This window comes from Rhizobium sp. SG2393, from assembly GCF_042610495.1.
GTDB lineage: Bacteria > Pseudomonadota > Alphaproteobacteria > Rhizobiales > Rhizobiaceae > RU20A.
Window position 1 is genome coordinate 1 of sequence record NZ_JBHGAP010000011.1, and the last position, 57,249, is coordinate 57,249.

A 57,249-nucleotide genomic window follows, 5' to 3' on the forward strand; every position below is an offset into this window, starting at 1 on the left:
CTGGTGGCAGGCGATCGGCGACGCGGCGTCGGGCGAAAAGACCGCCCAGGAAGCGATGGATAGCCTCTGCGCCGAACAGGAAAAGGTCCTCGGCCGCCTCGAACGCGCCGGCATCCTCGGCGATATCGGTCCCAAGCTCGCCGAAGAGCACGACCTCGAATACTGGAACAAGGACGCCGTCTCCAAGGGCAACCTCGCACCCCAGCTCAAGGTCGAAAACGAAAAGGAAAAGCCCATCACCGTCAACTACGACGAACTCGTCAAGTCCTGGAAGAAATAAGCCACGCGACAACAACGACGACAACGATGAGCAACACAGGGCCGGCGCCAAAAGCGCCGGCCTTGACCGTTTAGAGGGAGCGTCGCACCGAGTCCTGGATGCGGAAAACTATTTGCAGAATAAGCTCTGATATCCCGCGCGCCTGCTCCCGCTTTCGACTTCGGGATCGTCATGCGTCGAAAAGATTTGTGTTTCTTGGCTTCTGTTCGTCAGAATTAAGAAAATTATTTACAAAAACTCTCCATCTGCTACGAAGGAAACGAGGCCAGCGCGGCCTTGCGGGTGCAAAGAGGATGACCCGCGGCGACAACGACCGAACAGGGATGGACACCATGGCACTCGTCACGATGGGCCCGATGCTCAAGCGTGCGCAGGCGGCGCGTTACGGGATCGCAGCCTTCAACATGATCGATTACAACAGCGCGCGCGCCATCGTCGAAGGAGCCGCCGAGCTGAAGGCGCCGATGATCGTCCAGGTCTCGGTCAAGACGATCAAGCACTGGGGCTACAAGACGATCGGCACCTGGGTACGCATGCTGGCCGAGGACGTGGATGTGCCCGTGGCGCTGCATCTCGACCATTGCAGCGACAAGGAGGTCATCCGCCGCTGCATCGATGCCGGCTGGACCTCCGTGATGTTCGACGGCTCGGCCCTTCCCTTTGCGGAGAACAAGGCGAAGTCGGAAGAGATCTACGCGATGACGGAGGCGGCGGGTGTCGGCCTCGAGGCCGAGATCGGCGCGATCGGCGGTGTCGAGGACGACAAGTTCGTGGCGGAAGATGCGGCGATTCTCGCCAATTACGACGAGTGCATCGCCTTCGTGAAGGATATGCCCAACCTTGCCGTCTTCGCGCCGGCGATCGGCACGGCCCATGGCTTCTACAAGGGCCAGCCGAAGATCGCCTATGATCTGCTTGAAAAGATCACCGCGACCATTCCGATCCCGATTGCGCTGCATGGCGGCACGGGGCTGAGCCAGGAGCAGTTCGACCGCTGTATCGCCGGCGGCTGCGCCAAGGTCAACATTTCCACCATGCACAAGAACCGCTTCATCGAGGGCTTCCTCGCCGTGCGCGCCGAAAAGCCGAAGCTTGCCGAGCCGCTGCCCTTCATCGAGGGGCAATATGCGGCGATGAAGCAGGACGTGCTTGACATGATCCGCGCCTTCGGCTCCGAGGGCAAGGCGGCGCATGCGGCCGGCCGGGAGGCGTGAGGCGATGCAGGCGCTGATCTTCGACTGCGACGGCGTGCTCGTCGATACCGAGCGCGACGGCCACCGCGTCGCCTTCAACGAGGCCTTTGCCGCGCTTGGCCTCGATACGGTCTGGAGCGTGGAGCGCTACGGTGAACTGCTGCTGACGGCCGGCGGCAAGGAGCGCATGCGCCGTCACTTCGACGAGACCGGCTGGCCGGAAAGCCATCCGGATCGCGACGCCCTGATCCAGTCGATCCACAAGCTGAAAACCGAGATCTTCATGCGGCTGATCCGCGAGGGGCGCATGCCGCTCCGGCCGGGCGTTGCGCGCATCGTCGATGAGGCGATCGCGAACGGCATCACGCTCGCGGTCTGCTCGACGTCGAACGAAAAGGCCGTGCAGGCCGTGGTCGATGTGATGCTCGGCGCGGAGCGTTCGAAGCACATCACCGTCTTTGCCGGCGATGCCGTCGCGGCCAAGAAGCCCGCGCCCGACATCTACAACCTTGCCGCCACCACGCTGAAGCTGACGCCCGGCCATTGCATGGTGATCGAGGACAGCAACAACGGCCTGCGCGCCGCCAAGGCCGCCGGCATGCGCTGCATCGTCACCATCTCGTCCTACACGGGCGAGGAGGATTTCGCGCTCGCGGACAAGGTCGTGGCGGATCTCGATGCGGGCGGCGTGGATATCGCGGCCTGTCGGGCGGTTATCGGGTGAGAACTCGCCTGCGTTAGGGAATGGGGACGGCGACCCCCTCATCCGCCCTTCGGGCACCTTCTCCCCGAGGGGAGAAGGGAGGTGCGGCATCCGCCATCGTGTCCCCTCTCCCCTCGGGGAGAGGGTCAGGGTGAGGGGGCTCTTTGCACAAACGGAAATTATTGGCTTACCTAATGCCCGGCCAGGATCGCGCCGGCAGCGCCCGCTTCACGCCGTCCCGCGCTTTTTCCTGTAGCGCTTTTCCAGTGCCTCGCCGGTGGTCTTCAGCGCCGTGGCGGGGCCGTCGCCATTGCGGAAGAGGGCGCCGACATAGAGGAGGTCGATGAGGAAGAGCTGGCTGGCGCGGCCTTCCAGGAAGTCGCCATGCAGCGGCACGAGATGCTGGTCGGCGCTCCAGGTGGTGAGCACGACGTGGCCAGCACGGCCGACATCGCTGTCGGCATTGCTGGTGATGGCGATGGTGGTGGCCTTCTTCTCGCGGGCAAGCAGCAGGGCGTCCGTCACGGTCTCCGTGCTGCCGGTATGCGAGATGCCGACCATGACGTCGTCGGCCGTCAGCGTCGCGGCGACGATGGTCTGCGTATAGCCGTCGCGATAGCTGGTCGCGTCGAAGCCCGCCTTCATGAACATGTGCGCCGCCTCGTCGCAGATCGCCGCCGCGCCGCCGACGCCGACGAAGACGATCTTGCGCGCGAGGCGCAGCGCCTCCACGGCCTGCTCCAGCCGGTGGGCGTCCAGCATGCGCTGCGTGCCGGCAAGGCCGGCGATCAGCAGGCTGGCCAGCTTGTTGCTGGTGCTGATGAGGGAGTCACTGTCGTCGATCTCCAGCGGCAGGTTCACGATGCTGGAGCGGTTGCGCGTGCCCTCGGCCAGCGACAGCTTCATATCGGGATAGCCGTCATAGCCGAGCGCGCGGCTGACGCGGCTGATCGTGGCTTCGCTGACGCCCAGCGTGCGGCCGAGCTCGGTGATGGAACTGTCGAGACGTTTCCCCGCATTGTTGCGCAGGAAGTCGGCGACGATGCGCTCGGATTTGCGCAGCGTGCCGTAGCGCTCCTGGATCCGTTCGAGGAGATCGCCTTGCTTGTGTTCCGGCAGCGGCCGCTGTTCCGTCATATCGGGGTCCATGGTTCGATGCGGTCATGACAGGACCGTGAACGTTGTTAGCATTTCTCAATCCGGAAGAAAAGTTTTCGCGGTCTCTACAGGGCGCGGACCAAGTGCCGGGCCTGCCGTCCACCAGGCATTCCTTCCCTCCCTTATATGCAAGATAGCGAAGCCAGGAAGAAAATGGAAGAAATTTTACATTCTCGCGAAATATTTGAATTTCAATGCGTTGCGGAAAGAGTGGCTGCGCTCGAGGAGCGCGGCAGCGTTGCGCCGTGATGGGAGTAAGTCTATTTAAAACAATGGCTTGAGAGAGGTTTCCGCTTCACGCGCGACGGGAGGTGGCAAATAGGCCATAATGTTTGCCGTGAAGAAAATTTTCTCGACAGATTTTTGAGGGGATGCTAGACAATGGCTCATCGAAAAATCATGGACTTTCGGGGAGTGAACATCCATGTCAGAGCAGGCGTCCAAGGCCAATGCCCCCTCGCGGGAGCTTCTGGAAAAACTTTTCAAGACCGCCTACAAGATCCGGGTTTTTGAAACGGAGGGCATCAAGCTCTATCGTCAAGGCCTGATCCGTGGCTATTTCCACCCCTACCTCGGTCAGGAAGGCATCGCGACCGGCGTCTGCGCGGCGCTGAGCGAGGGCGACTACATCGCTTCCACGCACCGCGGCCACGGCCACTGCATTGCCTGGGGCGCGGATGTGAAGCGCATGGTCGCCGAACTGCTGCAGAAGGATACCGGCTACTGCAAGGGCTATGGCGGCTCGATGCACATTGCCGACATCTCCGTCGGCAATCTCGGTGCCAACGGCATCGTGGGTGCAGGAACGCCGCTCGGCGTCGGCGCGGCGCTCGCAAACCAGATCAAGGGGAATGACGCGGTAACCGTGACCTTCACGACCGACGGCGCCTCCAACAACGGCACCTTCATGGAATCGCTCAATCTGGCGGCGATCTGGAACCTCAACTTCGTCCTCGTCATCGAGAACAACCAGTACGCGGTCTCCACCCGCATCGAGGAATCGACCCGCGAAACGGATCTCTACAAGCGCGGCATCGCGCTCGGCGTCGAAAGCCACCTGGTCGATGGCAATGATCCGATCGCCGTGCACGAACTCATGCAGGATGCGGTCGCCAAGTGCCGTCGCGGCGAAGGCCCGATCGTCATCGAGGCGCGCACCTATCGCCACATGGGCCACCACGTGAACGACCCGGGCAAATACATGCCGGCCGACAAGCTCGCCTATTACAAGGAACGCGACCCGGTCGATCGCGCCCGCAACGCGCTTGCCGAAATGGGCGGCGCCACCGCAGCCGAGATCGAGGCGATCGAAAACGAGATCAAGCAGGAATTCGAAGAGGCCGTCGAATTCTCGAAGGCGAGCGGCGAAGTGTCCGTCGCCGAATTCCGTCAGTTCGCGGACGCTTACTAAGGTTCCCGGGGGAGAAACATCATGGCAAGAGAACTCATGTACCGCGACGCCCTGCGCGAGGCGATCGACGAGGAAATGGAACGCAACAGCACGGTCTTCATCATCGGGGAAGGCATTGCCGAACGCGGCGGCTCCTACAAGGTGACGGAAGGCCTGCTCGCCAAATACGGACCGAAGCGCGTGCGCGACACGCCGATCGCCGAAGCCGGCATGATCGGCGTCGGCGTGGGGGCGGCGATTGCCGGCGCCCGCCCGATCGTCGAAATCCTCTATATCGACTTTGCCATGCTCGGCATGGACATGATCGTCAACCAGGCCGCCAAGTTCCGCCTGATGACGGGCGGCGAGGGCCGCGTGCCCTTCATCATGCGCACCCAGGGCGGCACGGGCGGCGGCGTGGCCGCGCAGCATTCGCAGAGCCTCGAGGCGATGTTCTACCACGTGCCGGGCCTGAAGGTCGTCATGCCCTCCACCCCGTCCGATGCCAAGGGCCTTTTGAAATACGCGCTCAGGCAGGACGATCCGGTCATGTTCCTGGAGCACAAGCACCTCTACATGACCAAGGGCATGGTGCCGGATGGTGAGCACATCATCGAATTCGGCAAGGGCGACATCAAGCGCGCCGGCAAGGACGCGACCGTGATCGCCTGGTCGAACATGGTTCCGCGTGCGCTGGAAGCTGCGGCCCGCCTCGCCGAGGAAGGCATCGACGTCGAGGTCATCGATCCGCGCACGCTGGTGCCGCTCGACAAGGAGATGATCCTGACGTCGGTCGCCAAGACCAACCGCTGCGTCATCGTGCAGGAAGCCGTTCGTCGCGGCGGCGTCGCCTCCGACATCGCATCCATCATCCAGGAGGAAGCCTTCTACGATCTGGATGCACCGATCGAGATCGTCGCGGGCCTCAACATTCCGATCCCCTTCAACCTCGAACTCGAAAAGGCCTCCGTGCCGCAGGTGGATGACGTCGTGGCTGCGGTCCGCCGCTCGCTGCACGCCAAGCCGCTCGCGCAGGCCGCAGAGTGAACCGGAGGGGAGGAGAACATCATGTCGCTTCATGTGCTGGAGAAGCTGGCCGAGACCAATCCGGATTGTGAAATCTGGTGGGATTCCTCGCCGCTCGTCTACGAAGGCTGGAAGGCCTCCGTTCTGAAGGATGCGCCTGCCGACAAGCGGGCCGAGTGGGAGGCGCAACTGACGCGCCTCTTCAATGCCGAAGATGCCGCCAACGGCAAGATGGGCTTTCGCGGCGTGACGACCAATCCGCCGCTGTCGCTCCAGGCGATCCAGGCTGACCCGGAATTCTGGGCCGGCGAGATCCGCAAGATTGCTGCCGAGCGCAATGCCGACGACATCGAGGACATCTACTGGGCCGTCTATCTGGACGTGGTGCGCAAGGGTGCCGCCCTGATCCGCCCGGTCTTCGATGCTTCCAACGGCAAGTATGGCTATGTCTCCGGTCAGGTCGATCCGCGCTTTGTAACCAATCGCGAACGCATGCTGGCCGAAGGTCTGCAACTGGCCGAGATCGCGCCGAACGTCATGGTGAAGATCCCCGGCTCGAAGGAAGGCTACGAGGTCATCGAGGAACTGACGGCTCGCGGCATTTCCACCAACAACACGACTTCCTTCACCGTGCCGCAATATGTGGCCTGCATGAATGCCGTGTCGCGGGGGCTGGAGCGGGCCAAGGCTGCCGGTATCGATCTCTCCAAATGGCGCTCGGTCATCACCCACATGTCCTCGCGCCTCGGCAATATCGGCGACCTCAAGGCGCAGGCCGATGCCCGCGGCATCGCGCTGACGGCCGACGAGATCCTGCTTGGCGAAATGGCGGTGCTGAAGCGTGCCTATCGCTACGGCAAGGAGAACAACCATCCGAGCAAGATGCTGCAATGCTCCATGCGCGTGCAGGATGAGGGCCCGGGCGGCAAGGCTTCCAGCGGCCACATCGCGCTGATTGCCGGCGGCGATTTCGTCTACACCTGCCCGCCGGGCTATATCGCGCAGCTCATGAAGGCGGAAGACCGTCTTCCGGCCTTCGATGCCGGCGCGATCGATACGGATGCTTCGCCGGAATTGATCGAGAAGCTCTCGCGCATTCCCTATTTCCGCCAGGCCTATGAATTCGACGGCATGAAGCCGGAGGAGTTCGCCTATTTCGGCGCCTTCGCGGCCACCGCGACCGAATTTGCCGCCGCCACCCGCAAGACCGTCGATTTCGTTGCCCAGTCGGTCGAACAGCTTCGCCGCCGCGTGGCATAAGGAGACAGACCATGGCACGTCCCATTCTGATGCCGCAGGTCGGGCAGGACCTGACCGAAGGCAAGGTGACCGCGATCTTCGTCAAGCAGGGCGATCCGGTGAAAAAGGGCGACATCGTCGCCGAGGTGGAATCCGAAAAGGCGGTCTTCGAGGTCGAGGCCTTCGAGACCGGCACGATCCTGGAGATCCGCTACAAGGTGGGTGACACCGCCATCGTTCTCGAGCCGCTGATGATGGTGGGCGAAGAGGGCGAGGTGCTGGAAGCTGCTCCGGCTGAAAAGCCTGCACCGGCGACCTTCTCCGGCGAGGATGCCCAGACGATCGTCGAGGCCGCCAAGGAACCCGTTGCGGAAAGCCAGCCCGCCAATGTCACGAGCTTCCCTGCGGAAGCGGCACGGGAGGCCGAAACAGCCTTCCTCAAGACCGGTACGACGGGCGGATCCTCCCCGCTCGCCCGCCGGTTGGCCGCCGCCGCCGGGGTGGATATTGCCACCATCAAGGGCACCGGCCCGCGCGGCGCCGTCGTCAAGCGCGACGTGGAAGCCTTCAGCCGCACGGGTGGCCAGTCTTCCGGCCAGTCCGCCACCTCGCAGGTCCTCACCTTCAGCGGCAAGACGGCGACGGGTGCGGCAGGCTCCTTCATCAAGACGCTGCAGTCGGGTACCGGCGATCCCGTGCTCTTCATCCACGGCTTTGGCGGCGAACTTTCCGCCTGGCGGCCGTTCCTCGCCCATCTCGGCATTGCCAATCCGATCCTTGCGATCGACCTGCCCGGCCACGGCGCGGCGGCAGCAACTTCCGCCTCGGATTTCGATGGTCTCGTCGCCTCCGTCCGGGCCTCGCTGGCGGCCGAAAAGCTGGAGCGGGTCCACCTTGTCGGCCACTCGCTGGGCGCAGCCGTTGCGGCGGCCATTGCCGATGGCGGCGATCTCGATGTCCGTTCGCTGACCCTGATCGCGCCGGCCGGTCTCGGCCCGAAGATCAACGGCGATTATGTCTCAGGCTTCCTCGGCTCCTCCACGGAGGGCGCGCTGAAGGTCTGGCTCGATCAGCTCGTGCATGATCCCGCGTCCATGCCGGGCGTACTGGTTCGCGCCACGCTCGCCGGTCGGGATGGCACGGCGATGGCCGCCAACCAGGGCAAGCTTGCGGCCGGCGTCTTCTCCGGCAACACGCAGCTCTTCTCGGTGCGCGAGGCGCTTGCCCGCTTCGCCGGTCCGGCCCGCGTCATCGTCGGCACGGAAGACCGCATCGTCCCGCCGGATCAGGCGGTACCGGCAGGCGTTGCGCTTCACCGCCTGCCCCAGGTCGGCCACCTGCCGCAGCTCGAAGCCGCAGCTCTCGTGGGTCGCCTTGTCGCGCAAACGGTTCGAAGCGCGGGTTGATCCGGCGCTTCACCTCCCGAAGCCGGCCATGCGGTCCCTGTCGCGTGGCCGGCTCGGCTGTGCCGTCCCGCGGCAATCTTTCCGCATGACGGGTCTTTCGCCCACGGCGGGGAAAGCTATGCTGGCGCCCGAAATGAGGGGCGATTCCTGTCGCCCGAGGAGGAAACGTTCGATGACTGCACCGACGGGACAGCCCGGCACGATCATTTTCGATCTGGATGGAACACTGGTGGACAGCGTCCCCGATCTCGCCGGCTCGCTGGATACGCTGATGGCGGAGAAGGGACTTTCGCCGATCGGCGTCGATCTCGCCCGCCGGCTGATCGGCCACGGCATTCCCAATCTCGTGCGCCGTGCGCTCACCGAACGCGGTGTGGCGTGGGAGGAAGAAGCTGGCCAGGCCGCCATCAAGCGCTTCACCGAAATCTACGGCAGCCGCGTCGCGCAGGAAACACGCCCCTACGCCGACGTCGTCGCGGTGCTGACCGCGCTCAAGGCCGAAGGCTGGAAAATGGGTGTCTGCACCAACAAGATGGAGCGCTTCGCCCGCGCCGTCGTCGAGCAGCTCGACCTTGCCGCCTTCTTCGAAATCGTCGCCGGACCCGATACGTTCAAGATCGGCAAGCCCGATCCGCGCCACCTCACCGAAACCGCAAAGGCTGCGGGCGGCGTTGAGCCGCTGCTCTATGTCGGCGACAGCGAGGTGGACATCGCGACGGGCGTCGCCGCAGGCGTGCCCGTCATTGCGCTGACCTATGGCTATACAAAGACCTCGCTGGAGGGTCTCGGCGCCGATCGTCTGATCGACAGCTTTGCCGAACTGCCCGCCGCGATCCGCGAGGTTCTCGCTGACCGCGCGCCCGTCGCCGCCGCATCCTGATCGAACACATGGCATGCCGGCGCCTGTCCGGCTTTGCCACAACAAGACCACTCCCGGGGAGGAAACCACCATGGCGCTGAGGCTGTCCCTCAACACCAATCCGCTCGTCAACCGCTTTGCCGAGGTCGATGACCTCATGGATACGCTGGCCGACAAAATCGGCATCGGCTACGTGCAACTGACGCCCGAATTCATCCAGCCCTCATGGCCGGCGTCCACCATCGTCCGCCGCGTGCGCCAGTTCGAAAAGGCCATGGAGCGCACCGGGATCCGCATCACCTCCGTGATGACCAGCACCTATGCGCGCCTCAACCATATGGGCCATCCCGATGCGGATGTGCGCAAATACTATGTTGAGTGGTTCCGCACGCTCGCCAATATCGCCGGCGATCTCGGGGCCGATGGCATGGGCTCGCAATTCGCGATCTTCACCCAGAAAGACTACAATGACGCCGCCCGCCGCGAGGCGCTGATCGACGAAGTCATCGAGTGCTGGCGCGACGTGGCGGAGCAGGGCAGGGATGCCGGGCTCAAATATGTCTTCTGGGAGCCGATGTCGGTCGGCCGCGAATTCGGCCACACGATCGCCGAATGCCGCGCCTTCGACAAGCGCCTGGCTGCCGCCAATCTGCCGATCCCCTTCAAGATGATCGTCGATATCGACCATGGCGACGTCACGTCTTCAAATCCGGACGATACCAACCCCTATGCCTGGGCGGCGGCCTTCCCGCAGGAATCGCCGATCATCCACGTCAAGCAATCCTCGATGAACAAGGGTGGCCACTGGCCCTTCACCGCGCAGCACAATCAGGATGGCCGCATCCAGCCGGAAAAGATCATCCGCACCATCACCGAAGCCGGCGGCACCGACAACGAGATCTGCATGGAACTGTCCTTCCGCGAGCGCGAGCCGACCGACAGCAACATGGTGGAGATGCTGCGCGAATCCGTCGCCTACTGGGAGCCGCACATCGACACCGGCTTCAACGGCCGCGCGTCGTAGTCCGCGTCAGCAGGGTAGTCTCGCCCTTCCATCCCGGACACGAAAAAGACGGGGAACGATGTCCCCCGCCTTAAAACCCTAGGCTTCGTAACGTCGGCTCAGCTTGCCGGCTTCAGCGTCACCGAGGTGCCGGTGGCGGCAATGTTGAGGCCGATCTGGCCCTGCACGCTCACCGTTTGCAACTGGATCGAGCCTTCGGTGCCGCCGATCAGAATGTTGGTGCCGACGCCGGCGCCAACCGTCACTTCGGCCGTTGCACCCTGGTAGACGCCGCCGAGCGAGCCGCGATGGTAGCCGGCCGTCGGCGCAAAGACGGCCCAGATCAGGCGTCCCTCGGTCGTGAAGCCGAGATCGACGCCCATCTTCCTGATCACGCCGACATAGTGGTCGCGCGCCTTGCCGCCGACGGTCGAGGTGAAGGTGCAGTCGGCTTCCTTGGCCGAGCCCAGCACATAGCCTACACCGCCGCCAATGCGGCAATCGAGATAGCCAATGCGCACGCCGCCGCGATCATCGGGCTCTTCGTAGCGCGGCGCGGGTTCGTAGCCGGCCATGTCGGCGGCCAGAACAGCGGTCGTTGAGGCCGTCATGGCCACGGCGGCAAGGGCCGCACGCAAAATCGTCTTCATCTTTGGTACTCCGTTCTGTCGGATGGGGTTCGCCATCACCACGCGGTTGTCACCGTCTGGTGGTGCTCAACGCATATGGCGAAAGAATGATCCCGCGACCCGGCAAAATGATCGGATTGGCCGCCGCGCCACAACTGACGCGAGATTTTTTTCGTGCCCCCGCAAACTGAGGACGGAAGTGCAACGTCTTATTAAATTAACATCAGTATATACTAAGATTAAGACAGTGGGCTGCATGTCGATCGGATGGGTTTGAAGCGACAACGGTGGAGATCAGAGAGTGAACGTACTGTTGGTGGATGACAGCAAGTCTATTCTCGCGGGCGTGTCTGTTGCCCTTTCCGTCATCCCGGACATCGAGGTGACGAGCTACCTCGATCCCCGCGAAGCGGTGACGGTCTGTGACAATCAAGTCTTCGATCTTGTCATGGTCGACTACAATATGCCGGGCATGACCGGTGTTGAGCTCATTCGCGCCCTGCGCCAGAAGGCCAACTACGCCCATGTTCCGATCGTCATGCTTACCTCGGAAAGTGAGCGGACCGTGCGTCTGGCCGCAATCGAGGCCGGTGCGACGGAATTTCTGGCCAAGCCCTTCGATCCGCTGGAACTGAAGGCGCGCGCCATCAACCTGCTGAAACTGCGCAAGTTCCAGCTCGATCTCGCCGATCAGGCCGGCATGCTGCAGCGCCTGGTGGATAACGCGACCGCCAAGCTCGCCGCGCGCGAGGAGGAAATCATCTGGCGGCTGGCCCGCGCCATCGAATATCGCGACGGCTGCACGGGCGATCACATTTCCCGCGTGGCACAGATCTCGACACTGATTGCCGGCGAACTCGGGCTGTCGGCCGCGCACCAGCGCATGATCTATCTCGCAACGCCGCTGCACGACGTGGGCAAGATCGGCATTGCCGACGGTATTCTCACGAAACCCGGCCGGCTCACCCCGGAAGAGCTGGTGGAAATGCGCCGCCATGTGGAAATCGGCGTGCGCATTCTCGAAAACGGTTCGTCCGAACTGCTGCAGGTCGCCGAAAGCATCGCGGGCGGCCATCACGAAAAATGGGACGGCACCGGCTACCCCATGGGCATCAAGGGTGCTGCGATCCCGCTCGAGGCCCGCATCGTCGCCATCGCCGATGTCTTCGAGGCACTGTGCAGCGATCGGCCCTACAAGAAGGCCTGGACCCTGTCTGCCGCCCGCGATCACATCTTTGCCGAAAGCGGCCGGCACTTCGATCCCGAATGCGTGGCCGCCTTCGCGCGTCGCTGGACGGACATCGAAGCCCTGATGTCCCGTGACGCGGACGCCGACGACGCGGAGCCCCGCGCCGCCGTCGCCTGATCCCGCCAGGGATCAGGACATGATCAGCCCGCCATCGACATTGATGGTCTGGCCGGTGATGTAGGCGGCGTCCTCGCTGGCGAGGAAGGTGACGAGGCCCGCGACATCCTCGCCGGTGCCGGCCCGCTTCATGGGGATCCCCTCGACCCATTCCTTCATCAGTTCGCCTGGCGCGTAGTCGCCGAGCAGCTTGCCCCAGGCCGCGTCATTGTAAGCCCACATATCCGTCTCGATGATGCCGGGGCAGAAGGCGTTGACGGTGATGCCCTCGATCGCGACTTCCTTGGCAAGGCTCTGCGTGATGCCGACAACGCCCATCTTGGAAGCCGCATAGTGCGGCGTGTAGATGAAGCCGTCGCGCGCCTGGCCCGATGCGGTGTTGATGATGCGGCCGCCCCTGCCGTGCTTGCGCATGCGGGCGATGGCCTCCTGGGCGCACAGGAAGACACCCTTGGTGTTGACGGCCATCACCTTGTCCCAGTCGTTTTCCGGCAGGTCTTCGACCTTCGCGATGGTGATGACGCCGGCATTCTGGATGGAGACATCAACGCTGCCGAAGGCCTTCTCGGCCGCGTCGTAGAGCGCCACGACGCTCGCCTTGTCCGTCACGTCGCAGATCACCGCGATCGCCTTGCCACCTTCGGCCGCGATTGCCTGCGCCACGCCATGGACGGCGTCCTCATTGGCGGAGACGACGAGATTGGCGCCCTCGCGCGCAAAGCGCCTGGCGATCGCGGCGCCGATGCCGCGGCTTGCGCCGGTGATGACGACGGTCTTGTTGGCAAAGCGGGTCATGGATTTCCTCCCGGGAAAGGTGACGGTTGAAAAAAGGACGGCCGGCCCCGAGGGACCGGCCGCCGCAGTCAATGGACGAACAGGGAGAACGCGCCACCAACTGCGAGGATGGGTTTTGCGCCGGCATCACGGCCGGCGGGGCTGGCTCACCAGCAGCAGAAACCGCCGTCCACGAGCAGGTCGACGCCCGTGACAAAGCTTGCGGCATCCGAGAGCAGGAAGACGGCCGGGCCGACCATCTCATCGACGGAGGCCATGCGCTGCATTGGCGTCTGCTCTTCGAAGAGCTTGGTCTGGTGCACCATTTCAGGCCGCGTGTTCATCGGCGTTGCCGTGTAGCCGGGCGAGATGGTGTTGACGCGGATGTTGCGCTCCACCCACTCCATCGCCATCGACTTCGACATGTGGATCACGCCGGCCTTGGAGGCATTGTAGTGGCACTGCTGCAAGCCGCGATTGACGATGACGCCGGACATGGAGGCGATGTTGACGATCGACCCCTTGCCGCGCTTCAGCATGGAGCGTGCCTCGGCCTGCGAGGAGAGGAAGACGCCCTTGAGGTTGATGTCCATCAGGGTCTGGTACTGATCTTCCTCCATCTCCTCGGCCGGATTGGCGTTCGCAATGCCGGCGGCGTTGACGGCGAGCGACAGCAGGCCAAGTTCGGCTTCGGTGCGCGCGACGGCTTCGGCCATGGAGGCCTTGTTCGTCACGTCGGCGGCAATCTCGATCGCCTTGCGGCCTGCCTTGCGCACGAAGTCGGCGGTGACGGCGAGGCCGTCATCCTGGCGACGGTCAAGGAGGGCGAGGTCGGCGCCGCACTGGGCGAGACCCATGGCGATGCGCTGGCCGATGCCGCTGCCGGCGCCGGTCACGAAGGCAACATTGCCGGACAGATCAAAAAGCTTGGGGGCATTGAGAGAGATGGCGGTCATCGCTCTTCCTTTCGTTCAGATGATCAGATGGTGGCCAGTTCCATGACCGAGACGTCGTTTGCCTGTTCGCGGTCGAGCATGCCAGCCTGCTTGCCCTGCGCGAGCACGAGGATGCGGTTGGAAACGCCGAGCACTTCTTCGAGGTCGGAGCTGACGACGATGACGGCGACGCCCTCCCTGGCGAGGTTGGCGATGATGTCGTAGATGCCGGCACGCGCGCCGACATCGATGCCGCGGGTCGGCTCGTCCAGCACCACCACCTTCGGGTCGCGCGTCAGCCACTTGGCGATGACGACCTTCTGCTGGTTGCCGCCCGAAAGATCCGAGGCCAGCTGCTCGCCGCGCCCCTTGACGCCGAAGGCACGGATCGCCTTGTCGGCAAAGCTGCGCTTCTTGGAGGGCGTAATCCAGCCGTTACCGAAACGGTCGAGATTGGCATAGACGAGGTTCTCGTCGATCTTGTGGGCGACGACGACACCCTGCAGCTTGCGATCTTCCGGCACCATGACGATGCCGCGCGCGATCGCATCCGCCGGGCTTTTCAGCGAGAGCTTTTCGCCGTTCATGCGGATCTCGCCCGCGCGAATGGCATCCGCACCCGCAATGGCGCGCACCAGCTCGGTGCGCCCGGCACCGACAAGGCCGGCAATGCCGAGGATTTCGCCGGCCTTGACCGAGAAGCTGACATCGTTGAAGGCGCCGTTGGCACCGGTGAGGTTTTTCACCTCCAGCACGGTCTTGTCCTGCGGTACGGCGCGAGCCGGAAACATGCGCTCCAGCGAGCGGCCGACCATGCTTTCCACGATGGTGCGCACCGGGGTCGAGCTGTCGGCGAATTCATGGACGCGCTCGCCGTCGCGCAGCACCACGATCCGGTCGGTGATCTTCTTGATCTCCTCCATCCGGTGCGAAATGTAGATGATGCCGACGCCTTCGGCGCGCAGCTTGCGGATCTGCTCGAAGAGCGCTTCCGTCTCGGCGCCGCCAAGGGCTGCCGTCGGCTCGTCGAGGATCAGAAGGCGCGCGTCGAGCGCCAGCGCCTTGGCAATTTCGATAAGCTGCTGGTTGGCGGTGGAAAGGCCGGCCACCTTGCGGGTGGCGGGAATGTGCAGGTTGAGGCGCGACAGCTGTTCCTGCGCGCGCGCCACCATCTGCTTGCGATCCACGACGCCGTTCTTCATCGGCCAGCGGCCGATGAAGACGTTTTCGGCAATCGACAGTTCGGGCAGAAGCTGCAGTTCCTGGTGGATCAGCACCACGCCCTTGTCGATGGCTTCGCGGGGGGTGGCCGGGGCATAGGGCTGCCCCAGCCATGTCATCTTGCCCTCGGAGGGGGTCTTCGACCCGGCAATGATGCCGGAAAGCGTTGATTTACCCGCGCCGTTTTCGCCAAGAAGCGCCACGACCTCACCGGGGTAGACGTCCAGCGAGACGTTCTTCACCACCTCCAGCGGACCATACCGCTTGGTGATGCCCCTCAAGGAGAGAACCGGTTCCGTCATGGCAGGCCTCCTCGCGACCGTTATCAGGGATGGTTGGCGATGAAGCCTTCGACGTTGTCCTTGGTGGTCAGCGTCGCGTCGAGGAGCTGGACAGCTTCCATCTTCTCGCCGGCAACCAGCTTGACGGCGGCATCGACGGCGAGCCGGCCCATCTTCTGCGTCTGCTGCGTCGCGGTGGCTTCGAAGACGCCGTTCTTCAGGGCTTCGAGGGCAGCCGTGTCGCCATCGAAACCGCCGACGACGATGGTCTGCGAGGGATTGCCGACCTTGATGGCCTGGGCAGCGCCGAGCGCGAGGCCGTCAGCCTGGGCGAACACGATGGAAACGTCCGGGTTGGCCTGCAGCAGGTTCTGCATGATCTGGAAGCCTTCGTCCTGGCTCCACATGTTCGACCACTGCTCGGCGACAACTTCCACGCCCGGGTTGGCGGCGATCGATTCAGCGCAGCCCTTGGAGCGGTCGACTTCCGGCGTCGTGCCCTTCTGGCCGTGGATGATGACCATCTTGCCCTTGCCGCCGGCCTTGGCAATGATGTGGTCGCAGACAGCCTTGGCCGAAGCGACGGAATCCGTTGCGAAGAAGGTGTCGCCCGGTGCGCCATCGGCATTGCGGTCGACGTTCACGACGGGAACGCCGGCTTCGCGGGCAAGCTTGACCGGAACGGTCGCGGCAGCGGCGCCGGCCGGGATGTAGATCAGCGCGTCGATGTTCTGGGTCAGCAGGTCCTGGATCTGGTTGACCTGCGTCGGGCCGTCGCCCTTGGCATCGACGGTGATGACTTCGATGCCGCGATCCTTGGCTTCGGCTTCGACAGCCTGCTTGATCTGGTTGAAGAAGTTGGCCTGCAGGTTGGCGACGGCCAGACCGATCTTCTTGGCTTCGGCGGCGTTGGCGGCGCCCATCGTCAGCGCCAGAATGGCGGCCGAGGTCATCAGGATGCGAGAAAGTTTCATGGAAGTCCTCCGTTTGTTAAGGGCGGCCCGCAGGAGTTCCTCCACCCTTGGGCTCTTAGAAATCCGCTCCGGGTCCCGGAGAGGAAGCTGTGCGGCGGCCGGTCGGGCCGCCGGAAGTCTGCGTGTCCCGCCTCAGCGCGTCTTGCGGCGCAGCGTTTCGGCACCCACGGCGAGCACGATGACGACGCCGATGATGACCTGCTGCAGGAAGGGGGAGACGTTGAGAAGATTGAGGCCGTTGCGCAGCACGCCGATGATCAGCACGCCGATCAGCGTTCCGCCGATGCCGCCCGCGCCGCCCGACAGCGACGTGCCGCCGATGACGACCGCCGCGATCGTGTCGAGCTCATAGCCGAGGCCGCTGGAGGGCTGCACGGAGTCGAGGCGCGCCGCCAGCACGATGCCGGCAAGACCGGCCAGCACGGCGCAGAACACATAGACGCCGATCGTCACGAGCTGCACGTTGATGCCGGCAAGGCGCGCCACTTCCGGGTTGCCGCCGATCGCATAGAGCATGCGTCCCTCGGCACGGAACTGCAGGAAGAGCCAGGAAACGAGCAGCACGATCAGCATCAGGAAGACGGTGGCGGTCAGGATGCCGAAGTGACGGTCGATGGCGAGCATCATGAACCATTCCGGAAAGCCGACGATCTGCTGGCCGTCCGTGATCATGTTGGCGACGCCGCGCGCCGCCGACATCATGGCAAGCGTCGCAATGAAGGCGGGCACCTTGAAGCGGGTGACGAGAATGCCGACGATGAGGCCGCAGACGGCGGAGGCGAGGAGGGCGACGGGGATCGCGACACCCATCGGATAGCCCGCCACGTTGGCGACCCAGCCCATGATCATCATGGACAGCGCGAGCACCGAGCCGACCGAAAGATCGATGCCGCCGATCAGGATGACGTAGGTCATGCCGACGGCCATGATGCCGATGACGGTGATCTGGTCGAGAATGTTCAGCCCGTTGCGAACGGAAAGGAACTTGTCGCTGGCAAAGGCCAGGAACAGGCAGAGAAGAATGAGGCCGATCAGCGGGCCGGTCGCGCCGCCGAGCCAGGACATGGAACCCTGCGGCTTGCGCGCCGCTTCTTTGACGTCGACCGTGGCCATCGTCCCTCCCAATCGCGCCTCCTCCAGAGAGCCGCCCTGTTATGCAAGAATATATATTCAGTTATGTTGGAAAATTCAGTACCAAGCGAGCGAAAGCCTGTCAATAGGGAGTGTGCCCGGGATTTGACCAATACGAGATTTGCTCTGCGCGAAAATTCGGCAGATGGGCTTGACTGAGTCGCAATATGTGCAAGAATATCTATAACTGAATATTTATGCTAAGAGGATCACATGGAGCCCAGGGAACTCGAGCAGGTCGCCCGCCAGATCAGGCTGCGCGACGTGCAGGCCGTCTATGAAGCCGGCGCAGGTCACATCGGGGGAGAGATGTCGGCAACCGATATCCTGACCGCGCTGTTCTTCCGCGTGCTCAACATCTTTCCCGAAAACCCGAAGAACCCCGAGCGCGACCGCTTCGTGCTCTCCAAGGGCCATGTGGCGCTGGCGCTCTATGTGACGCTCGCCAAGCGCGGCTTCTTCCCGGAAGAGGAAATCGCGACCTTCCTGAAGCCCCTGTCGCGGCTCAACGGTCACCCGAACTGCAACAAGGTACCGGGTGTCGAGACCAATACCGGCCCCCTCGGCCACGGCCTGCCGGTCGCGGTCGGCATGGCCAAGGCCGCCAAGCTGTCGGGTGCGGCCTACCGCACCTTCGTGCTGACGGGCGATGGCGAGATGCAGGAAGGCTCCAACTGGGAAGCCATCATGGCCGCCGCCCAATACGGCCTCGACAATCTGACGCTGATCATCGACCACAACCGCTTCCAGCAGGGTGCGGCGCTGAAGGACACCAACGACATCGCGCCGCTGCGCCCCAAGCTCGAAGCGTTCGGCTGGGACGTGACCGAGATCAACGGCAATGCCATGGCCGAGGTCGTTCCCGCGCTTGAGAAGCGCACCGCCCGCCCGCACTGCATCGTCGCCCACACCAACAAGGGTCACGGCATCTCCTTCATGCAGGACAGCGGCGACTGGCACCACAAGGTCCCCAACAAGGACCAGTACGAAATCGCCGTCAAAGAACTGTCGGAGGCCCTGTGATGGACGCGACCACCAAGACCAATCTCCATGACTGCCGCGACGCCTTCGCTTCGGTTCTCGAAATGCTCGCCGCCGACAACGAAGCCGTCGTCGCCGTCTGCAACGACAGCGTCGGCTCCTCCAAGCTCGGCGGCTTCAAGTCGAAATTCCCCGAACGCCTGGTGAATGTCGGCATCGCCGAACAGAACATGGTCGGCGTCGGCGCCGGTCTTGCCAATGGCGGCCGCATTCCCTTCGTCTGCGGCGCCTCGTGCTTCCTCACCGGCCGTGCGCTGGAGCAGATCAAGGCCGACATCTCCTATTCCAACGCCAATGTGAAGCTGATCGGCATTTCGTCCGGCATGGCTTACGGAGAGCTTGGCCCGACGCACCATTCGATCGAGGACTTCGCCTGGACCCGCGTCCTGCCGAACCTGCCGGTGATTGCCCCCTGCGATCGCATCGAGACGGCCGCCGCCGTCGCCTGGGCCGCCACCTATGAGGGCCCGGTCTTCCTGCGCCTGTCGCGCGTCGGCGTTCCGGACCTGCTGCCGGAAGGCCACGTCTTCGAAGTCGGCAAGGCGAATGTCCTGCGCGAGGGCACCGACGTGACGCTCATCGCCAACGGCACGCTGACGCACCGCATGGTGAAGGCGGCCGAGATCCTCGCGAAGGACGGCATCAAGGCCCGCGTGCTAAACATGGCGACGGTGCGCCCGATCGACGAAGCCGCCATCATCGCCGCCGCCAACGAAACCGGCGCCATCGTCACGGCCGAGGAGCACTCGATCTATGGCGGCCTCGGCTCGGCGGTTGCCGAAGTCGTGGTCGATCATGCGCCGGTGCCGATGAAGCGCCTCGGCGTGCCCGGCATCTATGCGCCGACCGGTTCGGCCGAATTCCTGCTGGACGAGTTCGGCATGGCCCCGGGCGCGATCGCCGAAGCGACCATCGCCCTCTTGCGCCGCAAGTAAGCCTGACCGAAGAGAAACGAGGCCGGGGCGTGATCATCGCGCCCCGGCCTTTTTGAGCCCTCCCGGTCGCTTGGCCGCGCGGAGGGCGATAAACCGAGAGACAGGGCCCGTCCGGCGCTTCCCCGTGTCGCCGATGACGGCTTCAGGGAGACGAGACCGTCCATGCGCGCCATTCTTGCGATCGACCAGGGCACCACCAATTCCAAGGCCATTCTCGTCTCCGAGGGCGGCGAGGTTCTGTCCCGCGGCGCATCCCCGGTCGGCATCAGCTATCCCCGGTCCGGCTGGGTGGAGCAGGACCCGAACCGCATCTGGGCCTCCGTCTGCGAGGCGATCGCCCAATGTCTCGACGCCGGCCCCAAGGTCAGCGTCGAAGCCGTCGCCATCTCCAACCAGCGCGAATCCGTCACCATCTGGGATGGCGAAACAGGCGAGCCGCTTGGTCCCGTCCTCAGCTGGCAGTGCCGCCGCACCGCGCCCGAATGCGAGGCGCTGATCGCCGCCGGCCATGCGGACCGCGTGCTGGAGATCACCGGCCTGCCGATCGACCCCATGTTCCCCGGCGCCAAGATGAAGTGGCTGATCGACCGCGCGCCCGCCGGCCGCCCCTTGCGCGTCGGCACCATCGACAGCTGGCTCATTCACCGCCTCACCGGCGGCAAGGTGCACGCCTCAGATGCCTCAAACGCTGCCCGCAGCCAGTTCCTCGACCTCAAGGCACAGGCCTGGAGCGACGAGCTCTGCGCCCTCTTCGGCATCGACAAGGCCGTGCTGCCGGAAGTCCGCGACAGCGCCAGCCAGTTCGGCGTCACCGCCGGCGTTCCGGGCATTGCCGACGGCACGCCGATTGCCGCCGCCATCGGCGACAGCCACGCCGCGCTCTTCGGCCACGGCGCCTATGATGTCGGCGACGGCAAGGTCACCTTCGGCACCGGCTCCTCCATCATGGCGACGCTGCCGCGCTTCATTGCCCCCAGCGACGGCATCACCACCACGGTCGCCTGGCGCATCGCCGGCAAGCCCACCTTCGCCTTCGAGGGCAATATTCTCGTCAGCGCCTCCAGCCTGCCCTGGATGGCCGGCATTCTGGGCCTGCCGGATGTCGCCGCACTGATCGAGCTGGCCGCGACGGCGGAGGCCGGCGGCCCCGGCTTCGTGCCCGCCTTTGTCGGTCTCGGCGCACCCTACTGGAACTCGGATGCCCGCGCCCTCTTTGCGCAGATCGACTTCAACACGACCCGCGCCCAGATGGCGCGCGCCGTCGCCGACAGCATTCCCTTCCAGGTGCACGATGTCTTTGCCGCCATGCTGAAGCATGGCGATGTCTCGATCGGTTCGCTCTATGTGGATGGTGGCCCGAGCCGCAGCGATTTCCTGATGCAGAACGTCGCCGACATCCTCGACCACGCCGTCATCCAGTGCGAAGCGCCGGAAGCCTCCGCGCTCGGTGCCGCCTATCTTGCCGGCCTCACCCTCGGCCTCTGGCCGGATCTTGCCGCCATCAAGGCCCTGCCACGCGCCACCCGCCGCATCGCCCCGCAAAACGGGTCGATCCGCGGCCAGTTGAAGACGTGGAAGGATGCAATCGCCCGCTCGACCTTTATTCCAGAGAGCGCTAAGGTTGAATAAAAATTCACCGGGCGGGACCAATGGGACGCATTAATGAACTTCGGCTGATTTCCCGCGTGGCGCAGATGTACCATCTGGAGCACAAGCGCCAGGCGGAGATTGCCCAGCACCTGCGCCTGTCGCAGGCCACCGTTTCGCGCATGCTCAAACGTGCCGAGGCGGAGGACATCGTGCGCACCACGGTCATCCCGCCGGCCGGCACCTATACCGATCTCGAAACGGCGATCCGCAACCGGTTCGGCACGGGCGAGGTGATCGTCGTCGAGTGCTCCGAAGATCGTGACGGCGCGGTCATGGCCCGCATCGGCGAGGCGGCCGCCCATCTCCTCGAAATCACCCTGTCGCCCGGCGACGTCATCGGCGTTTCCAGCTGGAGCCAGACCATTTTCCGCATGGTGGAAAACATCCATCCGCAAAAGAGCGCCCAGGCGAAATACATCGTCCAGACCCTCGGGGGCATGGGCGATCCCTCCGTGCAGACCCACGCCACGCAACTGACGACAAGGCTCGCCCGCCTCACCGGCGCCGAGCCCAAGCTCCTGTCCGTGCAGGGCATCGCCACCTCCCGCGAAGCAAAGCTGTTGATGCTCGCCGATCCCTTCGTGCGCGAGACGATGGAACTCTTCCAGTCCATCACGCTCGCCATCATCGGCATCGGCGCCGTCGAGCCCTCCGAACTGCTTGCCCGCTCGGGCAACATCTTCTCGGCCCGCGAACTCACCGACCTCGCCGAAGCCGGCGCCGTCGGCGACATGTCGCTGCGCTTCTTCGACCGCACGGGCAAGCCCGTCAAAACCCCCCTCGACGACCGCGTCATCGGCATCTCGCTGGAAGAACTCGACAAGGTCGACCGCGTCATCGCGCTGGCCGGCGGCGCCGCCAAGACGGCGGCAATCGCCGGGGCGCTGCGGACGGGCGTCATCGATACGCTGGTGACGGATCGGTTTACGGCGGAACGGCTGGTGGGTGACGGGGCGGCGTGAGGGGGTTGAGGCGTCGTCGTTTGTCCGTTATCGGCCCAGAGCGGACATTGGAGATTGGAAACCGACGGACTGCTACGCGCCCTCTAATCCGCCATTCCGCTCTCCGAGAGGTGGCCCCGAAAGCGGACATTCGCGTCGGTCTGCACCGGCTCACTCTTGAACAGCTTTCGCTTGACCCACTTAACCTCTGGCACTCCGCATGCGGGCTCGATGGCGGACTGCCAACTGAGTTCGGCACGCGCTGGTTCGCAAAATTGAGACGCCAACAAAGGGAGATGGCACGCAATCCAGACCTAAAAGTAATGCAGCGGGCCAGCCCGATGCAGTCTAAAAAGCCAACTCGGGGCGCTGCGGGGCAGTTCCAACACGAAGGGGTGACGGAAAACGCCGTTGGCGGTTGCAGGTAGGGGAAGGCTTTCCCAAAGGCACTGCGTTCTAGTCATGCTCACAGATGCGCTTGAATGGCCGCGATCCACTCCATGACCTCGTGCTTTGTATCCACACCGTCCTGATAGCTGGCGCGCTGCCTTATTTCTTCGGCAGTCATGTGCCGCATGATATGCGCACAGATGATGGTCTTACATGCCCCGGGATTTGTCTTACTGATCCGAACGCCGTTATGGTCGTCGGGCTGGTAGTTGAAACCAGTCTGCCTTGCGTTCTGTCGAGCGGCGGTCAGGTGCATGGATAGCTCATCGGCCATCTTCACGAAATCAAGGTCGATTCCGGCAGGCAGACTGAGGAGGTTCTTCGTAAGTCGTGTGAGTGCGTCAGGGTGAAAGTAGTTGTCGATACTGCGTTTTCTTGTGAGGAATGCCGTCGTGTGCGGCCTTGCCTGCATGTCCTGTAGCCATGTAGTCTTCTCCGCCTTGATCGGAAGCGCCGCGCTCGTGCGATCCGAATCTTGAAGCATAACCTGCGGGACGTTTAGCTTATCCAGATAGCGCCGCTCGACCCAGTCCTTTAGCGTGTTGTCTCCTCCGCCGATTGTCCAGAAGATGTAACGCTCGTCGATCTGAGCAATTTCCCCGGCAGCTACCAAGACCTGCATCATAGACCTGATTGCATCGATGTCGGTCTTTCCCTCGACAAGGACCGCTACCCTAATGCCCTGTTTGGCAAGCGGATCAGGGAGCACACCAAGAGCGTCCGCGATTTCGGCGTACACTCCATCGCCCTGCGATCCACTGCGCACGCGAACAGCGCCAGTCGCCGGGTCACGATCAACGAAGCGGAGACTTTCGAGGGGGATAAGGGCGGCAAGCGCCGGAACGTGCGTCGTCAGCACAACCTGATCGCCCGTCGCGGCTAGGGCTTTCAAAGCGCCGATGATCTGCTCTTGGTTGTCAGGATGCTGCGATGTCTCAGGCTCTTCGATCGCATAGACAACCCTTCTGCGCGGTGCGTTTCCGGCTTGTGCTTCGGCGCGTCGCTTTTCAGCTTCGGCCTGAAAGAAGCTCAAGAGCACAAGACGGCGGACGCCAGAGCCCCTCTTGTTAAGTGGAATGCCATCATCAGCCTCGAGGTCGAGCTTGAAGATGTTCTTCCAAGACGGCTTTTTGAATTTTGGTTCCAGTGTCGATGCAATTTCGGGATAGGTCTCTCGCAGCTTTTCAAGCGTCCTTTGGGCCGTCTCCTGAGCCTTCCGATGGACTTCAGCAGTAATCTGATCGAGCTGGGGCTCAAGAGTTTCCAAAGCCTGCTCGATAGCGATCTTCATCGGATTCTGGACCTCAGCGTCCTGATCGCTGCTCTGCCGGTCCGATTGAAATAATGCGAATATAGGCATGTAGGCTTGTAAGGACGACCATATCGTTTTGCCGTTTTCCTCGTTCAGCGGAACGTCACGAAGCTGGAGGCTCAACCCACCGATGGATTGATAGATCGCCTGCCGCATCGAGGGGTTTTCGGCCTGGCTGCAATTGTTCTCAAGGCCCCGGTCACGAATGATCGTTCGGAGATCACGCTGGTTCTTTTGTAGAATGTCTGCGGCTTGGGGCGTTGTGGGGTGGACCGCTTGAGCGGAAATCACGGCCTTTGGCGTCTGATTTCCGCAATTGAAAACCTTGTGCACTTCGAGGTCGCCGTCAGCGTTAAGCAGGTGTTCGGCTTGGAGGGTCGTCAGCGCATTCGAGTCGAGAATGAGCTGATTGGGCAAATCATCAAAAACGACGCCGATCCGCACGTTTCGTGGATTTCCCCCTTTGCTCGCATCGGCTGGCTCAATTTTCGCTACACCGCCTTCAAAAAATATATCTAGTGCTTCGAGAATGGTCGATTTCCCAGCATCGTTGCGTCCAATGAAGCCGGTCAACTGTGCAAAGGGAATTGTTGTTTGCTCCCTATATGACCTAAAGTTTTCAAGTATCAGAGCCTTAATCCTCACAACCACCTCCCTGCTGCTAAGTATTACTCGCGTTTTGCGTTCATTAGCGATGAAGCGTGGCTGAGGGTCAAGGGTAAAGAGGCCGCCTAGGCGGCGGCCGCTCGCGGCGGTGAAGGTGCCGTGCTGCCCCCCAGCCGTAGTTTTGACACCCAAAGGCGCAAAGCCACGGGCGGGGTTGCGGCACCTGCGGTATGATCCGACAATCCCACCGGGGCCGGCGAGAGGTCCGCGCGGCGTGCACAAGGGGATGAGGAGAAGCGGATGGCGGGTGCTCAGGGTGGCGTGGCGCGCAGGCTGGCGGGCGGCCGGGCGAGGACCGATGGTGCCGCGCCCGATCGCAAGCTGAAGGTCGGCTTCGTGCTTGCCCGGCTCTTCACCCTCTCGGCCTTCTCGCTCTTCATCGACACGCTGCGGCTGGCGAGCGACGAGCTCGACCGGTCCGGCCGCGTCAAGGCGGACTGGGAGCTGCTCGGTTCGACGCGCCATCTCATCCGCTCCAGCTGCGGCGTCTCCGTTGCGCCCACGTCGGACCTGACGCGCCCCGAGCGCTTCGACATGATCGTCGTGGTGGGTGGCCGTCTGGAGAGCGAGGAGCTGTGCGACGAGGAAACGCTGCGTTTCCTGCAACATGCGGCCGATCTGCGCATTCCCCTGATCGGCCTGTGCACGGGCACCTTCATCCTCGCCGAAGCCGGGCTTCTCACCCGTCACCAGACCTGCGTGAGCTGGCTGCACTACGCCTCGTTCCGCGAGCGCTTCCCGGATCTGAAGGCGCGGCCAGACCGGCTCTTTAATTTCGACGGCATGCGCGGCTCCTGCGCTGGTGGCATGAGTTCGGCGGACCTCGCCGCCCATATCATCCGCACCTTTATCGGCCGGGATGCGGAGCAGAATGCGCTCGAAGTGCTGCAGATCGGCCGCGCCCGCGCCCCGACCGACACCCAGACGCGCGCGCCCCTGCAGCAGCTCGAAGGCATGGCCACCACGGATCGCCGCGTCAACGCCACGCTCATCACCATGGAGCAGCACCTGGCCGAGCCGAAGAGCATCCAGTCGCTGGCCGGCATGGTGGGCCTCTCGCGCCGGCAGCTGGAGCGGCTGTTTCTCACCACGCTCGGCATGGCCCCGGCCCATGCCTACAATCTCGTGCGCCTGCAGCGCGCCCGCCAGCTTCTGGCCGGCACCGACCGACCCATCATCGCCATCGCCATCGATGTCGGCTTCAACAACGCCTCGCACTTCTCCCGCGCCTTCCGCCGCACCTATGGCGTCTCGCCCACGGAAGTCCGCTCCGGTTTTGCCCGCATGCCGGAAGAGGAAGCCGAGGGCGCGATCATCGACGCCGCCGCGGAAAGGCGCGCCGCAAGCCCGTGACGCCCGCGCTCCCATGGCTTTGCCCGCCGGCCTGTCCGCAAAATGGTATGTCCATCTGATCGAAATGGACGCTGTCATGCCAGCCAATCGCCGGTAGGACTAAGGCCGGGGTTTTGACCCCCAGGCATCCGGAAGTGGATCGGCAGGCATGGAAGACTTCGATTATGTGATCGTCGGCGCGGGATCGGCGGGCTGCGTGCTGGCCAGTCGCCTCTCCGAAAACGGACGCTACCGCGTTGCCCTTCTCGAAGCGGGCGGCAGCGACCTGAACTTCTGGGTCCGCATGCCGATCGGCTACGGCAAGGCCTTTTATCACGACCGGTTGAACTGGAAGTACATGACCGAACCGGTGCCCGGCTTCGGCAACCGCCAGGCCTATTGGCCGCGCGGCAAGGTGATCGGCGGATCGAGCTCCATCAACGCCATGGTTTTCATTCGCGGGCAGGCCGAGGACTTCGATGGCTGGCAGGCGCTCGGCAATCCCGGATGGAGCTATGCCGACGTGCTCCCCCTTTTCCGGCGGATGGAGGACAATCTCGCCGGTGCCGATACCTGGCGGGGCAGGGGTGGCCCGCTCACCGTCACCAGCATCGAAGATGTCGTGCATCCGCTGTGCCGGAACTATGTGGAGGGCAGCGTCGAGGCAGGTCTTGCCCGCAATCCGGATTTCAACGGCGCAACCCAGGAAGGGGTGGGCATCTACCAGATCACCACCCGCAACGGTTTCCGCTGCTCGGCGGCGACCGCCTATCTCGCGCCGGCCCGGCGCCGCCCCAATCTGCAGGTCCTCTCGTCTGCCCATGCCACGCGCCTCCTCTTTGAGGGCCGGCGGGCGGTCGGCGTCGAATACCGCCAGGGCGGCGCCCTTCGGCAGATCAGGGCGCGGCGTGAGGTCATCCTCTCGGCCGGTGCGATCAACTCGCCGCAACTCCTGCAACTGTCCGGCGTCGGCGATCCCGCGCTGCTCGCCCGGCACGGCATCCCCGTGGTCCATGCCGCCCCGCAGGTTGGGCAGAACCTGCAGGATCATATCGGCTTCGACCATCTCTATCGCAGCCGTCGCCCGACGCTGAACGATGTGCTGCGCCCCTGGCTCGGCCGGCTGAAGGTGGGTCTGCGTTATGTGCTGACGCGCAGCGGCCCCCTGTCGCTCAGCGTCAATCAGGGGGGCGGCTTCTTCCGCACCAGCCCCGAGCACGCGCGGCCAAACATGCAGCTCTATTTCTCGCCCGTCAGCTATACCCGCGCCGTGCCCGGCCGGCGGGCCCTGATGAGCCCGGACGTCTTTTCGGGGTTCCTCGTCGGCGTCTCCAACTGCCATCCGACAAGCCGCGGGGCGCTGACGATCGCGTCCGCCGATCCCTTCGCCGCGCCCCTCATCCAGCCCAACTACCTCTCGACGGAAGAGGATGTGCGCGAGCTACTGGATGCCGCCCATTTCCTGCGGCGGCTGTCGCAGACGGGCCCGATGCGGGAGATCATCGAGAGCGAAATTCGCCCCGGTCCGGATATTGTGGACGACGACGCCCTGATCGCCGATATCCGCGCACGCTCCGGGTCGGTCTTCCACCCGTGCGGCACCTGCGTGATGGGGCCGGATCCCGCGGGCGCGGTGGTGGACGCCCGGTTGCGTGCCCATGGTCTCGATGGGCTGCGCGTCGTCGATGCCTCGATCTTCCCGCGCATCACCTCGGGAAACCTCAATGCGCCCACGATCATGGTCGGCGAAAAGGGCTCCGATCTCATCCTGCAGGATGCCCGCTGAAACACCTGCCGCATGATCCGACCGGCGTGAAATGAGGGTCGGCAAGGTTATGCATGCATAAACAAGGGCTCTAGCGCGACTGCCGCATCTCCGTCAGCACCCCGCCCAGCGTCTCGGCGGCGCTGGCGATCATGCGCGGCGGAGCGGAGCTGAAGCCGAGCACGAGGCCCCGCTGCACGACCGGCGTGATGGCGAAACGACTGATGGGCGAGACGAGAATGTTACGCTCGGCAGCCTTCTTCGCCACGGCACTTTCATCCAGTCCCTCCGCCAGCCGGCCGATCGTGTGGAAACCGGTATCGGTCGGTGCGACCTCCATCAGACCCTGCATGTGCCGTTCCGCAGCGGCCAGAAGCGCCTGCTGCCGGTCGGCGTAGACCCGGCGCATGCGTCGGATATGGCTTGCGAAGTGGCCGTGTTCGATGAAGCTCGCAACCACCGACTGCAGGCTTGCCGGCGAGCCCTGCAGGGTCGCGCCGGCAATGCGGTAGAACACATCGACGAGACCTGGCGGTGCCACGACGTAGCCCAGGCGCAGCGCCGCAAACAGCGTCTTCGAAAAGCTGCCGACATAGATGACGCGGCCGGACGTATCGACGCTCTTCAGCGTTGGCGGCGGATGGCCGGCGTAGTGGAACTCGCCGACATAGTCATCCTCGATAATCCAGGCACCGGCCCGCTCGGCAGCGCGCAGCAGCTCGAAGCGTCGTTGCAGGCTCATCGTCACGCCGAGGGGGTGCTGGTGCGCCGGCGTGACGAAGGCGAGGCGAAAATCCGGTGCGATCTCCAGCCCCTCTGCCACGTTGATGCCGTCGGAATCGATGCTGAGCGGCACCAGTCGCGCGCCGGACGAAATCAGGCTGTTGCGCGCGCCGATCGCGCCGGGGTTCTCGATCCAGACCGTATCGCCGGGATCAAGCAACGTATTGCCGATCCGGTTGAAGGCGTCCTGCGCGCCATTGAAGATGAAGATCTGCTCGGGTTCGCAGACGATGCCGCGATTGGCACGCAGATGCATCGCCACGGCCCGACGCAGTTCCATCAGCCCCTCCGGTGGCGGATAGCCGAGGAGCAGGTTGCGCGGCTGGCGCCAGTAGCGGGCGACCATGCTGGCCCACAGTGCCATCGGAAACTCGTCAAAGGCCGGAATGCCGGTGATGAAGGGGCGCGGATTTTCCGGATGGGCCAGCCGCGGGAAAAAATGCTCCGAGGCCTCCGTGCTCAGTTGCGCCAGACGCGGCGGGCTGCGGATCTCCTCACCGGACGGCGGGCTGGGAACCGCCGCCGGCCGGCCGTCGCGCAGCGTATCCGTCACATAGGCGCCGGCGCCGATGCTGGAGCGGATCAGTCCCTCGGCCGCCAACTGTTCGTAGACGCTGATCGCGGTGGTGCGTGACACCGCATGCTCCTTGGCGAGCGTCCGGCTGGACGGCAGCCGCTCCCCCGGTTTCAGCCGGCCGGACAGGATCATGTCACGCAAGGCCGCGCAAAGCTGGGCACTGATCGGCGTGCGGGAGGCCCGATCGACGGAAAGCGTCGGCAGCAGCGCGCCGCCCGCATACTTGACCATGTCGCTCTCCCCGCCAGTCAGCCGCTGCAAGAGTGGTCCGCTATGAAAAGCAAAGTGGACCTTCTCGTCCTCGAATTTTGTGATGATTGTCGGACCAGTTGATGGCGTCAAGGCCAAACGGTCTCAAGGACGCCAAGCCCCAGGAAAACAGACCGGACGGCCATGAAGATCAAACGCATCGAGACCTTCTGCAATCGCTATGTCGGCTTCGTCCGCATTACCGACGAGACGGGCGCGACCGGCTGGGGCCAGGTCTCGACCTACCATTCCGACCTGACCTGCGAGATCCTGCACCGCCAGGTCGCACCTTACTCGCTCGGCACCGACATCACCGATCTCGACGATCATCTCGACCGCATCTTCGAGCGCGAGCACAAGTTTCCGGGCTCCTATCTCTACCGCGCCATGGGTGGCCTCGATACCGCGATCTGGGACCTCCGCGGCAAGCAGGCTGGCAAGCCGGTCGCGGCCCTGCTTGGCGGGACTGCCGGTTCGCTGCGCGCCTACGCCTCCTCCATGAAGCGCGACATCACGCCGGCCGACGAGGCCGAACGCTTCCGCCGCCTGCATGGCGAGTTCGGCTTCACGGCCTTCAAATTCCGGGTCGGGGCCGAGTGCGGGCGCGATCAGGATGAATGGCCGGGCCGGACAGAAGAGATCATCCCCACGATCGCCAGGGCTGTCGGTGCGGAGGCCGATCTGCTGGCCGATGCCAATTCCTGCTATTCCCCGGCCCGTGCCATCGCCGTCGGTCGCATCATGCAGGACAATGGCCTCGTGCATTTCGAGGAGCCGTGCCCCTATTGGCAACTGGCGCAGACGAAAGAGGTCACGGACGCGCTGGAGATGGACGTCACGGGTGGCGAGCAGGATTGCGAACTGGCCACCTGGCAGCGCATGATCGACATGAAGGCGGTCGATATCGTCCAGCCCGACATCTGCTATCTCGGCGGCATCAGCCGCACCCTGCGTGTCGTGCGCATGGCAGAGGCCGCCGGCCTGCCCGTGACACCGCACGCCGCCAATCTCGGCATGGTCACGCTCTTCACCATGCATCTGCTGCGCGCCATTCCCAATGGCGGCAAATACCTCGAATTCTCCATCGAGGGCGAGGACTACTATCCCTGGCAGGACGGCCTTTTCCGCAAGTCGCCTTACGACATCGTCGATGGCAAGGCCACCGTGACGGAAGAGCCCGGCTGGGGCGTCGAAGTCCACCCGGAATGGCTGGCACGGTCCAGCTACCAGATGAGCGAGGCGCAATGAGATGAGCACCGATAGCCTCGTTTCCGAATATTTCAGCACAGGCACGCTGGCCGGCCTTCCAAGCGGCCACTTCATCGACGGCGCCTTTGTCACCGCGTCCGGCGGCCGGACGATAGAGACCTTCGATCCCGGTGCGGCACGCGCCTTCCACGCATTTGCGGCCGGTGATTGCGCCGATGTGGATCGTGCTGTTGCAGCCGCCCGGACGGCGCAGAAGACCTGGGGGCGCACCAGGGGCAATCTGCGCGGCGCCGTTCTGATGCGCGCGGCAGCCTTGCTTCGCGCCGAGGCGCAGCGCTTTGCGGTGGTCGAAAGCCTCGACAGCGGCAAGGCGCTTCAGGAAGCGGAAGGCGACGTGCAGGGCGCAGCACGCTGCCTGGAATATTACGCCGGCGCAGCCGACAAGATCGAGGGCAGCAGTTTTCCCCTCGGCACCGACTACGTCGGCTTTTCTGTCGATGAGCCCGTCGGCGTCACCGCCCACATCATTCCCTGGAACTATCCGCTCTCCACGGCGGCCCGAAGCTTCGCTCCCGCACTGGCCGCCGGCTGCACCGTGGTCGCCAAGCCGGCAGAGCAGACTCCGCTGACGGCGCTGATGCTCGCGGATCTCCTCTTCCGGGCCGGCCTGCCGGCAGGGGTACTCAATGTCGTGACGGGCACCGGTGCCGAGGCAGGCGGCCCGCTCGTTGCTCATCCCGATATCCGCCACGTCACCTTCACGGGCTCGGTCCAGACCGGCGTGCGCGTCATGCAGGCGGCGGCGGCACATGTCGCGAGTGTCGTGCTCGAACTCGGCGGCAAATCGCCCGTCATCGTCATGGCCGATGCGGACATGGATGCAGCCGTCGAAGGCATCCTGGGTGCCATCTATGAAAATGCCGGGCAGATCTGCTCGGCCGGCTCGCGCCTCGTCGTCGAGCGCAGCGTGCATGCGCAGCTTGTCGATCGTCTGGCACGGCGCGCCGGTGCCCTGCGGATCGGCCACGGCCTGCGCCGTCCGCAGCTCGGGCCGCTGAACTCCGCGGCCCATCTCGACAAGGTCGCGGGCTATGTGGACGCGGCGCGTCAGCGTGGGCTGACCATCTCGGCTGGCGGCGAGCGCACTGTCGATCCCGATGGCGGTGCCGGCTGGTTCTTCCAGCCAACCATCATCGACACCGTTAGCGCCGATGATCCGGTCGTGCAGGAAGAGATCTTCGGTCCCGTCCTGTCGGTGCAGGTGGTGGATGACGAGGAAGAAGCGGTCGCCATCGCCAATGGCACGAATTTCGGCCTCGTTGCCGGCATCTACACCCGTGACTTCGGCCGTGCTCATCGCATGGCGCGCGAGATCGAGGCGGGGCAGGTCTACATCAACGAGTATTTCGCCGGTGGTATCGAAGTGCCCTTCGGCGGCTCCAAGCAATCCGGCTTCGGCCGCGAGAAGGGGCTCCAGGCACTGAAGAGCTACACCCGCATCAAGAGTGTGACGGCGCGCATCGGCTGAAAGGCTGCGCGCCGCGGTTTCAGACTGGTCTGGCGGCAAGGTGACAATGGACCTTTGAGGCAAGCCAATCTCATTCTTTGATGCTGCAAGCAAGAACGGGAACAACGGTCATCATCTCCACGCATGATGGCCGGAACGGAATGAATGCCGAGCAACGGTATCGTTCAAGAGATGCCAAACAGATGAGGAGAACAGCATGAAGATCTCATTCGCGCATGCCGCAGCGACGGCCCTCGCCCTGCTCATGGCCACTTCGGCGGCCGAGGCCGAGACGCTCAGGCTTCTGACTTGGGGCGGCTATGCGCCCGACAATGTCATCAAGCTCTTCGAGGAAGCCAATCCCGACATCACCGTCGAGGTGACGCTCTCCAACAACGAGGAAATGGTCGCCAAGCTGCGCGCCACGGGCGGTGCCGGTTACGACCTCGCCCAGCCGAGTCACGACCGCATTTTCGCGGCCCAGACGGAGTACAACATCTACAAGCCGCTCGACCTTTCCAAGATCGACACGGCCAATCTCGCGCCCAACCTGCTGGAAGGCGTGAAGGCCAATGCCACCATCGACGGCAAGCTCTACGCCGTGCCGCACCAGTGGGGCACCTCCGGCCTCGTCGCCGACATCTCCAAGGCACCGAATGTCAAGGGCTGGGGCGACCTCTGCAACCCCGAATACAAGGGGCGCACCTCGATGCGCCTGCGCCGCACAATCCTGCTCGGCACCGCATTCGCGCTCGGCAAGGATCCGTTCGCGCTCTACGCAGACAAGGCGGCCTACCAGGCCATGCTCGATGAAGTCACCGACAAGCTGATCGCCTGCAAGAGCAATGTGAAGACCTACTGGAACGGCGGCGACGATCTGTCGACCCTGCTGCTGTCGGGCGAAGTCGTCGTATCCGAAGCTTGGGATTCGACCGCCTTCAAGCTCTACGGCCAGAACAAGAACTTGGTCTATGTGCCGCCGGAAACCGGTGCGCTGGCCTGGATCGATACCTTCGCCATTCCGCGCAAGGGAGAGGCCGACGATGCCGCCTACAAGTGGATCAACTTCGTCATGAAGCCCGAAATCGTCAAGCTGATGTCCGACTCCACCGGCGCCATTTCGGCCGTCAACAACGGCATCGATCTCCTGCCCGCCGACAAGAAGGCTGCGGTACAGGCCGCCTTCAAGGAAAAGGACCTGCAGAACCTGAAGTTCTTCGCCAATATCCCGCCGGGCATCGAGGACATGGAAGGCAAGGCGCTGGAACGCATCAAGGCCGCTCAGTCGAACTGACCGGAATGGGATCGCCTCCCAAGGCATGATCCGCGCCGGCCGGGATGTTGCGCCCGGCCGGCGGCCTCCAGACAGTGATGCCTGACCGTCAGCCCTACGCCCGGAGCGTCGACCGGCGGGCTGCGATATGCGAGCAAGCCATGCACGATCTTGAATGCGACACCCTCAACAAGCGGTTTGGAGCCCATGCGGCCGTGGACGGTGTGTCCTTCGCCGTTCCGCGCGGCTCGTTCTTTTCCATCCTCGGCCCATCCGGTTGCGGCAAGACCACGCTGATGCGCATGATCGCCGGCTTCGAGACGCCGACGAGCGGCGACATCCGCATCAAGGGCAGGTCTGTCCTTTCCACCCCGCCCAACCGGCGGCCGGTGAAGATGGTCTTCCAGCATCTCGCGCTCTTCCCGATGATGAATGTCGGCGAAAACATCGCCTACGGGCTTCGCTGCCGGGGCGACAACCGGGCCGACATCGCCGGCAAAGTGGCGCGCGTCCTTGACCGCGTGGGCCTGCCGGGAACGGAGAGCAAGCAGATCAACCAGCTTTCCGGCGGCCAGAAACAGCGCATCGCCATCGCCCGCTGCATGGTGCTGGAGCCCGACGTGCTGCTGCTCGACGAGCCTCTGGGCGCGCTGGATCTCAAGCTGCGCGAACGCATGAAGATCGAACTGAAACAGCTCCAGAACCAGTTCGAGACCACCTTCCTCTATATCACCCACGATCAGTCCGAAGCCCTGGTCATGTCGGACAATGTCGCCGTCATGAATGCCGGCCGGTTCGAGCAGATCGGCGCGCCGCAGGATCTCTACAACAACCCGACCTCCGGCTTCGTCGCCGGCTTCGTCGGCGACAGCAATCGCTGGCCGGGCAGGGCTGTCGCGGTCGCGGATGGAAAGGTACGCCTGACCCTTGACGGCGGTGGCGAGGTGCTGGCGCTGGCCGGCGACGCGGCCATCACGCCCGGCAGCGCCGTCGAACTTTTCGTCCGCCCCGAGGTGCTCACACTCGCGGCGGATCGCGACAACAGTCTGACCGGCATGGTGAACAGCCTTCTCTTCAACGGCGCCAGCAGCCGGATCCTCGTCCGCCTGCCCGGCGGCCATCTCGTCGAGGTCGGCCAGGCAGTCATGGACGGTACGGGGCCGGTCTCGCCCGGCCAGACCGTGACGATCGGCTGGAGCGCCCATCACGGCCGTGCCTTCTCCGTGAGGAGATGACGCCCATGGCGCGCACCGATACCGGCAAGCTCTCGCTGATCCTGCTTTTCACACCCTTTGCGCTGTGGATCGCGTTGCTGATCATTCTGCCGCAGCTCGGCATCGGCTATCTCTCGCTGCGCGAGAAGCTGGGGCCGGGCGAGTACACCTTCGGCTTTTCAAACTATGTCGCGTTCCTGTCGGAGCCGATCTACTGGAACACGCTTCTGCGCACCGCCTGGATGTCGATCCTGGTGACTGCCATGGCCCTCATCGTCGGCTTTCCCGTCGCCTACTACATCGCGAAGATCGCACACCGTCAGTCGCGCACCGCCCTTTTCCTCATGTGCCTCATTCCTCTCTGGGTCAGCGATCTCGTGCGCGCCTTCGGCTGGATCGTCATCCTGCGCGAAACCGGACTGATCTCCAGCTTCCTCCAGTGGAGCGGCCTCGTCAGCGGACCGGTGGAACTGCTCTACAATGACGCCACGGTGGTGATGGGCCTCGTCTACACGGTCGTGCTGTTCATGATCGTGCCGCTTGTCTCCACGCTCGACGGCATGGACAACGCGCTGATCGAGGCGGGCTACAATCTCGGCGGCAGCCGCTTCACCATCTTCCGCCGCATCGTCGTGCCCTATGCCATGCCGGGCATCGTCTCCGGCTGCATCATCGTCTTCATGCTGACGGCCGGCAGCTACCTCACGCCCATCCTGCTCGGCGGCAAGAACAGCATGTGGTTCACCGAGCAGATCTACGAACAGTTCGTGACGCGCTACAACTGGGAGGCGGGTGCGACCTTCGGCATGCTGCTGCTCGTCTTCACCTCCTTCGTCGTCTGGCTCGGCCTGCGCCTCACCGGCCAGAGCCTCGTCTCCACCGTCGCAAAGGACTGACCATGAACGTCGCGGCCCCGCAATCGCGCTTTCTGAAGTGGCTGTACCGCGGCTACATGCTGGCGTTCCTCGTCTACCTCGCCGCGCCGCTGTTTGCGGCCGGCATGTTCGCCTTCAACGATTCCATGTTCCCGGCGCTGCCCTGGAATGGCTTCACGCTCGACTGGTTCTTCAGCAGCACCGAACCAAAGATCGGCATGTTCCACGACCGGCGCCTGCTGCGCGGACTGGAAAATTCGCTCTATATCGGCGTCATCGTCTCCGCGCTCGCCGTCGCTGCGGGCACCTGCAACGCCTTCCTGTTCGAGCGGAAGCAGTTCCCGGGAAAGAACATCTTCTACATTCTGATGATCGTGCCGCTCGTCATCCCCGGCGTGATCCTCGGCATCTCCATCCTCGTCTTAGCCAGCATGATCGCCAATGGTGTTGAAGAGAGTTTCGGGCTGGAATGGGATTTCCTCCGCCCCGGCCTGTTTCTCGTCATCCTCGGCCAATTTTCCTTCCTGACGACGATTACCTCCCTCGTTATCGCCGCGCGCCTGCGCAAGTTCGATATCGCCCTCGAGGAAGCTGCGCTGAACCTTGGTGCGACCCGCACACGGGTGCTGCGCACCGTAACGCTGCCCTATCTCGCGCCGGCCCTCTTCTCGGCCTTCGTGGTGGCCTTCCTCGTTTCCTTCGAGAACTTCAACACGACGCTGATGCTGGTCGGCTCGGATGCGCCCCTGACGATCACCATGTACGATCGGATGGTAAAGGTCGGCTCGACACCCGTGCTGAACGCCGTCTCCGTCTTCCTGATGCTCGGATCGGGCCTGCTGGCCTTGCTGAGCGTGGTCGTCCAGCGCGGCAAGGCGTGAGAGCGCGCCGCCAAAGCCACCTGTGCTCCGCCAAATGATGAGGGTCTGATGAGCCCGCCGCGCCGCAATCTTGAGGCGCTCACGTCGGATGCGATGCAGATAGTTTGACGTGGGTTACATGCAGCGAAATCACCGGCTGCCGCGCGACGCAGACGCACGCATCGATGCCCGTGAAGAATGTTGTTTCGAAATCATTGAGTTGAGTGGTGCCGCTTACGTGACTCGAACACGTGACCCCATCATTACGAATGATGTGCTCTACCGACTGAGCTAAAGCGGCAATCCGGCCTCCGGCAGGCCGGAGCGGAAGGTGAGGGGCTGATAACTGCAAAGTGGCGGGAATTCAAGCCTGATGTCGGGAGTTTGGTGAAAAAAGCTGTGGCGGGGGTGACCCCTGTTCGCTTGGCGCGCGCGAGGTCTTCGCGCGCACCGGGTTGTCAGGCGATGATCGCGCGCGTCTCATCAAAGGGCAAGGCGCGCGCGGGCGGCCCTGTATTCGCTCTCCAGGCGCGCCACCAGCGTTTCCACCGGGGTGACGGCCTTGACGGCGCCGATGCCCTGGCCGCAGCCCCAGATTTCCTTCCAGGCCTTCGGCCCGTCGGCGGCCTTCTCGAAATCCATCTTGGAGGGATCGGCCTCGGGCAGATTGTCGGGATCCATGCCCGCCGCCGTGATCGATGGTTTCAGATAGTTGCCGGGAATGCCGGTGAAGTAGTTGGAGTAGACGATATCGGAAGCGGCGCTGTCGACGATCATCTGCTTATAGGCATCGACAGCCCGGGCCTCTTCGGTGGCGATGAAGGGCGAACCGATATAGGCGAGGTCAGCGCCCATGGCCTGGGCGGCGAGGATCGCGCCACCCGTGGCGATCGCGCCGGAAAGCGCCAGCGGCCCATCGAACCATTCGCGGATTTCCTGGATGAGCGCGAAGGGCGAGAGCGTGCCCGCATGCCCGCCGGCCCCCGCCGCGACCGCGATCAGGCCGTCGGCTCCCTTGCGAATTGCCGAGCGGGCGTGCCGGTCGTTGATGACATCATGCAGCACGATACCGCCGTAGGAATGGATGGCTGCATTCACCTCCGGCACGGCGCCGAGCGAGGAAATGACCACCGGGACCTTGTATTTCACGCACAGCATCAGATCCTCCTCCAGCCGCTTGTTGGAGCGGTGGACGATCTGGTTGACGGCGAAGGGAGCGGAAGGTGCGTCCGGATGCGCGGCATCATGGGCCGCGAGCGTCTCCGTGATCTCGGCCAGCCACTCGTCGAGTTGCGAGGCGGGACGGGCATTCAGGGCCGGAAAGGCGCCGACAATCCCCGCCTTGCACTGCGCGATCGTCAGTGCCGGATGCGAGATGATGAAGAGCGGTGCGGCAATCGCGGGAATACGGCGAAGGCCGGACAGGACGGGCGGCAGGGTCACGGGTCTCATCCTCCCAGATGTGACGTTTGCGTAAACGTAAGAAATGCACGGTAGCGCAGACAGCCGCCCCAACGCAAGTCAGCACATGGGCCGCGGACCCGTTTCGGGCCGGCCCAGCTTTGGAGGAGGGGTGCTCTGGAAGACAGGCATCGCCTCGCGCCTTCAGGCCGGTGTGGGTCATCCGGTGCGGCCTGCCGCCCGGCAGGTCGCATGATTCGCGCCCGCCGCCGTCGAGTGCGCGCAGTGTCGGAAATTTGCCGGCTTCGCGCAGGAAAGTGGCGCAGCAGATCGTCTTTGGCGCGTCTTCGCCTGGGGATCGTCACCTGGGGCTGAGGCCGCCTCTTGCGTATCTTCCGGCCAATGGTTACCGAAACGTAAAGGGCCATCCGTGGCCGGGCTCGGCGCGGAAGAAGCGGAGCGATCCTGGCTGAGGGAAGGAAAAGACGTGAGCGGATTGGAAACTGCGATCAGAAACGCGCTCGACCGCTCGGACCGTACCAATCCGGAAACGCGCGCCCGGATTTACCAGTCGGCCCGTCTTGCGCTGGAGAGCGGTCTTCGTAAGCAGGACGTGACTGATCCTGCCATCGTCTCGCAACAGCGCCAGCGTCTGGAATCCATCATCCAGGCGGTCGAGGCGGAGGAACGTTTTGCCCTCGGCTCGACCCCGGGAAAGGTCGTGCCTCCGGTCGTCACGCCGGCCGAGCGATTTGCAGCGCCCGCGCGCGGCGAGCCAGCCGTTCAGCCGGAGGGTTTCGCAACACTGGGAACGCCGGAGCCAGTCATCGCCTCGCGCAACGTCGCAGGAGCCGATGCGAGGCCTGTCGACACGCGCCGGGACCATCGTGAGCCGCCGCGTTTCTGGGGGCGTTCCGGCGCATCCTCCACCGACGAGGCCGGCTGGACGCCGGGAGCCGAGCGCGAGGGCGCTGTTCGCCCGTCGCAGCCGGTGCCCGATGTCGTGGCGCCTGTGGAGACAACAGACGCCGCCTCCGTCGATATGCTGGTCGATGCGCCGGTCGATGACACCCGCGACCGGCCCGTGGACGATCCTCTGGCGGGCCTTCAGTCCGCCTCCGTTCGCTCTGTCGATGCGGCTGTCGAGCCGCAGCCTGCAGCGCCCGAACCGAGCGTGGATCCGCCGCCGATCGCGGTGGAGCGCCGCGAGACGCCGCAGGCGCCTTCGCCCGGTGCCGCAACGGTGGAGACCGCCGCTGCGATGCAACTGGGCGGGCGCGATGGTGGCGAACGCCTTGCCCTGCGCAGCCCGGCCTCCGACAACGGCAAGACTGCGAAAAAGATCTCCGCCAAGGAGCGGCGCGCCGGCAAGGCCGAGCGTCGGGCGGGCAGGAAGAAGCGGTCGAGCCTTGGCAGCTGGCTGTTCTCGACCTTTCTTGTCCTCGCAACGCTTGGCGGCGGTCTGGCCGCTGCAGCCTGGTGGCTGGATCAGCAGGGCCTGTTGAAGCCGCTGCTCGACCCGAACAGCGAAATGCCTGTTGCGACAACCGACAATCCGAACGGTGCGGGTGCCGGCCTGAAGACACTCGGCAAGCGCGAAGGCTTTACCGCCGACTGGCTGCCGGTGTTCCAGCCGACGGAAGCCGGCGAGGGCTATTCCGGTGGCTCCCAGGCAACGACGGAGGTCGTCAAGGACGAGGCCGGTCCGCGCCTGCGGATCGCGTCGCGCGCATCCGGTCCGGATGGTGAAGTTGCCATCACCGTGCCGGCCGGGGCGCTCGACGACATCTCGGGCAAGACCTCGACCGTCGCGCTGACGGTTCAGGGCGTGGATGGCCAGTCGACCGAGTTCTACGTGGAATGCGATTTCGCCAGCCTCGGCAGCTGTGGCCGCCACCGCTTCACCGTGCATGGCGAGAAGGTCGACATGCTCTTTCAGGTTCGTTTCGATCGCACGCTGGCACCGGGCACGCCGGGCCGCCTGCTGATCAACAGCGATGTCAGCGGCCAGGGTGAAAGCCTCAATCTCTACGCCATACGCCTGCTGCCGGGCACGTGACCGGCCGCGTCAGTCGAGGAACTTGCGGCCGGAGCAGATGATCTTGCCATCCACGTCGCCGACGACGCTCTTGTCCTTGCCCTCATAGTCGAGTGCCGACAGCATCGTGCGGATCACCTCGATGCGGGCACGCCGCTTGTCATTGGCGCGCACGACCGTCCAGGGGGCGTGGTCGCTGTCGGTTTCCTTCAGCATCAGGTCGCGCTTTTCGGAGTAGTCGTCCCATTTGTTCAGCGCGGCGATGTCCATCGGCGAGAGCTTCCACACTTTCAGCCGGTCATGCGCCCGGTCGTGGAAGCGCTTGAGCTGCATCTCGCGGCCGATATCGAGCCAGAACTTGAAGAAATGAATGCCGTCTTCCACGATCAGCTTCTCGAAGCGCGGCGTCTGCTTCAGGAAATGCGCGTGCTGCTCGGGCGTGCAGAAGCCCATCACCGGCTCGACCCCGGCCCGATTGTACCAGGAGCGGTCGAAGAGAACGAACTCGCCGGCGGTCGGAAATTTCGTCACGTAGCGCTGGTAGTACCACTGACCCTGCTCGGTCTCCGTCGGCTTGGTCAGCGCCACCACGCGTGCCGTGCGCGGGTTCATATAGGCAAGGATGTCGTGGATGGCGCCGCCCTTGCCGGCGGCATCGCGGCCCTCGAACAGCGCCATGACGCGCCCGCCGGTCTTCTGCAGCCAGAACTGAACCTTGACGAGTTCCGCCTGCAGATCCTCCAGCGTCTTCGCAAAGATGTCCTTGTCCAGCTTGTCCTGATAGGGATAGCCGCCGGAGGAAAAGGCATTGTCGTCGATCCAGCCGGGAAGCTTGGGATCGTCGATGTCGAAGGCGCGCTTCTTGCCGCCAATGTCGAGAACGACCGCCTTGCTCTCCACCGTCTCGGCCATGTCGATCCTCCCGCCTTGGCTGTTGATGGAGGCCAGCAGGCCACAATTGCATTGCGAATTCAAGCGCGTCGTGACCATCCTGTCATGAAGGACTGCTAGCGTTGCTTCCTTTCCGGGAGCGGGGGCGTGGCATGAAGGGAGATGTGGTGGTGGCTGAAGAGCATGGGGTTGCGCAACGCTTTGGCATGCGTGTCACCGTCGAGCGCATCGTTCTCATCGGGGCCATTCTGCTCTCGGCTGGCCTGGTCGCCATCGACAGGCCGCTCTGGGCGGCCATCCTCTCCGGCATCGTTCTGGCCTTCGTTCTCGTGCGGCGCAGCGGTGACGCCGCCGCTCCTGTTGCCGTGGAGCCTGTGGAGGAAGGGGAGCCCGCCGCGGTCGAGATCGAGGTTCAGCCCTCCGCGCCGCTGGCCGCGCCCGTTCTCGATGCGCTGGATATGCCGGTCCTTCTGATCGGCGCATCCGAAATGGTCCTGCACCAGAATGCCGCCGCCGTTCGGCTCTTCGGCCTGATCCCGGCTGGCAGCTATCTCGGCGCCTATGTGCGCTCGCCCGGCATTCTCGACATGGTGCGCGATACCTTCGCGTCCGGCCGGGTGACGCAGCTCGAACATTCCGAACGCTTGCCCTCGGAGGCCGTCTACCTCGTGCGGGCGGGTCTTGCGAGCCGGGAAACGGCGAGCGCACGGACCGAGCGCCTGCTGGTACTGTCCTTCACCGACATTTCCCAGACCCGGCGCATCGACCGGATGCGGTCCGATTTCGTCGCCAATGCCAGTCACGAGCTGCGCACGCCGCTTGCCTCGCTCACCGGCTTCATCGAGACCCTGCAGGGCCCCGCCCGCAACGATGCCAAGGCGCAGGAGCGCTTCCTCGCCATCATGTATGAGCAGGCGACCCGAATGAGCCGGCTGGTCGATGACCTCCTGTCGCTGTCACGCCTCGAACTGAAATCGCATCTGCCGCCCCAGGAGGAAGTGGAACTCGGGCCGCTGATCGCGCATGTCGGTGATAGTCTGCAGCCGCTCGCCACCGAACTCGGCGTGGCCCTCGCGCTCACCCTGCCGGAGCAGCCCGTGCGCGTGCGTGGTGACCGGGACGAGCTGATCGAGGTGGTCGAGAACCTCGTCGAGAATGCCTGCAAATACGGTCAGGAGGGCAAGAAGGTCGAGGTGACGCTGATCCTTGGCGCCAATGGCCCGGAGCTCTCCGTCAGGGACTACGGTCCCGGCATTCCCGCCGAACACGTACCGCGCATCACCGAGCGCTTCTACCGCGTCAATGTCGAGACGAGCCGCTCGAAAAAGGGGACGGGTCTTGGCCTTGCCATCGTCAAGCACATTCTCACGCGCCACCGCGCGCGGCTGGTGGTGGAGTCCGAGGTCGGCAAGGGAACGGTCTTTACCGTGAGGTTTTGACACATTCCGTCGTGCAGTCATGCGGAGCTTTGGGAAATCGAATATTTTTCAATGGGTTGCACTGTCATAAATCTTTCGTGGAACTGACATAAAAGGGCGGTGTGACCAGCGTTAAGAAGGGGGTAGCCGATCAAGACGGCAAGCCTTGTCTTGAAGCTGGCGGTCGAATTCACAAAGCCCCCAACGGGAGATCATCCATGAAAAACGTCAAGTTCACGGTCGCAGTTCTTGCTGCTTCCGTCGCTTTCGCCGGCGCTGCCGCTGCCCGCGATCAGGTCCAGGTTGCCGGTTCCTCGACGGTTCTGCCCTACGCCAAGATCGTTGCCGAAGCCTTCGGTGAAGCCTTCCCGAACTTCAAGACCCCGGTCGTTGAATCCGGTGGTTCCTCTGCCGGTCTGAAGGAATTCTGCAAGGGCGTCGGCCCCGAGACCATCGACGTCGCCAACTCCTCGCGTCCGATCAAGTCGTCTGAAGTCGAAGCCTGCAAGGCTGCTGGCGTGACGGAAATCCAGGAAGTGAAGATCGGCTACGACGGCATCGTGTTCGCCACCGACTCCGGCAACAAGGATCTGGCCCTCGTTCCCCAGGATCTCTACAAGGCTCTCGCCGCTGAAGTTGTTGTTGACGGCAAGGTCGTTGCCAACCCCTACAAGAAGTGGTCGGAAGTCAACAAGGACCTCCCGGACGTCGAAATCGCCGCCTACATCCCGGGCGAAAAGCACGGCACCCGCGAAGTCTTCGAAGAAAAGATCCTCGCTGAAGGCTGCAAGGCTTCCGGCGCTCTCGACGTGATCAAGGCTGCCGGCGCCGACGACAAGGCTTCCCATGCCAAGTGCGTTGCCGTTCGCAAGGACGGCATGGCTGTGGACATCGACGGCGACTACACCGAGACGCTCGCCCGCATCAATGCCAACAAGAACGGCATCGGCGTGTTCGGCCTCTCCTTCTACGAAAACAACGCTGACAAGCTGAAGGTCGCCACCGTCAACGGTATCGTTCCGTCGACCGAGACGATCGCTTCCGGCGAGTATCCGGTTTCCCGCCCGCTGTTCTTCTACGTCAAGAAGGCTCACATCGGCGTCATCCCGGGCCTCAAGGAATATGTCGAGTTCTTCACGAGCGACGACATGATCGGCCCCGACAGCCCGCTCGCCGAATACGGCCTCGTTGCTGCTCCGGACGCCGAGCGCGAAGCAATCCGCAAGGCCTTCGAAGACGGCAAGGTCATGTAATCATGAGAGGCTGGCGCGCCGTAGGGCGCGCCAGCCGCTTTTCGCACGGTGGGTTTGCCTGCGAAATCCGCGTCACCTGATCCTCCTCAAGGTGCGCAACCGCTTCTCCTTGGAAGCCGAATGACCGACACAGGGCCACGGACCGGGCCATGTGCAGACAAAACATGAAAGACACATCGGAGCACGGGCGGCCTTCAGCACGCTGCACCTGTTTCAGGCGATCAACGCCAGCCATGCCTCGGCTACCGGGGAACGAGGGGCCAGGCGGCCTCGGGGGTTTATCCGAATGAGCACATCACTGCTACTTTTGCTGGTCGCCGTCATCGGCTTGATCGGCTACGTCGCCGGGTCCCGGCGCGCATCTGTTCTTGCGAACGGAAAGTCGTCCAATCTCCACTCGCGGCCGGGCTATTACGGCGCTCATGTCGGCATCTGGGCTACGCTTCCCGCCGTCCTCGTCATGGTCGTCTGGAGCATTGCGGCTCCCGCCTACATCGACACGACGGTTCGCGGCGAATTCCCGGCTGACGTGAAGGCGCAGCCCGAAGCGACGCAGAACCTTGCCTATGGCATGGTCGGTGCCATCGCCCGCGGTCTCGTGCTGGCGACGCCCGAAGAGGTTTCGGCCATTGACGCCGGCGGCGATGTCCGCACCATCCTGGCCGGCAAGGGCGTTCCGCTCGCCGACCAGCCGCAGCCCTACATGATTGCCTCGGCCAAGCACCTCAACGCGTTGAACGCCACGAGCGCCCTGCTGCTCTCCGTCGCGACGCTTGCGGTTTCGCTGGCCGGCGGCCTGTTCGCCTACCGCTCGATCGCGCCGCGCTTCCGCGCCCGCAACCGGGTCGAGCGCGTCATTCTCGCCAGCCTCGTGGCCGCCTCCTCGATCGCCATCCTGACGACGGTCGGCATCGTGGCCTCCATGGCAACCGAAGCCATCCACTTCTTCACCATGGTCCCGGCGCACGAGTTCTTCTTCGGCACGGTCTGGGATCCGCGCTTCGCCGCCGCCGGCTCGGGTGGCACGTCCGGCCAGTTCGGCCTGATCCCGCTGCTGCTCGGCACGCTCTATATCGGCCTTGTCGCCATGCTCTTTGCCGTGCCGATCGGCCTCTTCGCCGCCATCTACATGGCCGAATATGCCGGTCCGAAGTTCCGCAGCCTGGCAAAGCCGCTGCTGGAGGTGCTCGCCGGCATTCCGACCATCGTCTACGGCTTCTTCGCCCTGGTGACCGTCGGTCCCTTCTTCCGCGATCTCTCCGCCCAGATTTCCGGCCTGCTGACTGGTGACTACCAGAACTTCATCCAGGCCCAGAGCGTTCTGACCGCCGGCTTCGTCATGGGCATCATGCTGATCCCCTACGTCTCATCCCTGTCGGACGACATCATCACCGCCGTGCCGCGGGCACTGCGTGACGGTTCGCTGGGCCTTGGCGCCACGCGCTCCGAAACGATCAAGAAGGTCATCCTTCCGGCCGCCCTTCCGGGCATCGTCGGTGCCATCCTGATGACCGCCTCGCGCGCCATCGGCGAAACCATGATCGTGGTTCTGGCCGCCGGCGTGGCCGCCCGCATGCAGATCAACCCCTTCGAGCCGATGACCACGGTCACCGTCAAGATCGTCAACCAGCTGACCGGCGACCTTGAATTCACCTCGCCGCAGACGCTCGTTGCCTTCGCACTCGGCATCACCCTCTTCGTGATCACCCTGTGCCTGAACATCTACGCCCTCTTCATTGTCCGCAAGTACCGGGAGCAGTACGAATGAGCCAGGTCATCTCGGCCCCCGCCGCCACGGCCCGCGCCGCCAGCACGCGCCGCGATATCGGCATCAAGCGTCGCTACGCCGCCGAACGCCGCTTCCGCACCTATGGTCTGGCAGCGATCACCTTCGGCCTGCTGTTCCTCTTCCTGCTGATCAGCTCGGTCGTCTCCAAGGGCTACACCGCCTTCGAGCAGACCATGATCACCATCCCGGTCGAGTTCACCGAAAGCGTGATCGACAAGAACAATGAGCGCGCCACCAACCCGCAGAAGCTGATGACGGCCAATTACCCGGTTGTCGCCCGCAATGCGCTTGCCAAGGTTCTCGGCGTCGATCCGAGCGACCGTGCCGCCATGAAGGCGGTGGGCGGCATGCTGTCCGACAGCGTGCGCACCCAGCTTCGTGACGTCGTCGTCAACAACCCCTCGGTGATCGGCACGACGCAGCCGGTCTCGATGCTCGCCCATGGCGATATCGACTCCGCCTACAAGGGGCAGATCGACCTCTCCGTGCCGGAGAAGAACCGCAAGGTCTCCGACAAGCAGGTCGGCTGGATGAACCAGCTTGCCGAAAGCGGTGCACTGGCCGGCCATTTCAACACCGGCATCTTCGTGAACGGCGCTTCCAGCCGTCCGGAAGCCGCAGGCGTCGGCGTTGCCTTCATCGGCTCGCTCTACATGATGCTGATCGTGCTCGTCCTGTCCCTGCCGATCGGTGTCGCCGCCTCGATCTACCTCGAGGAATTCGCGCCGAAGAACCGCTTCACGGACCTGATCGAGGTGAACATCAACAACCTCGCCGCGGTTCCGTCGATCGTCTACGGCCTGCTCGGCCTCGCCGTCTTCATCAACTTCGCCGGCCTGCCGCGCTCCGCGGCTCTCGTCGGCGGCCTGGTGCTGACGCTGATGACGCTGCCGACCATCATCATCGCGACCCGCGCCGCGCTGAAGGCCGTGCCGCCGTCGATCCGCGCCGCCGCCCTCGGGCTCGGCGCCTCGAAGATGCAGACCGTGTTCCACCACGTCCTGCCGCTCGCCATGCCGGGCATCCTGACCGGCACCATCATCGGCCTGGCGCATGCGCTCGGCGAAACGGCGCCCCTGCTGCTCATCGGCATGGTCGCCTTCGTCGCCGATTTCCCGGCCTCGCCGCTGGCACCCTCCACGGCTCTTCCGGTACAGATCTACATGTGGGCCAACGAAGCCGAACGCGCCTTCGTGGAACGCACCTCCGGGGCGATCATCATCCTTCTGATCTTCCTCGTCCTGATGAACCTTGGCGCAATCTTGCTGCGCCGTCGATTTGAACGTCGCTGGTAGGGAGTACCCGATCATGAACATGATGAATGAAGCAGCGATCGAAAAGGCAGTGGACCAGAAAATGAACACCGTTCCCTACAAGATGATCGGCAAGGACGTGTCCGTCTATTACGGCGAGAAGCGCGCCCTGTTCGACGTCAACCTGAACATCCGCGAAAACACCGTCACCGCGCTCATCGGTCCCTCGGGCTGCGGGAAGTCCACCTTCCTGCGCACCCTGAACCGCATGAACGACACGATCGACAACTGCCGCGTCACCGGCAAGATCACGCTCGACACGGACGATATCTACGATCCGAACATCGACGTTGTCGAACTGCGCGCCCGCGTCGGCATGGTCTTCCAGAAGCCGAACCCCTTCCCGAAGTCGATCTACGAAAACGTCGCCTACGGCCCGAAGATCCACGGCCTCGCCCGCACCCGCGCCGAGTTCGACGAGATCGTCGCGACCAGCCTTCAGAAGGCCGGCCTCTGGAACGAAGTGAAGGACCGCCTGCACGAGCCGGGCACCGGCCTGTCCGGTGGTCAGCAGCAGCGTCTGTGCATCGCGCGCGCCGTCGCCGTCAGCCCGGAAGTCATCCTCATGGACGAGCCCTGCTCGGCGCTCGACCCGATCGCGACCGCCAAGGTCGAGGAGCTGATCCACGAGCTGCGCACCAACTTCACGATCGTCATCGTGACGCACTCCATGCAGCAGGCCGCGCGCGTTTCGCAGCGCACCGCCATGTTCCACCTCGGCAACCTCGTCGAGGAGAACGATACGGACAAGATGTTCACCAACCCGGATGACCAGCGCACCCAGGACTATATCATGGGACGCTTCGGCTGAGGCAAATCGCCCGCCCTGTTGTCACGAGGTTCGAGAGGAAACACTGATGCCCAGCCATATCGTCTCCGTCTACGACGAAGAATTGAAGTACCTTGCCCGCCGTATCTCCGAAATGGGCGGCCTGGCCGAGCAGATGCTCGGCGACAGCGTGCGCGCCCTGATCAATTCCGACGTCGCGCTCGCCCAGAAGGTCATCTCCGATGACGTGATCCTCGATCACGCCGAGCGTGATATCGGCGAGAAGGCGATCGTGACGATCGCCAAGCGCCAGCCCATGGCCGCCGACCTGCGCGAGATCATGGGTGCGATCCGCATCGCCAGCGATCTCGAACGCGTCGGAGATCTCGGCAAGAACACGGCCAAGCGCGTCATCGCGGTTGCGACGTCGGGCGTTCCGCGCCAGTTCGCCCGTGGCCTCGAGCACCTGACGGAGCTCACCGCCGCCCAGCTGAAGGAAGTGCTCGACGTCTACGCGTCGCGTTCGGCCGAAAAGGCCAACAACATCCGTCAGCGCGATGGCGAGATCGATGCCATCTACACCTCGCTGTTCCGGGAACTCCTGACCTACATGATGGAAGATCCGCGCAACATCACCTCGTGCACCCATCTCCTGTTCTGCGCCAAGAACATCGAGCGGATCGGCGACCACGCCACGAACATCGCCGAGACCATCTACTACATGACCACCGGTGCCCAGATCGAAGGCGAACGTCCGAAGGACGACACCACCGCCACGATGCGGGTCAGCGGCGAGTAAGACCGACGGCCGGGCGCCTTCGGGCGCCCTGCTGCCGGCAGGAACGGAGCAGGCATCATGTTGCCCAGAATTGCAGTGGTCGAAGACGAGGAAGCGCTGAGCGTTCTGCTGCGCTACAATCTTGAGGCGGAAGGTTTCGACGTCGATACCATCCATCGCGGTGACGAGGCGGAAATCCGTCTTCAGGAGCGTCTTCCCGATCTCCTTATTCTCGATTGGATGCTACCCGGCGTCTCCGGCATCGAGCTGTGCCGGCGCCTGCGCCAGCGCAGCGAAACCGAGCGCCTGCCGATCATCATGCTGACGGCGAGAGGCGAGGAAAGCGAGCGCGTGCGCGGTCTCGCAACCGGCGCCGACGACTATGTCGTCAAGCCTTTCTCGACGCCGGAACTCATGGCCCGCGTCAAGGCCATGCTGCGCCGCGCCAAGCCGGAGCTGCTCTCCTCGGTGCTGAAATGCGGCGACATCGAGCTTGATCGCGAAACCCACCGCGTCCACCGCAAGAGCCGCGAAGTTCGCCTCGGCCCGACCGAATTCCGCCTTCTGGAATTCTTCATGTCGTCCCCCGGCCGCGTCTTCTCTCGTTCGCAGCTGCTTGATGGTGTCTGGGGCCACGACATCTATGTCGACGAACGCACCGTCGACGTGCATGTCGGCCGCCTGCGCAAGGCGCTCAACTTCTCCAACATGAGCGACGTCATCCGCACCGTCCGCGGCGCCGGCTATTCGCTGGAAGGGTGACCGCCCGATCTTCCGCCAGTCCTCGCGCCGCGCGGACTGGCCTTTGCCGCGACCGCAGAAGCGTGACGCGGTTCCTCCCTTGGTATGGCGGGAAAGGGAAGCTTTCTCCCCGACCGCACCCGCGATCGTCATCGCGTCAGACCGCGGCGTTGGCCGCCCATTTTCCCCGCCAGCAATTGCAGAACCCCGCCGCAAACCTGTAGGAAGGGAGTTTGCATGTCGGGAATCGCAAGGCTGGCGCGGTGATCGGATGTCGTGAACGTATCGCTCTTTATGCCCTGCTGACCGGCCTGACCGCGCTCAGCATCGATGGCTTGTTGCCGGGCCTGCGGATGATCGGTGCGGAGCTGCCGGCCGCGCCGCCACTCTCAACCCAGCACGTTGTTTCGCTTTTCATTCTCGGCATGGCGGTGGGCGAGCTGGTGCTGGGGCCGCTTTCGGATGCCGTCGGGCGCAAGCCGTCCTTGCTGGCGGGACTGGCCATCTACCTCACGGGCAGCGTCATCGCCCTTCTGGCGCCGTCCCTTGGCTGGTTGGTCTTCGGTCGCTGTCTGCAGGGCGTCGGCGTCGCCGGCCCGAAGATTGCCACGCGCGCGATGATCCGCGACCAGTTCTCGGGTGATGCCATGGCGCGCGTCCTGTCGCTGATGTTCACGCTGTTCATTCTGGTGCCCATGCTGGCGCCAGGCCTCGCCCAGTTGCTGATCGGTGTCGCCGGCTGGCGCAGCATCTTCGGCGCCTACCTCGCCATTGCCTTGGCTCTCGGCCTCTGGCTGCTGTGCCGCCAGCCCGAGACCTTGCCCCTCGCAAGCCGCCTTCCTGTCCGCCCGCGGCTGCTGCTCGCCAATGGGCGCCGTATTTTCCAGGATATCAGGATCTCCTGCCTGATCCTTGCTGCCGGCCTCGTCTTCGGCGCGCAGCTCCTCTACCTCAGCACTGCCGCGGATCTGTTTTTCGACGTCTATGGCGTCAAGGAGCGCTCTCCCCTCTAATTCGCCGCGCTGGCCCTGGCTGTGGGGCTGGCCTCCTTTGTCAATGCGCGGATGGTGCAGCGGGTCGGCATGACGACCATGATGCGCACAGCCTTCTGTGGTCTTGTCGTGGCGAGCCTTGCCATGGTCGCCGTATCGCTGCTGTGGCAGGGGCATCCACCCTTGACCCTGATGATGGCCGGCCTGTTCTGCGCCTTCTTCGCCATCGGCGTGCTCTTTGGCAATCTGAATGCCATGGCGATGCTGGCTCTGGGCAAGGTTGCCGGCCTTGGCGCCTCGCTGATTGCCTCGGGTTCCAGCCTTGTATCCGCCGGCTTCGCCCTTGCTGCGGGCCGGCTCTATGACGGAACGACGCTGCCCTTGTCGGCAGCCTTCCTCGGTGCCGCACTCGGCGCCTTCGTCCCTGCGGAACAGGCGATGCGCGCGCCGCTGCGAGAGATCGAGCCCTTGCGGATCAGCTGACGCTAGTAGGTCTGTCGCAGGCCGGGAAAGCAAAAGGCCCCGCTGCGGAGAGCGGGGCCTTGATCGAAACGAATTGCCGGTGACGGTTTACCGAACCCGGCGGCGCTCGGCCGAGGGCTGGTAGGCGAGGCGGGCGTGCGCGGTGCAGTAGGGGCCGGCCTCGGCGCAGTCATTGCCGCAGAAATGGAAGTCGTCCTTCAGCGGGTCGCCGACCGGCCACTTGCAGGTCCGCTCGGTGAGCTGCGTCAGCACGAGGCGACGCGACATCGGGACCACGACGTTGGCGGCCGGTACGAATTCCTGTTCGGCCACGAGATCGACTTCGACCTCTTCCTTGATGACCGTCGCACCCTGCACGCGGGCAACGGTGCGGGTCGCGACCTTCGAGGCGTAGTTCGGCGCGCGCGGCGGGGCCGTGGTGCGCTTGGTGCGCGGCGCGGCCGCAGCACTGCCGCCGGCCTTGGCGCGGCCGGGCAAGCTCAGGCGATGAACCTTGCCGATCACCGCATTCCGGCTCACACCACCCAGCTGCGCGGCGATCTGGCTGGCGCTCAGGCCTTCCGACCAGAGCTTCTTCAGCTTCTCCACGCGTTCGTCCGTCCAGTTCATTCCATTCGTCTCCGCCGTTTCGAGTCCCCGTTCGGCGAATCCTTCACCGTGCCCCGGAGCACGCCCGGAGCGCAAACGCGATAACTCTATGTGGTGACTAGGTCCGCCGCATGCGTCTAGTAATTGTTTCTTAACCTAGTGACAGGGCGACTCTGTGGCAAGAGTCGGGCGAATCACGCCGAATCGATTTCGCGGTTTTCCCCAACTTGCTTCCCCGGGCGTGGCATTTTTGCAATGGTGCGCAAGCCCGGCGCAAGGCTCGATCTTTATCCGCCTTCGCCCCCGCGAAACCCCGGTCTTTGTTGACATTGCGCTGCGAGATGGCGATAGTGCCGGCGCCGCCGAAAGGCGGCATTTTTGATTTTTGCGGGATCGACGCCCGGCGCCTGAGATGGCCGCCGGCATCCAGAGCAGGAGATGGCCCATGAGTGCCACGGCAGCCCTTTATGATACCTATGCACGTGCGCCGCTCCGCTTCGAGCGCGGCGAGGGCGTCTGGCTGATCGACGAGGAGGGCAATCGCTACCTCGATTTCGCCGCCGGCGTCGCCGTCAATTCGCTCGGCCACGCGCATCCGCACCTCGTCGAAGCGCTGAAGGCGCAGGCCGAAAAGGTCTGGCACCTGTCGAACCTGTATGACGTGCCGGGCCAGGAAAGCCTGTCGCGCCGCCTGTGTGCCGTCACCTTCGCCGACAAGGTGTTCTTCGCCAATTCCGGTGCGGAAGCGCTGGAATGTGCCATCAAGACAGCGCGGCGCTATCACTTTGCCAAGGGTCACCCCGGCAAGTTCCACATCATCACCTTCGAAGGCGCCTTCCACGGCCGCACGCTGGCGACGATCGCTGCCGGCGGCCAGGCAAAGTATCTCGAAGGCTTCGGCCCCAAGGCGCCCGGCTTCTATCAGGTGCCCTTCGGCGACATGGCCGCCCTGCGCGCCGCGATCACCGAAGAGACTGCTGCCCTCCTGATCGAGCCGTTGCAGGGCGAAGGCGGCATTCGCCTCGTCAGCAAGGAATTCCTGCAGGAAATGCGCGCGCTCTGCGACGAATTCGGCCTGCTCCTGATCTTCGACGAAGTGCAGTGTGGCGTCGGCCGTACCGGCAAGCTCTTCGCCCATGAATGGGCGGGCGTCACGCCAGACATCATGGCCGTGGCCAAGGGCATCGGCGGCGGCTTCCCGCTCGGCGCCTGCCTCGCCACGGCGGAAGCGGCAAGCGGCATGGTCGCTGGTACGCACGGCTCCACCTATGGCGGCAATCCGCTTGCCATGGCCGTCGGTAACGCGGTGCTCGACGTCGTTCTGGCTGACGGGTTCCTGGAGCATGTGCGCGATGTCGCGCTCGTCTTCCGCCAGGGCCTCGCCTCGCTCAAGGATCGCTTCCCGGACATCATCGAAGACATCCGTGGTGACGGCCTCATGCTCGGCATCAAGGCCAAGGTGCCGAATGGCGAGCTCCTGAAGGCCATCCGCGCGGAAAAGCTTCTCGGTGTGCTGGCCGGCGACAACGTGCTGCGCCTCCTGCCGCCGCTCATCACCACCGCCGAAGAAGCGCGCGAGGGCCTGCACCGCATCGAGCGGGCGTGCGAGGCCCTTTCGCAGCCGGCCCGCCTCCAGGCATCGGCCTGAGACCTCGAACCACTTTTACGAAGACGGAACCCACAGAGCATGGCATCGACCAGACACTTCCTCGACCTTTCCGCCGTCAGCGCCGAAGACTTGCGCACCATCATGGATGATGCGCACAGCCGAAAGCAGGCGACGAAGGCCGGCACGGCGAAGAAGCCGCTGGAAGGCAAGATGCTGGCGATGATCTTCGAAAAGCCGTCTACCCGCACCCGCGTCTCCTTCGATGTCGGCATGCGCCAGCTCGGCGGCGAGACGCTGTTCCTCTCCGGCACGGAAATGCAGCTCGGCCGTGCCGAGACGATCGGCGACACCGCCAAGGTGCTGTCGCGCTACGTCGATGCCATCATGATCCGCACCACGGACCACCGCCGCCTGATGGAGCTCGCCGAGCACGCCACCGTGCCAGTCATCAACGGCCTGACGGACGATACCCATCCCTGCCAGATCATGGCCGACATCATGACCTTCGAGGAGCATCGCGGCCCCGTGAAGGACAAGACCTTCGCCTGGACGGGCGACGGCAACAACGTGCTGCATTCGCTGATCGAGGGCTCGGCGCGCTTCGGCTACAAGATGCGCATGGCGACCCCCTTCGGTTCGGAGCCCTCGGACAAGTTCCTGAACTGGGCGCGCAACAATGGCGGCGACATCCTGCTGACGCATGAGGCCGAGCAGGCCGTTGCCGGTGCGGATTGCGTCGTCACCGACACCTGGGTGTCGATGAACCAGGAGCACCGCGCCCGCGGTCACAACATCTTCCAGCCCTATCAGGTCAATGCCGCGCTCATGAAGCATGCCGCGCCCGATGCGCTCTTCATGCACTGCCTGCCGGCCCATCGCGGCGAGGAAGTGACGGACGAGGTCATCGACGGCCCGCAGTCTGTGGTCTTCGACGAGGCCGAAAACCGCCTGCATGCCCAGAAGGCCGTGCTTGCCTGGTGCCTCGGGGCATTCTGACACGCTGCGCCCCGGTGAGGCTGGCCGCAGCAGGCCAGCCGCAGCAGGACTTGCAATCGCGCGCCCCGAACCCGATCTAGGGGCGAAACGGTTCCCTTTCGGATGATGGTTGCATCCGATCTCCTTCCGTATAGCTTCACCGTGAACGGCCGCGCGTCTCTCGCGCCGGCCGGAGCGCGGCCATTGATGGGACAAGACAGATGAGCCAGGCAACACCCGCCCTCGGGCAGTTCGATTTCGCAGGTGACGATCACGTCGTGCCGTTCCAGGTGGAAGGGCTCGATGTGCGTGGCCGTGCCGTGCAGCTCGGCCCCATGCTCGACGCCATCCTCGAGCGTCACCGCTACCCCGTGCCCGTCGCCCGCCTCGTGGCGGAGGTCGTCACGCTGACGGTGCTGCTCGGCACCTCGCTGAAGTTCAAGGGCAAGCTGATCATCCAGACCAAGAGCGATGGCCCGGTCGATCTGGTCGTTGCCGATTTCTCCGCGCCCGACAGCGTGCGCGCTTATGCCCGCTTCGACGAGGATGCGCTAAACGCGGCGCTCGCCGACGGGCGCGGCGCGCCGGAGCAACTGCTCGGCAAGGGCGTCCTCGCCTTCACCATCGATCAGGGCGCCCACATGCAGCGCTATCAGGGCATCGTGCCGCTGGACGGAGCAACGCTGGAGGAGATCGCCGGCGTCTATTTCCGCCAGTCGGAACAGATCCCGACCAAGGTGCGCCTCGGCGTGGCCGAGCTGCTGGATCGTGATGAGGCCGGCAAGGCGCGTCATCGCTGGCGGGCCGGCGGCATTGTCGCGCAGTTCCTGCCGGAGGCGCCCGAGCGCATGCGCCAGCCGGACCTGCACGGCGGCGATGGCGACGAAGGCGCAGATCACCTTGAGGACGATACGTGGTCTGAAGCCAAGACCATGCTGGAGACGATCGATCTGGATGAACTGACCGACCCGACCGTCGGTTCCGAGCGGCTGCTCTATCGCCTGTTCCACGAACGCGGTGTGCGGGTCTATCCCCCGCAACTGGTGGAAGACCGCTGCAGCTGCTCGCGCGAGCGGCTGAAGTCGGTGCTCTCGAGCCTCAGTGACGAGGAGATCGCCCACACGATCGAGGACGGCAGGATTTCGGTCACCTGCGAGTTCTGCTCGACGGCCTATCACTTCGAGGCCTCGGAAATCCGGCCGGCCTGATCGGCTGGCCGGGCGCCCTAGAGCACGTCCAGCAAAAGTGTGTCAGCGGTTTTGCGTCCGGACTGCGGTAAAACAAAGGGATAGAGAATTCCCGGCGAACCCGTGTTTGTCGGGAATTCTCTAGTTCAGCACGCGCACGAGGCCCGGACTGTCCAGCGAGAAGGCGGGGATGGCGATGTCGAAATGCTCGCCCGTCTCCGCCTCCATGCCGTAATGGCCGAACATCACGCCCGACGGCGTGTCGAGCGGGCAGCCGGAGGAGTATTCATAGGTGTCGCCGGGATTCAGCACCGGCTGCTCGCCCACGACGCCGGGACCGCTCACCTCGTCCACCTGTCCGTTTTCGTCCGTGATGTGCCAATAGCGCGAGACGAGCCGCACCGTGAGCTCGGAATGATTGGCGATCACGATCCGGTACCCCCAGACATAGCGGCCGTCCTCGGGGTCGGACTGGTCTTCCAGATAGTAGGGTTCGACCACGACTTCGATGTCGTGGGTCAATGCGCGGTACATGCCTTCACCTTCCGGGAAGACGGCTGCAGCAGGCATGCAGGCCCGAGGCGGTTGCGCGCGGCTTCCCGCTTCCAACGCGACCAGGGGCGTGCCTTGCCGCAAGGCCGTCCATGATGCTGAGCAAAACTAGCGAGTGGAAGGGGATTGCGTCAAGAAATCCCGACGCTTTCATCGAATATTGGTTTATTTTGAAACGCTGACATTCCCGCCGGTCGCCGCTTTCGATGGCGCGCGGCTCTAGGGCCACAAAAAAGACCGGCAACCGAAGGCTGCCGGCCCGTAATCAAGTGGTACAGCGCGACTGGGTCAGGCCTGAACGTGTTTCAGCGCGGCGGCGAAATCCTCGACAAGGTCGGCACTGTCCTCGATGCCGGCGGAGAATCGCACCGTGCCGGCGGAAATGCCAAGCTCGGCACGCGCATCGTCGGACAGGTTCTTGTGCGTCGTCGTCGCGGGATGGGTGATCAGGCTCTTGGAGTCGCCGAGATTGTTGGAGATCTTCACGACCTTGAGGGCGTTCTGAAGCGCAAAGGCGGCTGCCTTGCCACCCTTCATCTCGAAGGCCACCAGCGTCGAGCCGCCCTTCATCTGTGCCGCCGCGAGACCCGCCTGCGGGTGATCCTTCCGGCCGGGATAGATGACGCGGGCGATCTGCGGCTGCTCGGCGAGGAAATCGGCAACACGGCTGGCATTGTCCTGCTGCTGGCGCACGCGCAGCGGCAGCGTCTCGATGCCCTTCAGCAGCGTCCAGGCATTGAAGGGCGAGAGCGCCGGGCCGGTGTGGCGGAAATAGTCGTGCAGGTTCTCGTCGATCCACTGCTTGTCGGAGAGGATGACGCCGCCGAGGCAGCGACCCTGTCCGTCAATATGCTTGGTCGCGGAGTAGACGACCACATGCGCGCCGAGTTCCAGCGGCTTCTGCAGCAGCGGGGTCGCAAAGACGTTGTCGACCACCACCTTGGCGCCGATCTGGTTTGCAAGCTTCGCGACACCGGCGATATCAACCAGTTCCAGCGTCGGGTTGGTCGGGCTTTCCAGGAAGAAGACCTTGGTGTTCGGGCGGATCGCCTGTTCCCAGTTCTCCAGCGAGCGGCCATCCACCAGCGTAAACTCGATGCCGTAGCGCGGCGCCAGCGTTTCGACCACCCAGCGGCAGGAGCCGAACAGCGCACGGGCGGCCACGATATGGTCACCGGCCTTCACCTGGCAGAGAATGGCGGCGCTGACGGCGGCCATGCCGGATGCCGTGGCGCGCGCATCTTCCGCGCCTTCCAGCATGCACATGCGCTTTTCGAACATGTCGTTCGTCGGGCTGCCGTAGCGGGCATAGATGAAGCCGTCCGTCTCGCCCTTGAAGCGCGCTTCGGCGGCTTCGGAGGTGTCGTAGACAAAGCCCTGCGTCAGGAAAATGGCCTCGGACGTCTCGCCGTGGTTGGAGCGCGTGGTGCCGCCGTGAACGAGTTGGGTTGCGGGTCTCCAGGTGTTGCTCATGGTCTCATCGCCTCAAACAAAAAAACCGGCCGCATAAGCAGGCCGGTTTGCACCCGGCCTTTTTAGCTACTTGTTTAACGTGGCTGCAAGCCGGCCGGCCAAATCACCACGGGATAATTTCCCTTACTCTCAAACCCCGGCTTGCGTCAATCGAGCGAGTTTGGTTTTGTCGCGGGCGCCCGGTCGCGAAGGCCGTTTCCGGCTGCCCGGGCATCGGGACATCCGGTCCCGCACGCAGACGCCAGAGAGGGCCTCATGACGCGCACGACGGGAATTCTGCCGGACAAGGCGATCGAGGCACTGTTTGCAAACGGGGCGCTGAAGAGCGAACGCCCGCTCGATGCCGACCAGATCCAGCCGGCAAGCCTTGATCTTCGCCTCGGCGCCAAGGCCTTCCGCGTGCGCGCCAGCTTCATGCCGGGCCCCGGCAACCTTGTCTCCGACAAGATCGACCGTCTCAGCCTGCACGTCATCGACCTATCGGAAGGCGCTGTGCTGGAAACGGGCTGCGTCTACATCGTGCCGCTCATGGAAAGCCTCGCGCTGCCCGAGGGCATGTCAGCCTCTGCCAATCCGAAGAGCTCTACCGGCCGCCTCGACATCTTCACCCGCGTCATCACCGATCGCGCCCAGGAATTCGACAAGATCGCGCCCGGCTATGTCGGTCCGCTCTATCTCGAAATCAGCCCGCGCACCTTCCCGATCGTCGTGCGCCGCGGCTCGCGTCTCTCGCAGATCCGCTTCCGCATCGGCCATGCCCTGCTGGCGGAGGACGAGGTGCTGGCGCTGCAC

Annotated in this window: 48 protein-coding genes, 1 tRNA gene, 2 pseudogenes and 1 riboswitch (1 of these 52 only partly in view); of the genes and pseudogenes, 36 read left to right on the forward strand and 15 right to left on the reverse strand. The window is 64.1% G+C overall.

Going from position 1 to position 57,249, the window contains the following annotated elements:
* The 3 genes and pseudogenes from ACED18_RS18130 to ACED18_RS18140 form a co-directional block, all read left to right on the forward strand.
* Window positions 1-280, forward strand: a pseudogene (locus ACED18_RS18130) (carbohydrate ABC transporter substrate-binding protein); the annotation flags it as partial.
* Window positions 281-612: 332 nt separating this feature from the next.
* Window positions 613-1,494: a ketose-bisphosphate aldolase gene (locus ACED18_RS18135; RefSeq protein ID WP_377294885.1), complete on the forward strand. Its 882-nt coding sequence runs from the start codon at window positions 613-615 to the stop codon at window positions 1,492-1,494.
* Window positions 1,495-1,498: 4 nt separating this feature from the next.
* On the forward strand, window positions 1,499-2,197 hold the full coding sequence (locus tag ACED18_RS18140) for an HAD-IA family hydrolase (RefSeq protein ID WP_377294887.1): 699 nt from the start codon (window positions 1,499-1,501) through the stop codon (window positions 2,195-2,197).
* Window positions 2,198-2,404: 207 nt separating this feature from the next.
* Here ACED18_RS18140 and ACED18_RS18145 read toward each other — a convergent pair whose 3' ends face one another.
* Window positions 2,405-3,313, reverse strand: a complete 909-nt coding sequence (locus ACED18_RS18145) for a MurR/RpiR family transcriptional regulator (RefSeq protein WP_377294889.1) — start codon at window positions 3,311-3,313, stop codon at window positions 2,405-2,407.
* Window positions 3,314-3,758: 445 nt separating this feature from the next.
* Here ACED18_RS18145 and ACED18_RS18150 point away from each other — a divergent pair, with 445 nt between their 5' ends.
* From ACED18_RS18150 to ACED18_RS18175, 6 genes are all read left to right on the forward strand, one after another.
* Window positions 3,759-4,745, forward strand: coding sequence for a thiamine pyrophosphate-dependent dehydrogenase E1 component subunit alpha (locus ACED18_RS18150; protein WP_377294891.1), 987 nt, complete (start codon window positions 3,759-3,761; stop codon window positions 4,743-4,745).
* A 21-nt stretch (window positions 4,746-4,766) separates the two neighbouring features.
* Complete coding sequence (locus ACED18_RS18155; RefSeq protein WP_377294893.1) at window positions 4,767-5,771, forward strand: alpha-ketoacid dehydrogenase subunit beta; 1,005 nt, start codon at window positions 4,767-4,769, stop codon at window positions 5,769-5,771.
* Between the two features lie 21 nt (window positions 5,772-5,792).
* On the forward strand, window positions 5,793-7,010 hold the full coding sequence (locus ACED18_RS18160; protein ID WP_377294895.1) for a transaldolase family protein: 1,218 nt from the start codon (window positions 5,793-5,795) through the stop codon (window positions 7,008-7,010).
* 11 nt (window positions 7,011-7,021) lie between these two features.
* Window positions 7,022-8,395: an acetoin dehydrogenase dihydrolipoyllysine-residue acetyltransferase subunit gene (locus ACED18_RS18165; RefSeq protein WP_377294897.1), complete on the forward strand. Its 1,374-nt coding sequence runs from the start codon at window positions 7,022-7,024 to the stop codon at window positions 8,393-8,395.
* A gap of 172 nt (window positions 8,396-8,567) precedes the next feature.
* Window positions 8,568-9,275: a phosphoglycolate phosphatase gene (gene gph / locus ACED18_RS18170; RefSeq protein WP_377294899.1), complete on the forward strand. Its 708-nt coding sequence runs from the start codon at window positions 8,568-8,570 to the stop codon at window positions 9,273-9,275.
* A gap of 70 nt (window positions 9,276-9,345) precedes the next feature.
* Entirely contained in the window at window positions 9,346-10,278 is a 933-nt protein-coding gene (locus ACED18_RS18175) for a sugar phosphate isomerase/epimerase family protein (RefSeq protein ID WP_377294901.1), read from the forward strand.
* A 98-nt stretch (window positions 10,279-10,376) separates the two neighbouring features.
* Here ACED18_RS18175 and ACED18_RS18180 read toward each other — a convergent pair whose 3' ends face one another.
* Window positions 10,377-10,907, reverse strand: a complete 531-nt coding sequence (locus tag ACED18_RS18180) for a DUF992 domain-containing protein (protein ID WP_377294903.1) — start codon at window positions 10,905-10,907, stop codon at window positions 10,377-10,379.
* A gap of 280 nt (window positions 10,908-11,187) precedes the next feature.
* On the opposite strand from ACED18_RS18180, the gene ACED18_RS18185 reads away from it, so the two are divergent.
* The gene (locus ACED18_RS18185; RefSeq protein ID WP_377294905.1) at window positions 11,188-12,252 is read left to right on the forward strand and encodes an HD domain-containing phosphohydrolase; all 1,065 of its coding nucleotides are present in this window, start codon (window positions 11,188-11,190) and stop codon (window positions 12,250-12,252) included.
* Between the two features lie 12 nt (window positions 12,253-12,264).
* Here the strand turns inward: ACED18_RS18185 and ACED18_RS18190 are convergent, their stop codons facing one another.
* From ACED18_RS18190 to ACED18_RS18210, 5 genes are all read right to left on the reverse strand, one after another.
* Entirely contained in the window at window positions 12,265-13,047 is a 783-nt protein-coding gene (locus ACED18_RS18190) for a glucose 1-dehydrogenase (protein WP_377294907.1), read from the reverse strand.
* A 146-nt stretch (window positions 13,048-13,193) separates the two neighbouring features.
* Window positions 13,194-13,982 (reverse strand): SDR family oxidoreductase, encoded by a 789-nt coding sequence (locus ACED18_RS18195; protein ID WP_377294909.1) that lies wholly within the window; start codon window positions 13,980-13,982, stop codon window positions 13,194-13,196.
* 23 nt (window positions 13,983-14,005) lie between these two features.
* A complete protein-coding gene (locus ACED18_RS18200; RefSeq protein WP_377294911.1) occupies window positions 14,006-15,484 on the reverse strand; it encodes a sugar ABC transporter ATP-binding protein in 1,479 nt (492 codons plus the stop codon).
* A gap of 23 nt (window positions 15,485-15,507) precedes the next feature.
* Window positions 15,508-16,437, reverse strand: coding sequence for a sugar ABC transporter substrate-binding protein (locus tag ACED18_RS18205; RefSeq protein ID WP_377294913.1), 930 nt, complete (start codon window positions 16,435-16,437; stop codon window positions 15,508-15,510).
* A 132-nt stretch (window positions 16,438-16,569) separates the two neighbouring features.
* Entirely contained in the window at window positions 16,570-17,550 is a 981-nt protein-coding gene (locus ACED18_RS18210) for an ABC transporter permease (RefSeq protein WP_377294915.1), read from the reverse strand.
* Between the two features lie 231 nt (window positions 17,551-17,781).
* On the opposite strand from ACED18_RS18210, the gene ACED18_RS18215 reads away from it, so the two are divergent.
* From ACED18_RS18215 to ACED18_RS18230, 4 genes are all read left to right on the forward strand, one after another.
* Entirely contained in the window at window positions 17,782-18,591 is an 810-nt protein-coding gene (locus ACED18_RS18215) for a transketolase (protein WP_377294917.1), read from the forward strand.
* On the forward strand, window positions 18,591-19,544 hold the full coding sequence (locus ACED18_RS18220; protein WP_377294919.1) for a transketolase family protein: 954 nt from the start codon (window positions 18,591-18,593) through the stop codon (window positions 19,542-19,544). Before ACED18_RS18215 ends, ACED18_RS18220 begins: the two co-directional genes overlap by 1 nt.
* Window positions 19,545-19,706: 162 nt before the next feature.
* Window positions 19,707-21,173, forward strand: coding sequence for an FGGY family carbohydrate kinase (locus tag ACED18_RS18225; protein ID WP_377294921.1), 1,467 nt, complete (start codon window positions 19,707-19,709; stop codon window positions 21,171-21,173).
* 20 nt (window positions 21,174-21,193) lie between these two features.
* Window positions 21,194-22,156, forward strand: a complete 963-nt coding sequence (locus ACED18_RS18230; protein WP_377294923.1) for a sugar-binding transcriptional regulator — start codon at window positions 21,194-21,196, stop codon at window positions 22,154-22,156.
* A 445-nt stretch (window positions 22,157-22,601) separates the two neighbouring features.
* Here the strand turns inward: ACED18_RS18230 and ACED18_RS18235 are convergent, their stop codons facing one another.
* On the reverse strand, window positions 22,602-24,548 hold the full coding sequence (locus ACED18_RS18235; RefSeq protein ID WP_377294925.1) for an ATP-binding protein: 1,947 nt from the start codon (window positions 24,546-24,548) through the stop codon (window positions 22,602-22,604).
* A gap of 255 nt (window positions 24,549-24,803) precedes the next feature.
* Between ACED18_RS18235 and ACED18_RS18240 the strand changes: the two genes are divergently transcribed.
* Entirely contained in the window at window positions 24,804-25,916 is a 1,113-nt protein-coding gene (locus ACED18_RS18240; RefSeq protein ID WP_377294927.1) for a GlxA family transcriptional regulator, read from the forward strand.
* Between the two features lie 148 nt (window positions 25,917-26,064).
* Complete coding sequence (locus tag ACED18_RS18245; protein WP_377294929.1) at window positions 26,065-27,681, forward strand: GMC family oxidoreductase; 1,617 nt, start codon at window positions 26,065-26,067, stop codon at window positions 27,679-27,681.
* Between the two features lie 70 nt (window positions 27,682-27,751).
* Here the strand turns inward: ACED18_RS18245 and ACED18_RS18250 are convergent, their stop codons facing one another.
* Complete coding sequence (locus ACED18_RS18250) at window positions 27,752-29,251, reverse strand: PLP-dependent aminotransferase family protein (protein WP_377294931.1); 1,500 nt, start codon at window positions 29,249-29,251, stop codon at window positions 27,752-27,754.
* Between the two features lie 162 nt (window positions 29,252-29,413).
* Here ACED18_RS18250 and ACED18_RS18255 point away from each other — a divergent pair, with 162 nt between their 5' ends.
* The 6 genes from ACED18_RS18255 to ACED18_RS18280 all read left to right on the forward strand — a co-directional run bounded on the left by ACED18_RS18255 (window position 29,414) and on the right by ACED18_RS18280 (window position 36,228).
* On the forward strand, window positions 29,414-30,517 hold the full coding sequence (locus ACED18_RS18255) for a mandelate racemase/muconate lactonizing enzyme family protein (RefSeq protein WP_377294933.1): 1,104 nt from the start codon (window positions 29,414-29,416) through the stop codon (window positions 30,515-30,517).
* A gap of 1 nt (window position 30,518) precedes the next feature.
* Window positions 30,519-32,006: an aldehyde dehydrogenase family protein gene (locus tag ACED18_RS18260; RefSeq protein WP_377294935.1), complete on the forward strand. Its 1,488-nt coding sequence runs from the start codon at window positions 30,519-30,521 to the stop codon at window positions 32,004-32,006.
* A gap of 196 nt (window positions 32,007-32,202) precedes the next feature.
* Window positions 32,203-33,279, forward strand: a complete 1,077-nt coding sequence (locus ACED18_RS18265) for an extracellular solute-binding protein (protein ID WP_377294937.1) — start codon at window positions 32,203-32,205, stop codon at window positions 33,277-33,279.
* A gap of 140 nt (window positions 33,280-33,419) precedes the next feature.
* Window positions 33,420-34,493 (forward strand): ABC transporter ATP-binding protein, encoded by a 1,074-nt coding sequence (locus tag ACED18_RS18270; protein ID WP_377294939.1) that lies wholly within the window; start codon window positions 33,420-33,422, stop codon window positions 34,491-34,493.
* A gap of 5 nt (window positions 34,494-34,498) precedes the next feature.
* On the forward strand, window positions 34,499-35,368 hold the full coding sequence (locus tag ACED18_RS18275) for an ABC transporter permease (RefSeq protein ID WP_377294941.1): 870 nt from the start codon (window positions 34,499-34,501) through the stop codon (window positions 35,366-35,368).
* 2 nt (window positions 35,369-35,370) lie between these two features.
* Window positions 35,371-36,228: an ABC transporter permease gene (locus ACED18_RS18280; RefSeq protein WP_377294943.1), complete on the forward strand. Its 858-nt coding sequence runs from the start codon at window positions 35,371-35,373 to the stop codon at window positions 36,226-36,228.
* A 204-nt stretch (window positions 36,229-36,432) separates the two neighbouring features.
* Here ACED18_RS18280 and ACED18_RS18285 read toward each other — a convergent pair.
* Together ACED18_RS18285 and ACED18_RS18290 are read right to left on the reverse strand one after the other, a co-directional pair.
* A tRNA-Thr gene (locus ACED18_RS18285) sits at window positions 36,433-36,508 on the reverse strand.
* Between the two features lie 182 nt (window positions 36,509-36,690).
* Window positions 36,691-37,650 (reverse strand): NAD(P)H-dependent flavin oxidoreductase, encoded by a 960-nt coding sequence (locus tag ACED18_RS18290; RefSeq protein ID WP_377294945.1) that lies wholly within the window; start codon window positions 37,648-37,650, stop codon window positions 36,691-36,693.
* A gap of 445 nt (window positions 37,651-38,095) precedes the next feature.
* Here ACED18_RS18290 and ACED18_RS18295 point away from each other — a divergent pair.
* Window positions 38,096-38,308 (forward strand): annotated as a pseudogene (locus ACED18_RS18295) (biotin transporter BioY); the annotation flags it as partial.
* A gap of 1,368 nt (window positions 38,309-39,676) precedes the next feature.
* Here ACED18_RS18295 and ppk2 read toward each other — a convergent pair.
* The gene (gene ppk2, locus ACED18_RS18300; RefSeq protein WP_377294947.1) at window positions 39,677-40,558 is read right to left on the reverse strand and encodes a polyphosphate kinase 2; all 882 of its coding nucleotides are present in this window, start codon (window positions 40,556-40,558) and stop codon (window positions 39,677-39,679) included.
* 131 nt (window positions 40,559-40,689) lie between these two features.
* On the opposite strand from ppk2, the gene phoR reads away from it, so the two are divergent.
* The 9 genes from phoR (at window position 40,690) to ACED18_RS18345 (ending at window position 50,073) form a co-directional block, all read left to right on the forward strand.
* Window positions 40,690-41,976 (forward strand): phosphate regulon sensor histidine kinase PhoR, encoded by a 1,287-nt coding sequence (phoR, locus tag ACED18_RS18305; RefSeq protein ID WP_377294949.1) that lies wholly within the window; start codon window positions 40,690-40,692, stop codon window positions 41,974-41,976.
* A gap of 197 nt (window positions 41,977-42,173) precedes the next feature.
* A complete protein-coding gene (locus tag ACED18_RS18310; protein ID WP_377294951.1) occupies window positions 42,174-43,208 on the forward strand; it encodes a substrate-binding domain-containing protein in 1,035 nt (344 codons plus the stop codon).
* A 286-nt stretch (window positions 43,209-43,494) separates the two neighbouring features.
* Window positions 43,495-44,976, forward strand: a complete 1,482-nt coding sequence (gene pstC / locus ACED18_RS18315; protein ID WP_377294953.1) for a phosphate ABC transporter permease subunit PstC — start codon at window positions 43,495-43,497, stop codon at window positions 44,974-44,976.
* Window positions 44,973-46,292 (forward strand): phosphate ABC transporter permease PstA, encoded by a 1,320-nt coding sequence (gene pstA, locus ACED18_RS18320; RefSeq protein WP_377294955.1) that lies wholly within the window; start codon window positions 44,973-44,975, stop codon window positions 46,290-46,292. Before pstC ends, pstA begins: the two co-directional genes overlap by 4 nt.
* A gap of 13 nt (window positions 46,293-46,305) precedes the next feature.
* Window positions 46,306-47,121, forward strand: a complete 816-nt coding sequence (gene pstB / locus ACED18_RS18325) for a phosphate ABC transporter ATP-binding protein PstB (RefSeq protein WP_377294957.1) — start codon at window positions 46,306-46,308, stop codon at window positions 47,119-47,121.
* A 46-nt stretch (window positions 47,122-47,167) separates the two neighbouring features.
* The gene (gene phoU, locus ACED18_RS18330) at window positions 47,168-47,878 is read left to right on the forward strand and encodes a phosphate signaling complex protein PhoU (protein ID WP_377294959.1); all 711 of its coding nucleotides are present in this window, start codon (window positions 47,168-47,170) and stop codon (window positions 47,876-47,878) included.
* 57 nt (window positions 47,879-47,935) lie between these two features.
* Window positions 47,936-48,619 carry a phosphate regulon transcriptional regulator PhoB gene (gene phoB, locus ACED18_RS18335; protein ID WP_377294961.1) on the forward strand — a complete coding sequence of 228 codons (684 nt, stop codon included), beginning with the start codon at window positions 47,936-47,938 and terminating at the stop codon, window positions 48,617-48,619.
* A gap of 212 nt (window positions 48,620-48,831) precedes the next feature.
* The gene (locus ACED18_RS18340; RefSeq protein WP_377294963.1) at window positions 48,832-49,611 is read left to right on the forward strand and encodes an MFS transporter; all 780 of its coding nucleotides are present in this window, start codon (window positions 48,832-48,834) and stop codon (window positions 49,609-49,611) included.
* Between the two features lie 69 nt (window positions 49,612-49,680).
* Complete coding sequence (locus tag ACED18_RS18345) at window positions 49,681-50,073, forward strand: hypothetical protein (RefSeq protein WP_377294965.1); 393 nt, start codon at window positions 49,681-49,683, stop codon at window positions 50,071-50,073.
* 87 nt (window positions 50,074-50,160) lie between these two features.
* Here the strand turns inward: ACED18_RS18345 and ACED18_RS18350 are convergent, their stop codons facing one another.
* Window positions 50,161-50,682, reverse strand: a complete 522-nt coding sequence (locus ACED18_RS18350) for a GcrA family cell cycle regulator (protein WP_377294967.1) — start codon at window positions 50,680-50,682, stop codon at window positions 50,161-50,163.
* 424 nt (window positions 50,683-51,106) lie between these two features.
* Between ACED18_RS18350 and ACED18_RS18355 the strand changes: the two genes are divergently transcribed.
* The 3 genes from ACED18_RS18355 (at window position 51,107) to ACED18_RS18365 (ending at window position 54,453) form a co-directional block, all read left to right on the forward strand.
* Window positions 51,107-52,309, forward strand: coding sequence for an aspartate aminotransferase family protein (locus ACED18_RS18355; protein ID WP_377294969.1), 1,203 nt, complete (start codon window positions 51,107-51,109; stop codon window positions 52,307-52,309).
* 39 nt (window positions 52,310-52,348) lie between these two features.
* On the forward strand, window positions 52,349-53,266 hold the full coding sequence (argF, locus tag ACED18_RS18360; protein ID WP_377294971.1) for an ornithine carbamoyltransferase: 918 nt from the start codon (window positions 52,349-52,351) through the stop codon (window positions 53,264-53,266).
* 200 nt (window positions 53,267-53,466) lie between these two features.
* On the forward strand, window positions 53,467-54,453 hold the full coding sequence (locus tag ACED18_RS18365) for an Hsp33 family molecular chaperone (RefSeq protein ID WP_377294973.1): 987 nt from the start codon (window positions 53,467-53,469) through the stop codon (window positions 54,451-54,453).
* A 120-nt stretch (window positions 54,454-54,573) separates the two neighbouring features.
* Here the strand turns inward: ACED18_RS18365 and apaG are convergent, their stop codons facing one another.
* Window positions 54,574-54,966 carry a Co2+/Mg2+ efflux protein ApaG gene (gene apaG / locus ACED18_RS18370; protein ID WP_377294977.1) on the reverse strand — a complete coding sequence of 131 codons (393 nt, stop codon included), beginning with the start codon at window positions 54,964-54,966 and terminating at the stop codon, window positions 54,574-54,576.
* Between the two features lie 306 nt (window positions 54,967-55,272).
* Window positions 55,273-56,457, reverse strand: a complete 1,185-nt coding sequence (locus tag ACED18_RS18375) for an O-succinylhomoserine sulfhydrylase (protein WP_377294979.1) — start codon at window positions 56,455-56,457, stop codon at window positions 55,273-55,275.
* A gap of 41 nt (window positions 56,458-56,498) precedes the next feature.
* Window positions 56,499-56,577, reverse strand: a riboswitch (SAM riboswitch).
* Window positions 56,578-56,712: 135 nt separating this feature from the next.
* Between ACED18_RS18375 and ACED18_RS18380 the strand changes: the two genes are divergently transcribed.
* Window positions 56,713-57,249, forward strand: the 5' portion of a protein-coding gene (locus tag ACED18_RS18380; RefSeq protein WP_377294981.1) for a 2'-deoxycytidine 5'-triphosphate deaminase. The gene runs 567 nt beyond the window's last position; the window shows 537 of its 1,104 coding nt (coding positions 1-537); its start codon is at window positions 56,713-56,715; its stop codon lies off the right edge, out of view.

Bases quoted from the DNA above. Each gene is read 5' to 3' on its own strand.
- phoB (WP_377294961.1), top strand. From the start codon at position 47,936: ATGTTGCCCAGAATTGCAGTGGTCGAAGACGAGGAAGCGCTGAGCGTT.
- ACED18_RS18150 (WP_377294891.1), top strand. From the start codon at position 3,759: ATGTCAGAGCAGGCGTCCAAGGCCAATGCCCCCTCGCGGGAGCTTCTG.
- ACED18_RS18230 (WP_377294923.1), top strand. From the start codon at position 21,194: ATGGGACGCATTAATGAACTTCGGCTGATTTCCCGCGTGGCGCAGATG.
- ACED18_RS18255 (WP_377294933.1), top strand. From the start codon at position 29,414: ATGAAGATCAAACGCATCGAGACCTTCTGCAATCGCTATGTCGGCTTC.
- argF (WP_377294971.1), top strand. From the start codon at position 52,349: ATGGCATCGACCAGACACTTCCTCGACCTTTCCGCCGTCAGCGCCGAA.
- ACED18_RS18225 (WP_377294921.1), top strand. From the start codon at position 19,707: ATGCGCGCCATTCTTGCGATCGACCAGGGCACCACCAATTCCAAGGCC.
- ACED18_RS18145 (WP_377294889.1), bottom strand. From the start codon at position 3,313: ATGACGGAACAGCGGCCGCTGCCGGAACACAAGCAAGGCGATCTCCTC.
- ACED18_RS18375 (WP_377294979.1), bottom strand. From the start codon at position 56,457: ATGAGCAACACCTGGAGACCCGCAACCCAACTCGTTCACGGCGGCACC.
- ACED18_RS18205 (WP_377294913.1), bottom strand. From the start codon at position 16,437: ATGAAACTTTCTCGCATCCTGATGACCTCGGCCGCCATTCTGGCGCTG.
- pstA (WP_377294955.1), top strand. From the start codon at position 44,973: ATGAGCCAGGTCATCTCGGCCCCCGCCGCCACGGCCCGCGCCGCCAGC.
- ACED18_RS18160 (WP_377294895.1), top strand. From the start codon at position 5,793: ATGTCGCTTCATGTGCTGGAGAAGCTGGCCGAGACCAATCCGGATTGT.
- ACED18_RS18365 (WP_377294973.1), top strand. From the start codon at position 53,467: ATGAGCCAGGCAACACCCGCCCTCGGGCAGTTCGATTTCGCAGGTGAC.
- ACED18_RS18260 (WP_377294935.1), top strand. From the start codon at position 30,519: ATGAGCACCGATAGCCTCGTTTCCGAATATTTCAGCACAGGCACGCTG.
- ACED18_RS18165 (WP_377294897.1), top strand. From the start codon at position 7,022: ATGGCACGTCCCATTCTGATGCCGCAGGTCGGGCAGGACCTGACCGAA.
- ACED18_RS18135 (WP_377294885.1), top strand. From the start codon at position 613: ATGGCACTCGTCACGATGGGCCCGATGCTCAAGCGTGCGCAGGCGGCG.
- ACED18_RS18355 (WP_377294969.1), top strand. From the start codon at position 51,107: ATGAGTGCCACGGCAGCCCTTTATGATACCTATGCACGTGCGCCGCTC.
- ACED18_RS18190 (WP_377294907.1), bottom strand. From the start codon at position 13,047: ATGACCCGCTTTGCCAACAAGACCGTCGTCATCACCGGCGCAAGCCGC.
- ACED18_RS18345 (WP_377294965.1), top strand. From the start codon at position 49,681: ATGACGACCATGATGCGCACAGCCTTCTGTGGTCTTGTCGTGGCGAGC.
- phoR (WP_377294949.1), top strand. From the start codon at position 40,690: ATGAAGGGAGATGTGGTGGTGGCTGAAGAGCATGGGGTTGCGCAACGC.
- ACED18_RS18200 (WP_377294911.1), bottom strand. From the start codon at position 15,484: ATGACGGAACCGGTTCTCTCCTTGAGGGGCATCACCAAGCGGTATGGT.
- ACED18_RS18215 (WP_377294917.1), top strand. From the start codon at position 17,782: ATGGAGCCCAGGGAACTCGAGCAGGTCGCCCGCCAGATCAGGCTGCGC.
- ACED18_RS18245 (WP_377294929.1), top strand. From the start codon at position 26,065: ATGGAAGACTTCGATTATGTGATCGTCGGCGCGGGATCGGCGGGCTGC.
- ACED18_RS18250 (WP_377294931.1), bottom strand. From the start codon at position 29,251: ATGGTCAAGTATGCGGGCGGCGCGCTGCTGCCGACGCTTTCCGTCGAT.
- pstC (WP_377294953.1), top strand. From the start codon at position 43,495: ATGAGCACATCACTGCTACTTTTGCTGGTCGCCGTCATCGGCTTGATC.
- apaG (WP_377294977.1), bottom strand. From the start codon at position 54,966: ATGTACCGCGCATTGACCCACGACATCGAAGTCGTGGTCGAACCCTAC.
- phoU (WP_377294959.1), top strand. From the start codon at position 47,168: ATGCCCAGCCATATCGTCTCCGTCTACGACGAAGAATTGAAGTACCTT.
- ACED18_RS18180 (WP_377294903.1), bottom strand. From the start codon at position 10,907: ATGAAGACGATTTTGCGTGCGGCCCTTGCCGCCGTGGCCATGACGGCC.
- ACED18_RS18140 (WP_377294887.1), top strand. From the start codon at position 1,499: ATGCAGGCGCTGATCTTCGACTGCGACGGCGTGCTCGTCGATACCGAG.
- ACED18_RS18265 (WP_377294937.1), top strand. From the start codon at position 32,203: ATGAAGATCTCATTCGCGCATGCCGCAGCGACGGCCCTCGCCCTGCTC.
- ACED18_RS18310 (WP_377294951.1), top strand. From the start codon at position 42,174: ATGAAAAACGTCAAGTTCACGGTCGCAGTTCTTGCTGCTTCCGTCGCT.
- ACED18_RS18275 (WP_377294941.1), top strand. From the start codon at position 34,499: ATGGCGCGCACCGATACCGGCAAGCTCTCGCTGATCCTGCTTTTCACA.
- ACED18_RS18175 (WP_377294901.1), top strand. From the start codon at position 9,346: ATGGCGCTGAGGCTGTCCCTCAACACCAATCCGCTCGTCAACCGCTTT.
- ACED18_RS18240 (WP_377294927.1), top strand. From the start codon at position 24,804: ATGGCGGGTGCTCAGGGTGGCGTGGCGCGCAGGCTGGCGGGCGGCCGG.
- gph (WP_377294899.1), top strand. From the start codon at position 8,568: ATGACTGCACCGACGGGACAGCCCGGCACGATCATTTTCGATCTGGAT.
- ACED18_RS18155 (WP_377294893.1), top strand. From the start codon at position 4,767: ATGGCAAGAGAACTCATGTACCGCGACGCCCTGCGCGAGGCGATCGAC.
- ACED18_RS18210 (WP_377294915.1), bottom strand. From the start codon at position 17,550: ATGGCCACGGTCGACGTCAAAGAAGCGGCGCGCAAGCCGCAGGGTTCC.
- ACED18_RS18220 (WP_377294919.1), top strand. From the start codon at position 18,591: ATGGACGCGACCACCAAGACCAATCTCCATGACTGCCGCGACGCCTTC.
- ppk2 (WP_377294947.1), bottom strand. From the start codon at position 40,558: ATGGCCGAGACGGTGGAGAGCAAGGCGGTCGTTCTCGACATTGGCGGC.
- pstB (WP_377294957.1), top strand. From the start codon at position 46,306: ATGAACATGATGAATGAAGCAGCGATCGAAAAGGCAGTGGACCAGAAA.
- ACED18_RS18195 (WP_377294909.1), bottom strand. From the start codon at position 13,982: ATGACCGCCATCTCTCTCAATGCCCCCAAGCTTTTTGATCTGTCCGGC.
- ACED18_RS18270 (WP_377294939.1), top strand. From the start codon at position 33,420: ATGCACGATCTTGAATGCGACACCCTCAACAAGCGGTTTGGAGCCCAT.
- ACED18_RS18350 (WP_377294967.1), bottom strand. From the start codon at position 50,682: ATGAACTGGACGGACGAACGCGTGGAGAAGCTGAAGAAGCTCTGGTCG.
- ACED18_RS18280 (WP_377294943.1), top strand. From the start codon at position 35,371: ATGAACGTCGCGGCCCCGCAATCGCGCTTTCTGAAGTGGCTGTACCGC.